Here is a 56064-nt window from a genome sequence, read left to right as displayed (position 1 = left end):
ATTCGCCTGGCTGGCGACAGAATCGAGATACACTCCGTGAAACCGGTCACCCCCGTCAACCGCTCTTGAGCTGGACAACTCCGAGAGATATCTGAAAAGGATTATTTGTGGCAAGAATTATTGTTGTGACGTCCGGCAAGGGCGGTGTCGGTAAAACCACCTCCAGCGCCAGTTTTTCCTCTGGCCTGGCCATGCGCGGTCACAAGACAGCCGTGCTCGACTTCGACGTGGGCCTGCGCAATCTCGACCTGATCATGGGTTGCGAGCGCCGCGTGGTCTATGACCTGATCAATGTGATCAATAAAGAGGCGACCCTGAATCAGGCGCTGATCAAGGACAAGCACTGCGACAACCTGTTCATCCTGCCCGCCTCGCAAACACGCGACAAGGACGCCTTGAGCGAAGAAGGCGTGGAACGCGTGTTGAACGAATTGATCGACATGGGCTTCGAATTCATCGTCTGCGATTCGCCGGCCGGCATCGAACATGGCGCATTGATGGCGCTCACCTTCGCCGACGAAGCGCTCATCGTCACCAATCCGGAAGTGTCGTCGGTACGCGATTCGGACCGCATCCTCGGCATCCTGCAAGCGAAGTCGCGCCGTGCGCAGACTGGCGCCGAACCGGTCAAGGAGCACTTGCTGATCACCCGCTATGCGCCAAAGCGCGTGGAATCGGAAGAAATGCTGTCCTACCAGGACGTGCAGGAAATCCTGCGCATCCCGCTGCTGGGCATCATTCCGGAATCGGAGCAAGTGCTGGCCGCCTCGAACCAGGGCAATCCGGCGATTCACTTCAAGGGCACCGACGTGGCGCAAGCCTATGAAGACGTGGTCTCGCGCTTCCTCGGCGAAGAAGTGCCACTGCGCTTCACCAATTATGAAAAGCCTGGCTTGTTCCAGCGCATTTTTGGGACGAAGTGATATGGCCTTGCTTTCTTTCCTGTTCCCACCCAAACCGAAAACGGCGAGCGCGGCCAAGGAACGCCTGCAGATCATCATCGCGCGTGAACGCAGCGGCCGCGACGGCCCCGACTTCCTGCCGGCCCTGCACAAGGAACTGATCGAAGTCATTTCCAAATACACCAAGGTCAGCGCCGAAGACATCACCATTTCGCTGGACCGCCAGGGCAACCTGGAAGTGCTCGACGTGAATGTGGTGTTGCCGGACGCCTGAGGTTTTACTCAGCTCGGCCGCACCGTCATCAACTCCTGCGCCACCGCCGCGCAGGCGCTGACGTGCTGGTTGCCGATCTGGCGAAACACGGCGTAGCCGAGCGCCGCCGCCACGGCCTGGCCGGCGAACGGCACGAAGCGGGCAACCTGCTTGCTGGCCAGTTTCACGCCGCTGCGCTTGAGCAGGTGGAGGATCAGTTCGCGCGTCACCAATTTTCCTACCAGCATGCCGCCCATGCCGATCGCCACGCGATAGGCCATCAGCTTGAACTGCGGGTTCAGTTTTTCGATCTGCTCCGGCGTCAGGCCGAATTCATGGTTGATATCGTTGATCAGCATCGACAGCAGGCCCACGTCGGACATCAGGTCGATGCCCGGGATCGGGATGGCCGAGGCACCGGCGGACATGATGGCGCGGCGGCCCACCAGGCGGCGGCAGCGCTCGCGCGCCTGTTCGATTTCGGCCAGGCTGCCCGGGATCAGGTTCCAATCGGTATCGGTATTGTCTGGCATACGGTTTCTCCACGCGGTAAAGACAAGCCCGAGTGTAACGGAAAGCCCGGGCTTTTCGATTTCACTGGACACAGTTGCAATCTCTGTTATATTTCATGAGAGCATTCCTTAACATTACGATAAGCAGCGCGGCCCGTCTGTTTGTTGTTACACATTCCAGTCAATTATGCGAATTGCCGTACTCGATAGCGACCATAGCCAGGCAGAACTGATCTGCCAGGTGCTCACTGCGGCAGGTCATGCTTGCCATGAATTCCAGAGCGCCAAAGACATGCTGGGGCAATTGCGCAAGGACAGTTGCGACATGCTGATCCTCGACTGGCAGGTCAGCGATCTCGATGGCGCCGAAGTGCTGCGCCGCGCACGCGAAAAACTGGCGCCCAAGGCGCCGGTGTTGTTTATGACCAACAGCGCGGGTGAAGACGATATCGTCGCCGGCATCAAGGCCGGCGCCGACGACTACCTGGTCAAACCCTTGCGGCGCAGCGAACTGGCGCTGCGCGCCCAGGCCCTGCTGCGCATGGCGTACCCGACCCAGAACAGCGCCGAGCAACTGCAATTTGGCAACTACACCTTTGAAACGCGCGCCGGCCGCCTGCTGATGGATGGCGAACCGCTCGACGTGACGCACAAGGAATTCGCCCTGGCGCTGCTGTTTTTCCGCAACCTGGGCCGGCCCCTGTCGCGCGCCTATATTCACGAAGCGGTCTGGCAACGCGAAACGGCCCTGCCGTCGCGCACCATGGACACCCACGTTTCGCGCGTGCGCAACAAGCTGCAACTGAAACCCGAGCACGGTTATCGCCTGGTGCCGGTCTACAGCTACGGCTACCGGCTGGAAAAACTGAACAGCCAGCCGGCAAATGCCTGAGCCGCTCGAGCCTGCTCAAGCAACGGGCACAAAGCGCTATAATGTCGGCATACGTCATCCCTACGTCCTGAAATGCAACTGCTAGCCGTCGGCCTCAATCACACCACCGCACCAGTGTCGCTCCGCGAACAGCTGGCGTTTTCGCCTGAGCATCTGGGCCAGGCGGTGGTGGCGGCGCGCACCTGGTTCCAGCGCATCGACCTGCGCGACAATGACGAAGCGGCAATTTTATCGACTTGCAACCGCACCGAGCTGTATGCGGCCAGCAAGGTGCCGAACCCGCTCGACGCCGGCGCCCATTTCCTGGCCGACTATCACAAGCTCAACTACAGCGAGCTGCGCCCGCATCTGTACATGCTGCCGCAGCACGACGCCGTGCGCCACACTTTCCGCGTCGCCTCCGGGCTCGATTCGATGGTACTGGGCGAAACGCAGATCCTCGGCCAGATCAAGGACGCCATCCGCACCGCCGATGAAGTCGGCGGCCTGGGCACTTATCTGCACCAGCTGTTCCAGCGCAGCTTTTCGGTGGCCAAGGAAGTGCGCAGCACCACCGAGATCGGCGCCCACAGCGTGTCGATGGCGGCCGCCGCCGTGCGCCTGTCGCAGCGCATCTTCGACAAGATCGCCGAGCAAAATGTGCTGTTTATCGGCGCAGGCGAAATGATCGAGCTGTGCGCCACGCACTTTGCCGCGCAAAATCCGAACAGCATCACGATTGCCAACCGCACCATGGACCGCGGCGAGGCGCTGGCCCACCGCTTCAACGGCCGCGCGATCCGCCTGGCCGACCTGCCCGAGAAACTGCACCAGTTTGACATCGTCATCTCGTGCACGGCGTCGTCATTGCCGCTGCTGGGCCTGGGCCTGGTCGAGCGCGCCATCAAGGCACGCCGCCACAAGCCCATGTTCATGGTCGACCTGGCCGTGCCGCGCGATATCGAAACGGAAGTGGGCCGCCTGAACGATGTGTTCCTGTACACGGTCGACGACCTGGGCAAGGTGGTGCAGACGGGCCTGGAAAGCCGCCAGGCGGCCGTGGCGCAAGCCGAGGCCATCATCGAGACGCGCGTGCAATCGTTCATGAGCTGGATCGACGACCGCGCCATGGTGCCGGTAATCCAGGATCTGCATGAAAGCAGCGAAGCGTTGCGCCAGATGGAAGTTGAACGCGCGCGCAAGATGCTGGCCAAGGGCGCCGATATCGACGCCGTGCTGGAAGCGCTGTCAAAAGGCCTGACGGCCAAGTTCATGCACGGCCCGCAACAGGCCCTGCACCGCGCGCAAGGCGACGAGCGCAAGCAACTGGCCACCCTGCTGCCGAAACTGTTCCGTCCGCGCCGTTAGCGCAGCCCGCTGGCCGTCCTGCGGCCTGCGCTTTCCAGTGCGCCCACGGTGTACGCCCTCTTTTACCCCCTATATTGAATTGCTATGAAACCATCCATGCTGTCCAAGCTTGATCAACTGGCGAACCGCCTGGTTGAACTCGATGAACTGTTGATGCACCAGGACGCCACCTCGAATATGGACAGCTACCGCAAGATGACGCGCGAACACGCGGAGCTGGGCCCGCTGGTGGCGCTGTACCATTCCTACCAGGAGGCCGGCCATGACATCGTCACGGCGCAGGAAATGCTGGCCGACCCCGACATGAAGGACTTCGCGCAGGAAGAGATCGAGGCGGCGAAAACCACCATGACCCGGCTCGAACGCGAACTGCAGACCATGCTGCTGCCGAAAGACGCGAATGACGAGCGCAATATTTTCCTGGAAATTCGCGCCGGCACCGGCGGCGATGAGTCGGCCCTGTTCGCCGGCGACCTGCTGCGCATGTACACGCGCTTTGCCGAGCGCAACCGCTGGCAGGTGGAGCTGGTGTCGGCGTCCGACTCCGACCTGGGCGGCTACCGCGAAGTGATCGTGCGCCTGGTCGGCAATGGCGCCTATTCCAAATTGAAATTCGAATCGGGCGGCCACCGCGTGCAGCGCGTGCCGGCCACCGAAACGCAGGGCCGCATCCACACCTCGGCCTGCACCGTGGCCGTGATGCCGGAAGCGGACGAAGTGGAAGACGTCAATATCAACCCGGCCGACTTGCGCATCGATACCTATCGCGCCTCGGGCGCCGGCGGCCAGCACATCAACAAGACCGACTCGGCCGTGCGGATTACCCACCTGCCGACCGGTATCGTGGTCGAATGCCAGGACGACCGCAGCCAGCACAAGAACAAGGCGCAGGCGATGAAGGTGCTGGCGGCGCGCATCAAGGACGTACAGCTGCGCGAGCAGCAGTCGACAGAGGCGGCCACGCGCAAGAGCCTGATCGGCTCGGGCGACCGCAGCGAGCGCATCCGTACCTACAACTTTCCGCAAGGGCGCATGACGGATCACCGCATCAACCTGACCTTGTATAAACTGGACTTCATCATGGATGGCGATTTGACGGAACTGACCAATGCGTTGGCGGCAGAGCACCAGGCCGAATTGCTGGCGGCGCTGGGCGATTAAAAAGCGTCCATGGCTGCGTTGCATTGCCTAGCCGTACTTATTCGTACTGTCTTCGGCAATGCGCCTTGCCCTGAACACTTTTTACAGCGCCCAAGCCATATGGTGGTTTAAGTAGCGGCTAAACAGCAGATTTTTGCGCCTGTGCGAAAATGCACGGCTAACATTCCCATCCACCTCACCGTGTCGCCCATGAAAAATTCACGCACCGTCTTACTCCTTGTCGCCGCCCTGTGCTTTGTCATGCTGGGCGTGGCCATGTATCTGCAGCATGTAATGAACATGGCGCCGTGCCCGCTGTGCGTGATCCAGCGCTATCTGTTCATCGCCATTGCCGTCGGCTGCCTGATCGGCGCGGCCTCGACAACGCCGAAGCCCGGCGCGGCGATTGGCCTGCTGGCGTCGCTGGGCGGGCTGGGCGTGGCCGGCAAGCATTTGTATGTGCTGGCCCATCCGGGGTTTTCCTGCGGCATCGATCCGGTGGAAACGACGCTGAACAAGATTTTTACGGCGCAATATATGCCGTTCATGTTTGAATCGTATGGCGCCTGCGAAAACGCGGGCGAGGCGTTTATCGGCCTGTCTATCCCGCAATGGGCGTTTGCCTGGTTCGCCATCTTTGCCCTCGGCTTGCTGTGGACCTTGCTGCGCCGCCAAAAATAATTGAAAGCATCATGACCGCCACCTTGATCCCCGCCGGCAGCACCGTCGGCGCCCTGCAACAGCGATCGCTGCTCGACGCGGTCGATAACCGCATCCTGCTCAGCCATGCGCTGGGTCTGTCGCGCGTGGGCCTGATCACGCAGTCCGAACGCGTGCTGACGGGCGACGAGGCGCAACGCCTGTCCACCCTGATGGAACGCCGTCTGCGTGGCGAGCCGGTGGCCTATATCGTCGGCCAGCGCGAATTTTTCGGCCTGCCGTTTGCCGTCAGCGACGCCGTGCTGATCCCGCGCCCCGACACCGAGGTGCTGGTGGAACTGGCGCTGGAGCGCTTGCCGCCGGGCGGGCGCGTGCTCGACATGGGCACCGGCAGCGGCGCCATCGCCGTGGCCCTGGCCCATACCCGGCCCGACGCGGTGGTGACAGCGCTCGACGTGAGCAGCGCGGCGCTGGCCGTGGCGCGGCGTAACGCCAGCGCCAACGGCGTCAATATCACCTTCATGGCCAGCGACTGGTTCAGCGCGCTGGGCACGGAAAAATTTGATCTGATCGTCTCGAACCCGCCGTATATCGCCAGCGGCGACCGCCACCTGGCCGAAGGCGATCTGCGCTTCGAGCCGTCCGGCGCGCTGACCGACCATGCCGACGGCCTGTCGGCGCTGCGCACCATCGTCGCCGGCGCCGCGCGCCACCTGGCACCCAAGGCCTGGCTGCTGATGGAGCATGGCTACGACCAGGCCGCTTCCGTGCGCCAGTTGCTGGTCGAGGCAGGCTTCAACCAATCGCAAAGCTGGCGCGACCTGGCCAACATAGAACGTGTAAGTGGCGCCCGCCACGGCTGAAGTATTTCCATCTCTTGCCACCCGCTTGACCGCGCGACGCGCCGTCAAGCGCCCGGTTTGTTAAAATATCAAGCGATTCCTGACCGCCGCCCGCGCCCTGCTGCCCCGGGCGCAGGCGGACGGCACGACGCTTTTTGCGACAGCGCCAACGCAGTTGCGCATTTTCGGTTAATCTCAGCACCACATTTATTTGCTGTACAAGAAAGGAAGCTCAAATTGCCCAACCTGTTGACACGCCGCCTGGCATTGCTGACCGAAGATGCCAACCGCGCGCTGCTGGGCGGCTTGCGCGGCATCGAGCGTGAAACCCTGCGCGTCGATCACGCCGGCCATCTGGCTTCCACGCCGCATCCGATTGCGCTCGGTTCGGCCCTGACCCACCCTGAAATCACCACCGACTACGCCGAAACGCTGCTCGAATTCATTACCCCGGCTGAAAGCGACATCGCCGTCACGCTCGACAAGCTCGACACCGTGCACCGCCATGCCTACAGCCGCCTGGGCGATGAACTGCTGTGGAGCCAGTCGATGCCGGGCGAGTTGCCGTCAGAACAAGATATCGAGATCGCCAACTACGGCAGCTCGAACATGGGCATGCTCAAGCATGTGTATCGCCGCGGCCTGGCGCTGCGCTATGGCAAGGCCATGCAGTGCATCGCCGGCATCCATTACAACTATTCGCTGGCCGAAGGCCTGTGGCAACTGCTGGCAGCACATGAATCGGCCAGCGCCGCCTCGGCGAAGGACGTGCAGTCGGCCAGCTACCTGGCGACGATCCGCAATTTCCGCCGCTACAGCTGGCTCTTGATGTATCTGTTCGGCGCCTCGCCGGCGCTGGCGTCCGGCTTTTTGCGCGGCCGTGCGCACAAACTCGACACCCTGTCCGGCGACACCCTGTATCTGCCCTACGCCACCAGCCTGCGCATGAGCGACCTGGGCTACCAGAACGACGCCCAGTCGGGCCTGCGTCCGCATGAAAACAGCCTCGACGACTACGTCAACGCACTGACGAACGCCGTCAACGAGCCGTATGCGCCATATGCGGAACTGGGCACCAGGAAAGACGGCGAATGGATACAGCTGTCGACCAATGTGCTGCAGATCGAAAACGAGTACTATTCAACCATCCGCCCCAAGCGCGTGATCCGTACGGGCGAGCGTCCGATCCAGGCGCTGTGTCTGCGCGGCGTGCAATATATCGAAGTGCGCTGCATGGATGTCGATCCGTTCGAACCGGTCGGCATCAGCCTGCCGACGGGCCGCTTCCTCGACGCCTTCCTGCTGTTCTGTGCCCTGGATGAGAGCGCGCCGATATCAAACGAACAGAGCGCCTGCTACACGGCCAACTTCGCGCGCACCGTCAAGGAAGGCCGCAGGCCTGGCCTCACCCTGCGCCGCGACGGTGAAGATATCGGTTTGCAGGCCTGGGGCGAGGAGCTGCTGGCGCGCATCGCGCCGGTGGCCGCCTTGCTCGACGAGCGCCATGGCGGCACCGAACACGCCGACAGCCTGGCCGCGCAAGCGCGCAAGCTGGCGGACCCGGATGCGACGCCGTCGGCGCGCGTGCTGCGCGCACTGCGCGCCAACGGCGGCTCATTTGCCGCTTTCGGTTTGCAGCAAAGCGAGCGCCATGCGGCGTTTTTCCGCGCCCGGCCTTTGCTGCCCGAACAAAGCAGCTACTTTGATCAGCTGGCCGCAACGTCGCTGGCCGAACAGCATGCCATGGAAGCGGCGCCGCAAGGCAGCTTCGACGACTATGTTGCCGCCTACCGCGCCAGCACCCTGTGTTCGCACACCTGACCCGATAACCTCTCGCAAAGCGCCCGATGCTGACCTTCTATAACGAACTGCACAGCCAGCATCGGGCCCGCTACGAAATGTTCCGTGGCGAACTCGTGCCCTGCTTCGAAGTCCCGGAACGGGCCGACATGGTGGTAGCCGAACTGGGCCGGCGCAATCTTGGCCGCATCGTCACGCCGCACGGCGTGCCGCTCATGTCCCTGGAGCGCATCCACACGCCGCGCTACCTGCATTTCCTGCGCCACGCCTGGCACGACTGGCTGGCGCTCGACCCCGACAACGCCAACCGCGACGCCGTGCCGTCCGTCTGGCCGGTGCGCACCTTGCGCAGCGATATCGAACCGGACAATTTCACGGCCAGGCTGGGCCTGTATTCGATGGACAATGGCACACCGCTGACAAGCGGCACCTGGACCGCCGCCAAGACCGGCGCCGACTGCGCCGTCAATGCAGCCCACGCGCTGCGCCTCGGCGAACGGGCCACCTTTGCCCTGACGCGCCCGCCGGGCCACCATGCCGGCGCCGATTTTTTTGGCGGCTACTGCTTCCTCAATAACGCCGCGCTGGCGGCCCAGCACCTGCTTGACGACGGCGCGCGCCGGGTCGCCATCCTCGACCTCGATTACCACCACGGCAATGGCACCCAGAGCATTTTCTATGCGCGCAACGATGTGCTGTTCGTCTCCATGCACGCCGACCCGCGCCAGGAATATCCGTTTTACCTGGGCCATGCCGATGAGACGGGGCTTGACGCCGGATTGGGCTATAACGTCAACCTGCCGCTGCCGGCCGGCTGCCCGGCGGCGCAGTGGTTCACGGCGCTGGAAACGGCCTGCCTGCGCATCACCATGTACGCCCCCGACGCGCTGGTGGTGTCTCTGGGCGTGGACACCTATGCGGGCGATCCGCTGTCGCATTTCACCCTGCAAAGCGGCGACTACCTGCGCCTCGGCGAACGTCTCGCCTACCTGAACCTGCCAACCGCGTTTATCCTTGAAGGCGGCTATGCGGTCAAGGAACTCGGCATCAATGTGGTCAATGTGCTCGAAGGGTTCGAAACGGCGGAATAATCACATGTTCCGGAACAGCGCCATGAACGGCTGGCTCACCGTCAGCGTTTCGGGCCGCGTTTTCAGACGCAACAGGCCACGGCCCGTGTCGTCGCGCGTGACCGACGCCACCGCCTTCATGTTGACAATGGTCGAGCGGTGGACCTGCTTGAAGACGGCCGGGTCGAGCGTGTCGAGCAGTTCGCGTATCGGCTTCCTCAGCAAGGACTCGCCATCGGCCGTCATGACCGCCGTGTACTTGGTGTCGGACTGGAAATAGGCGATATCGTCGACCATGATCAATTTGGTGTCCTTGCCGCTGCTGGCCGTCAGCCACACCAGCGGCGGCGCCTTGGCCACCGCCGGCAAGGCCAGCGTCAGTTGCTGCAGCAGCGCCGCCAGCGCAACATCGGGTGCGGCTCCTTTGGCCGCGCGCGCCTCGATGCGCTCGCGACAAGCCTGCAGGCGCGGCCGCGCCACCGGTTTCAGCAGGTAGTCGACTGCACCCTTGTCGAAGGCGGCGATCGCATACTGGTCGTAGGCCGTGATGAACACCACCTGCGTCGATGGACTGGCTTCCTGCGCGCCGGCCGCCACTTCCAGGCCGGACAGGCCCGGCATGCGGATATCGAGCAGGGCCACGTCGGGCCGGAAGCTGGCGATTGCCTCCAGGGCCGCGCCGCCGTCGTCGCAGGCGGCCACCACGTGCAGTTCGGGCCACACTTCGGCCAACAAGGTGAGCAGCGCTTCGCGCAGCAGCGTTTCGTCTTCGGCGACGACGCAGGTCATGGGTTTTGCGTTAGCCATATGCAGCTCCTCTGGCTGTGCTGTCCGGCACGGTGATGGTGGCGGCCACGCCGCCAGGGAAATTCGACACAATGCTGAACAACGCCGCGTCGCCATAGGTCAGGCGCAGCCGTTCGCGCACATTGCGCAGGCCGATGCCGGTGCCGCCGCCATGGTCGCTGAAACCCTGGCCATCGTCGGCCACCGTGATGGCGACCGTGCCCTCGCCGGCGCGCGCCAGGATCCAGACAGTGCCGCCGCCGCTTTTCGGCTCCAGTCCGTGCTTGATGGCGTTTTCCACCAGCGTTTGCAGCATCATCGGCGGCAGCTCCACCTGTTTCAGATACTGCGGCACTTCGATCTGCAAATTGAGGCGGCTGCCCATGCGGATTTTCAAAATATCGAGATAGGCGCGCGCGCGCTCCAGCTCCACGCCGAGGCTCGACATGGCGCTTTCGGTGCGCGGCAGGGAGTGGCGCAGATATTCGATCAGATTGCCCAGCATCTCGTCGGCGCGCGCCGGGTCGCTGCGCGTGAGCAGCTGGGCGCTGGCCAGGGTGTTGTACAAAAAATGCGGCTCGACCTGGGCGTGCAGCAGGCTCAGCTTGGCGACCGTCAGCTCCTTCTCCGTCACCGTCAGGCGCGCCTCGGCCTGCTCGCCACGGCGCCGCTGCGCCACGCGCCGGGTAATGGCGCGCGTCACCGCTTCGGCGTTTTCCAGGTTGGTGCCATGGTCGACCAGGAACCAGTCGGTCCAGGCCGTGCGCGCCGGCTCGCAGATCAGGGTCACGCTGCCCGCTTCGCCATTCGGCGTGACGGTGGCCAGGATCTGGTTCGGGCGCGGCTCGAAAAAATTGAGCAGATGCCAGCGCGGCGCGCCCGACTGCGTGTACGGCGCCGGGCGGCGCACGCGCGCCTGCACCTGCAGGCTGTCGCGCGCGCTTTCGAGCATTTCGCTGCCCGGCAGTTCGCGGATGGCCGCGTCGATCAGGTCGAACGTTTCGCCGGCCTCGAACGGCACTTCGATCTGGCGCCGCTGGCGGCAAGGCAAGGTGGCGCCATTGACCTGGCCGGCCACCAGGCGCACGCGGCGCACATGCGAAAACGCATTGAGCGCGGCAAAGGCGCCCAGCAGGCCGGCCGTACCAACGACAAAACCTGCGAAATGAGCATCCGGCAGCAGGCCATTGAGCACGATCGCGGCGATCAGCGCATACGCGGCGAGGCTGGCCAGCGCAAGGCGGAAAATGAAGAAGAAGCTGGTCATTATGGGGTCCCGGAGGCGTTGAGGTGAGCACAGCATAGCGAGCCGCGCACGCAGCGCGCTAATTATGCGACGGAAGACATATATCGGCGACGGAAGCAAAGAAATAAAGCTTCGGCGATCAGATATTTCGATAAAAATCGCTTGCAATTAAATAGTACACGACATATATTGCAGACATGGACGCCGTATTGCAGATGTTTCAGATGGGCTTCCCGGGTGAGTACCCACAAGTAGCACACTATTTAGTCGTTAACTATTTAATCAAGGAGCACTACCATGTCGATCCAACAAGTCCTGTACCGCGCCGTAGCGACCGCCACCGGAGGCCGCGAAGGCCGCGCCGTCTCGTCCGATAACGTGCTCGACGTGAAACTGACCACGCCGAAAGAACTGGGCGGCAACGGCGCCGTCGGCACCAATCCTGAACAACTGTTCGCCGCCGGCTACTCGGCCTGCTTTATCGGCGCCATGAAATTCGTTGCCGGCCGCGACAAGATCGCCCTGCCAGCAGACTTGTCGATCACGGGCACGGTCGGTATCGGCGCCATCGAAACGGGCTTCGGCATCGAAGTCGAACTGAACATCTCGCTGCCAGGCATGGAGCGCGCCGCTGCCGAAGCACTGGTCGCCGCTGCGCATATCGTGTGCCCTTACTCGAATGCTACCCGTGGCAATATCGACGTCACGCTCACCATCGTTTAAGCACCCGGCATTGCCAATAAAAACCGCGCGGCCATCAGGCAGCGCGGTTTTTTTTCGTTCCGGCCTATAAAATGGCGCTCTTTTACTGATTTCTCCGGAGCACGCATGATCACCTGGCAATGGCATACCTTCGATGAACTGGGCCCGCGCGGCCTGTACCAGGTGCTGGCGCTGCGCCAGCGCGTGTTCGTGCTCGAGCAGCAGTGCCTGTACCAGGACCTGGACGGCCATGACCAGGCCGCCATGCATCTGCTGGGCTGGCAGGAGGTCGATGGCCGCCCGCAACTGGCCGCGTATCTGCGCGTGCTGGCGCCGGGCGCCAAGTATGGCGAGATGTCGCTGGGCCGCGTGCTGACGGCGCCCGAGGCGCGCACCACCGGCGCCGGCAAGCAGTTGCTACTGGAGGGTATCGCGCGCGCCGTACGCCTGCATCCGGGCCATGCGATCCGCATCGGCGCGCAGCAGTACCTGGAGCGTTTTTACCAGTGCTTCGGTTTCGTCACCGTCAGCGCGCCCTATGATGAAGACGGTATACAGCATATCGACATGCTGCGCCCGGCCGAGGCGGTGGCGCCATGATGCAAGCCTTGATTTCCTGGAGCGGCGGCAAGGATTCCTGCCTGGCGCTGTGGCGCGCGCGCGCTGCCGGCATGAGCGTGCCGCTGCTGGTCACGGCCATGGATGAAGACGGACGCAAGTCGCGCTCGCACGGCGTGACGCCAGAACTGCTCGAGGCGCAGGCGGCCAGCCTGGGCGCGCGCCTGCGGCGCTATAACGCCAGCTGGGCCAGTTATGAAGCACAGTTCATCACCATGCTGCGCGCCGCCAAAGCCGAGGGCATAGCTCACGCGCTGTTTGGCGATATCGACCTGCAGCCGCACCGCGACTGGGAAGAAAAAGTCTGCGCCAGCGCCGGCCTGCAAGCCCATCTGCCACTGTGGGGCGAAAACCGCCTGGCGCTGGTCGAGGAATTTCTGGCGGCCGGCTTCAAGGCCATCGTCGTGTGCATCAACGGCACGCATCTTGCACCGGAGTTTTGCGGGCGCGAATTCGACGCCGCATTCCTTGCCGACCTGCCCCCGGGGGTGGACGCCTGCGGCGAAAATGGCGAGTTCCATACCTTTGTCTACGACGGCCCGGCCTTCAGCGCGCCGGTGGCGCTCCAGCGCACGCAGGTGCTGCGCTACGATGCGCCGCCCGATCTCGGCGGCGCCACCTATTATTTCCAGGAACTGGCGCCGGCGTAAAACCTGGCTTGAGATGCAAAACGGGCGGCCCGCAGGCCGCCCGTTGCAAGTCGAACCGTCACCGCATCAAGACTTGGGCGTGAGCGTCACCAGGGTGACATCGAACACCAGGCCGGCATAGGCAGGAATGGTCGGCGGGCTGCCGTTCGGACCATAGCCGAGGCTGGACGGAATCGTCAGGCGGCGCGTGCCCCCGACCTTCATGCCGACCAGGCCCTGATCCCAGCCGGGAATGACGATGCCCTTGCCCAGCTGAACAGAAAAACCTGCTCCGGGCTTGGTGGCGTCGAACTGGGTACCCTTGTTATCCGGCTTGCCCGAGTTGTACAGCCAACCCGTGTAGGTGACGATCAGGGTGTCGCCGGCGGCGGCGGCGGCGCCCGTGCCCACCGTCAGATCGGTGACGATCAGATCCTTCACCTGGGTGGCTGGATCGATGACGACCGCCTTCTTGTCGTTCGCGGCGCTACCGCAGGCGGTCAAGGCAAAGACACAAGCGACGGAGGCGATCAACTGAAATACCGATTTCATGGTTTCCCTTTACAGATTGGAGTGTGACGCAAGCCCGTGCGATGCGGACCATGCGGGCTGCAGTTTAACAGGATAAACAGGGCCAACTTGTAAGCAGACGTAAGCGGGCAGGCCGATGCGTGGTTCCCGCAACACTGGCAGGATCACGATAGCGGCCGGCCGCCTCAGATTTCCACCTGCGTGCCCAGCTCGATCACCCGGTTGCTGGGGATCTGATAGTAGTCGGCCGCCGTGCGCGCATTGCGCGACATGGTGACGAACAGATGTTCGCGCCATGGCATCATGCCCGAATCCGGCGTTGAAATAATGGTCTGGCGGGCGATAAAGAACGACGTTTCCATCATTTCAAAGGTGAAGTCGGCACCCTCCCCTTCGCGCTGCGCCAGCGCCAGCGCGGCGGGAATATCCGGTTCATCCTTGAAACCGTAATGCACATTGACCTGGTAGCACTGGTGGCCCAGGTCGAGCACATTGACCTGCTCGGCGCGCGGCACCCACGGCTCCTCGTGCATGAAGACCGTCAGGAAGATCACGCGCTCGTGCAGCACCTTGTTGTGCAGCAGGTTGTGCAACAGCGCATGTGGCACGCCATCGCTTTCGCCGCGCAGGAAGATCGCCGTGCCCGGCACCCGCAGCGGCGGCGCGATAAACAGCGAGGCGAGGAAATCGTCGAGCGGAATCGCATGCCTTTCCAGGTTCTCGAACACCAGCTGGCGCCCGCGCTTCCAGGTCAGCATGACGATGAACAGGATGGAGCCCAGCAGCAGCGGGAACCAGCCGCCGTGGAACAGTTTGAGCGCGGTGGCCGACACCAGGTTGATGTCGATGATCAGGAAAAAGCCGGTCGCGGCCCAGCACAGGGCCAGGTTCATCTTCCAGCGGTAGCGGATCACGAAGAACGTCAGGATGGTGGTCGCCAGCATGGTGGCGGTGACGGCGATACCGTAGGCGGCGGCCAGGTTTTCCGAGGAGCCGAAACCGACCACGGCCAGCAGCACCACGCACAGTTGCAGCCAGTTCACGGCCGGAATGTAGATCTGGCCGATTTCGCTTTCCGAGGTATGACGCACGCGCATGCGCGGCAAAAAGCCCAGCGCGATGGCCTGCTTGGTCATCGAGAAGGTGCCGGAAATGGTCGCCTGCGAGGCGATCACGGTGGCCATGGTCGACAGGATCACCAGCGGGTAGACGCTCCAGGATCCCAGCTGCTGGTAAAACGGATTCGAGACCGCTTCCGGGTGCGCCAGCAGCAGGCCGCCCTGGCCCAGATAATTCAGCGCCAGCGCGGGAAAGGCGATCAGAAACCAGGCCAGGCGGATCGGCTTCTTGCCGAAGTGGCCCATGTCGGCATACAGCGCTTCGGCGCCCGTCAGCGCCAGCACCACCGCACCGAGCGCTACGAAGGCGACAAAACCGTTATTCATCAGGAAGGTCGCCGCATGCATGGGGTTCAGCGCGGCCAGCACTTGTGGCGACTTGATAATGTTGAGCACCCCCATGATGGCCAGCGCGGCAAACCACAGCACCATGATGGGCGCGAAATAACGACCGATGCCGGCGGTGCCGTGCGACTGCACCGAATACAGCGCCACCAGCACCATGATCGTCAGCGGCACCACATACGGGCTGAAGGCGGGCGTGGCCACTTCCAGACCTTCGATCGCCGACAGCACGGAAATGGCCGGCGTGATCACGCTGTCGCCGTAAAACAGGGTGGCGCCGAAGACGCCGATCACCATCAGCGGAAAATGCCAGCGCGACAGCTTGCTGACCGACGACAGCACCAGCGCCATCAGCGCCATGATGCCGCCCTCGCCGCGGTTGTCGGCGCGCAGCACCAGGGTCACGTACTTGAGCGAGACGATCAGGGTCAGGCCCCAGAAGATCAGCGAGACGATGCCCAGCAGGTTGTTGTGCGTGAGCGCCAGGCCGTGGGCCGGGTCGAACACGGTTTTCAGGGTATACAGCGGGCTGGTGCCGATATCGCCGTAGACGATGCCCACGGCCGCCAGCGTCATGCCGGCGAGACCGCTTTTTTTATGTTCCGACGTCAAGGTTGCACCCGTTTTTGTTTTGTTGCATCGCACAATATGATAGGTATTAGCAAATAGCAAGAGTATTTTTGCATGGTTTCGCAGCTGCCCCAAGGTCGTTTGTTGTTGGCCCCGACGCATCCGTGCAAGGCGTCGCGGCCCTCGATTTGTTGCCATTCTACGCTGCCCCGGAAGCGTCCGGCAGGCCATATTGATTTCAGCGATAATGACAGACTGTCTACTCTGTATGAAGCCGCTCATGAACCCAGGCATGTTGTACGCCTCCCTCGCTTTTTTGTGCTGGGGCCTGTTTCCACTGTACTTCCATGCCCTGGAAGAAGTCGCACCGCAAGAAATCCTGGCGCATCGCATGGTCTGGTCGCTGTTGTTTCTCGGTATCGTTCTGACTTTCCGCCGCCAGTGGGGCTGGCTGCGAACCTTGAAAAGCCAGCCGAAAGTGGTGGCCGGCTTCGTGGCCAGCGCGTTCCTGTTGTCGGCCAACTGGTTCATCTATATCTGGGCCGTCAACAACGGCCACGTGGTCGACGCCAGCCTCGGCTACTTTATTACCCCGTTGCTCAATGTCATGCTGGGCTTCCTGCTGCTGCATGAGCGCCTGCGCCGCGCGCAATGGATCGCCATCACGCTGGCCGGCTGCGGCGTGGCCTGGCTGACCTGGCAGGCCGGACAAGTGCCGTGGATCGCTCTGCTGCTGGCCGGCACCTTTGGCGGCTACGGCCTGCTGCGCAAGACGGCGGCGCTGGGTGCGCTCGAAGGCCTGTCGTTCGAAACCATGATTCTGTTCCCGCTGGCCCTGGCCTATCTGCTGTGGCTGAGCTGGCATGGCCAGAGCGGCTTCGTCAATACGGAGTCTTCCGCCACGCGCGCCCTGCTGCTCGCTTCCGGGCCGATCACGGCCATTCCGCTGCTGCTGTTCGCGGCCGGCGCGCGGCGCCTGCCGCTGGCCGTGCTGGGCTTGCTGCAATATATCGCGCCCACCGGCCAGCTCCTGATCGGCGTGTGGGTCTTCCATGAATCGTTTAGCGAGCAACGCATGCTGGGCTTCGTGGTGATCTGGACCGCGCTGGCCCTGTATGCGGCCGAAGGGCTGTGGATGAACCGCCGCGCCCGGCTGGCGGCCTAGCACGCATGCACAACGCTGGCCGGAAGCAGGCGTTTACCGTATCCTGTTCGTCTTTGTATAACACCCGAGATTTCTAATGGCTAATTACGTCTACACCATGAATCGCGTGGGCAAGATCGTCCCGCCCAAGCGCCAGATCCTGAAAGATATTTCCCTGTCCTTTTTTCCGGGCGCCAAGATCGGCGTGCTGGGCCTGAACGGTTCCGGTAAATCGACCCTGCTCAAAATCATGGCCGGCATCGATACCGACATCCAGGGCGAAGCCGTACCGATGCCGGGCCTGAACATCGGCTACCTGCCGCAGGAACCGCAGCTCGATGCGGACAAGACCGTGCGCCAGGAAGTTGAATCGGGACTGGGCGAAGTGTTCGAAGCACAAGCCAAGCTCGAAGCGGTGTACGCCGCCTATGCCGAGGAAGACGCCGATTTCGACGCCCTGGCCAATGAACAGGCGCGCCTGGAAGCGATCATCTCGACTTCCGACGGCGGCAACCTGAACCTGCAACTGGAAATGGCCGCCGACGCGCTGCGCCTGCCGCCATGGGACGCGAAAATCGGTGTCCTGTCCGGCGGCGAAAAGCGCCGCGTGGCACTGTGCAAGCTGCTGCTGTCAAAACCCGACATGCTGCTGCTCGACGAGCCAACCAATCACCTCGATGCGGAATCGGTCGACTGGCTGGAACAATTCCTGCTGCGCTTCCCCGGCACCGTGGTGGCCATCACCCACGATCGCTACTTCCTCGACAATGCGGCCGAGTGGATCCTGGAGCTCGACCGCGGCCACGGCATTCCATGGAAGGGCAACTATTCGACCTGGCTGGAGCAGAAGCAAGCCCGCCTGAAGCAGGAAGAGGCGACGGAATCGGCGCGCCAGAAAGCGCTGCAGAAAGAGCTGGAATGGTCGCGCCAGAACCCGAAGGCACGCCAGGCCAAGTCGAAAGCCCGCCTGGCCCGCTTCAATGAGCTGTCCGAGCACGAATACCAGAAGCGCAATGAAACCCAGGAGATCTTCATTCCCGTGGCCGAACGCCTGGGCAATGAAGTGATCGAATTCAAGAACGTGTCGAAAGCGTTCGGCGACCGCCTGCTGATCGACGACCTGAGCTTCACGATCCCTGCCGGCGCCATCGTCGGCATCATCGGCCCCAACGGCGCAGGTAAATCGACGCTGTTCAAGATGATCACCGGCAAGGAACAGCCGGACAGCGGCGAAGTCGTGATCGGCCAGACGGCGCGTGTGTCGATTGTCGACCAGAATCGCGGCGACTCGCTGTCGGACAACAAGACAGTGTTCCAGGACGTCTGCGGCGGCGCCGACATGCTGACCGTGGGCCGCTTCGAGATGCCGTCGCGCGCCTACCTGGGCCGCTTCAACTTCAAAGGTGGCGACCAGCAAAAAATCGTTGGCAACCTGTCCGGCGGTGAACGCGGCCGCCTGCACCTGGCCAAAACGCTGTTAATGGGCGGCAACGTCCTGCTGCTCGATGAACCGTCGAACGACCTGGACGTGGAAACCCTGCGCGCACTGGAAGACGCGCTGCTCGAGTTCGCCGGCAGCGTGATGGTCATTTCCCATGATCGCTGGTTCCTCGACCGTATCGCCACGCATATCCTGGCCTTCGAAGGCGATTCGCAAGTGAAATTCTTTGACGGCAACTATCAGGAATATGAAGCCGACAAGAAAAAACGCCTGGGTGAAGAAGGCGCCAAGCCCAAGCGCATCCGCTACAAGCCGCTGACCGTATAAGATTTATAGTCAGCAATGCAAAAAGGCAGTCACCATGGTGACTGCCTTTTTTTTCAGCACACGGCTGACAATTTAAAAATTGTAGCGGGCGCCAACGGCAAGGCCGGTAGCTTTATGACCCTGGTCGGCGCTCTTGCCGAAGTGTTCCACTTCCGCCGTCAGCGAGACTTTCTCGTTGATCGCGTACTGGGCCCCGAGCGAGGCGTAGACGCCGGTCTTGTTCTGGCCGCCGATGCCGCTCGACAGGCCAGAACCGCTCAGGCTGTTGTCGACGCGGGCGACACCAAGCTTGCCGAACACGCCGACTTTGTCGGTGACGGGCATGGTGGCCTTGCCGGCCAGGTAATAGCCGTGCGAATCGCCCTTCACGCTGCCGTTGTTGCCAGCGTTGTCGATATAGCTGTAGTTCTTGCTGCCGAAGTCGGCATAACCGCCCTCGACCGCCCAAGTCTGGTTCAGGTCGTAACCGGCAAAGAACTTGCCGCCGACTTTGGTGCCGCTATGGTTATCGGCGCTGGTGGCGCCAGGCACATTGAAATCATACCGGTTGGCGGTGACGCCGACACCCACATAAGGACCCTCTGCATGGGCAGCGCTCATGGCGGACATGGCGGTTACGGAAGCGATCATTGCAAACAGGATCTTTTTCATCATGTTCTCTCTTAAATAAGTTGAATTGCCTGGATTCGCAGTTCCAGCGAAATGCGATGTGTTCACGATAGCACTGTGAAAAACACACGTCCGTCTCCATTGCGTAAGAAATGTGACGAGATGTAAGCCAGGCAGTACAGACTGAAATAAAGAAGAAATGCGCAAAGTTAGGCTAACTTAAGCGAAACTTAAGAGAAGTTTCCTCAAGCATACGCTTCGGCCATCGACATGACTCTTGGCGTGACGGCGATGCCATGCTGCGCGAACAACTCGGTGATGGCGGCCAGGTTCTGCGTGCATTCCTCGCTTTTCCAGCCCTTGAAGAGGTCGGTGCCATCTTTCTGGAAATGCAGATCCAGCACCTTGCAGCCATCCTTGTGCAAATACGAGGAACTGTAGGTATTGTCGAAGCCCAACGCCTTGAGCTGGTCCAGCACGGCTTGCGGCGCCTGCTCGGGGTTGGTGGCCAGAAACACGCCGAAAGTCTTGCCGGGTGGCTTGGCGGCGATGTCGACATCATAAATGCCGGGCGCCTTGCTGCTGGATGTCGTCTTTAAAAATAACATGGAATGCTCCCTGCGCGTGTAGTCCAGCGCCTGAAGCCGGCGCCGTGACTGGGGTGGTGCGCTTGATTCCCAGCATCAAATGTTATTTCCAATCGACATCTTTGTCGACAGCGAGGCATTTTTATTTGATAAGTTGTGGTTATCTGGCCGTGATTGACTGTTCTGCCATTCAAGATTGCCTGTTAACATTGCACCGAGACAACTGCTGCTGCATACTTTTGCATTGCGCGCCGCCAGCCGACCTTCCCGAACCTCCATGCGTCTCTTGTCGAACAAGTACCGTCTGCTCTTGCTCCTGACGCTGATCCTGGCGGCCGGTTTTGTCGCTACCAGCCTGGCCAGCTACCTGGCCTCGCGCCAGGCCATCGAGCATGGCATTGCCGACCAGACCTTGCCGCTGACGGGCGACAATATCTACTCCGAGATCCAGAAAGACATGCTGCGCCCTGTCTTCATCTCGTCGCTGATGGCGCACGACACTTTCGTGCGCGACTGGATACTGGCCGGCGAAATCGATAGCCGGCAGATCGTGCGCTATCTGGCCGAAGTGAAAAAGAAGTACGGCGCCATCACCAGCTTCCTCATTTCTGACAAGAGCAGCAAATATTATTACGCCGAAGGCACGCTCAAATCAGTCAGCCCAAAGGCCGCGCGCGACATCTGGTATTACCGCGTGCGCAACATGACCGGCAGGGACTATGAAACCAATGTCGATATCGACATGGCCAACCGCGACAGCATGACAATCTTCATCAATCACCGCGTCCATGATTATGACGGGCGCTTTATCGGCGCCACCGGTATCGGCCTGACCCTGGACACGATGAGCCATATCATCGACCGCTACCAGGCGCGCTTTCACCGCAATATCTACTTTGTCGATGGCAAGGGGGCGATCGTACTCGCGGGCAAGACCATGCGCGAGAGAAACAAAGGCCAGGGCAATATCCGCAACCTTCCCGGCGTGCGCGATATCGCCGGCCAGATCCTCAACCGGCAAACCGAACCCACCCATTTGTCCTACCAGTGTGAGCACGCGCAAATCCTCGTCAACTCGCGCCATATTCCCGAACTGGGCTGGTACCTGGTGGTCGAGCAGAATGTCAGCGATGAAGTCAAATCCTTGCAGGGCGTGTTCATCCTGAACCTGGCCATCAGCTTTGGCGTGACCCTGCTGGTGCTGCTGCTGACCTTGCTAACCGTCAACCGCTACCAGCAGCGCATCGAGCGCATCGCCTCGACCGATGCGCTGACGGGGCTGCTGAACCGCCAGTCGCTGGAACTGCTGTTCCAGCGTGCCTCCCTGCAGTCCAGGCGCACGGCGCAGCCGCTGTCGGCCATCCTGTTCGATATCGATTTCTTCAAGCGCGTCAACGACACGCACGGCCATCTGTGGGGCGACAAGGTGATTGTGGGTGTGGCCGACGTGGCGCGCGCCACCGTGCGCGAAAACGACATCATCACGCGCTGGGGCGGCGAGGAATACCTGGTGCTGCTCAACAACTGCAGCCTGGCGCAGGCGCAACAGGTGGCCGAAGCCTTGCGCCTGGCCGTCGCCAGCCACGACTTCGGCTTGCCCGTGCCGCCATTGCCGGTGACCATCAGCCTGGGCGTGACCGTCTACCAGCACGCAGACAGCGAATCGGCCTTTTTTTCGCGCGCCGACAGCGCCCTGTACCAGGCCAAGGAAGCCGGCCGCAACTGCATGCAGACGGCCTGACGTTACGGCGATAGCGCGCGCTTGCGCGCCGCCAGCGCCACTGTCGGCGCCACCAGCGCTTCGTACAGGGCGCCGGTGGCGCCATCCCAGTGCGCCACCGCCTGCTGCTGCCTGGCCACTGTAGCCATGTCGCCGCGCGCGACCGGGCCGGTGAGCGCCGGCGCCGCGCCCAGGCGCAGCACATTGGCTACCGTTTCCGTCACCAAAGGCCCGGCCAGCTCGCGCGCCACCGCTTCCGGAATGCCGGCCGCCTGGTAGGCGCGCAAGGCCGCATCGAGCACCGTCACCAGGTAATTGCTGGCAAACACGGCGGCGGCGTGATACAGGGTCTTGGCGGCCGCATCGATCGGCACCGGGCGCGCGCCGACGGTGGTGAGCACGGGGGTCAGGAACGCCAGCGCCAGCGCATCGCCCTCGACGCCGCAATAGGTGCCATCGAAACTGGCCACTACTTGCTGCGGGTCGGCAAAGCTGCGGATCGGATGCACGCTGGCGACCGAGGCGCCGGCCTGGTGCGCCGCCAGCAGCAAATTGGACGCCAGCGCGCCGCTGCAGTGAAACACGATGGCGCCGGCCTGGTGCCCTTCGGCCACCAGCGCCGCACAGGCCGGCACGATCTGGTCGTCCGAGACGGCCAGCATGGTCACGTCGGCGCGGCGCAAGGCCGCATAGCTGTCGACGGCGGTACCGGCGCCAATAAAGCCGACCGCCTCGCGCGCCGAGTCCATCGAGCGCGTCAGCACGTCCTGTATCGCGATGCCTTCCACGCCGGCGAACAGGCGGCCCAGCACCCTGCCCACATGGCCGGCGCCGATGAGATTGACAGTGATATTCATGACGGGCTAAAAGCCGGAACCCGGCTGTTGCAGGAAAGCGGCTTCCTCGGGGGTGGAGTCGCGGCCCAGAATGGCGTTACGGTGCGGGAAGCGGCCGAAGCGGGCGATCACTTCCTGGTGGCGCTGCGCATAATCGAGCATGCTCTCGTAGCCCTCGCGCAACTGCGTCAGCAGCTGGAACAGTTCCACCGCGCGCGCCTGCATGGCCAGGTCTTCCGCATGTTCGAAAGGCATGTAGACAAACGCGCGCAAAGTCGGCTCCAGTTCCTGGTCCTGGCCGCTTTGCGTCAGCGCGATGGCCAGCGCCAACGCCTGCGGGTCGCCGGCAAACGCGCGCGGCGTGCCGCGGTACACATTGCGCGTAAACTGATCGAGCAACAAGATCTGCGCCAGCGCGCCGCGTGGCGTGGCGGCCCAGTCATGCAGGCCGCCGGCGATGGCGGTGTCGATCAGGGCGCCGAAGCGCTCGCGGATCTGCGCGTCGAACGCCTCGTCCTTGCGGAACCATTCGGCGCGCGACTGGCCGTGGGCGGGATTATCGGGAGCGAGAAACCAGAAATCGAGTACGTCCTGTGCCTGAGCCTGTGCATCCATGGTGATCCCTTGTCTTAGTTGCGGGCATGCGACAGCTGGAAGCCGGCAATGCCGTCGAAAGCGGCCAGCTCGACCGACATGGCGGACAGGCTGGCGCCCGTGTTCTTGCCATGGGCGATGGCGACAAAACGCCATTCCTGCATGCCGTCGGTGCTGCCGATGGTCAGCGAGCCGCCCGCGATGTCGTAGCCGCGCTTGGCGGCCATGTGCCGCAGCGCGTCTTCGCGTGGCACGAAGTCGCGCTTGAAGCGCATGGTGATGGCCACGGCATGGCGCGAGGGCAGCCAGTTCTCCAATTTTGACAGAAAAATCATCGCCATCGCGCACAGGAAGGCCAGGCCCATGGCCGACAGGTAAAAACCGATGCCCACCATGATGCCGATCACCGACGAGGCCCAGATCGAGGCGGCCGTCGTCAGGCCGCTGATATTGAAGCCTTCGCGCATGATCACGCCGGCGCCCAAAAACCCCACGCCGGTGACGATGCCCTGGATCACGCGCGTCGGATCGCTGCCGACGATGTTGCCATGGCCGCCGTACCAGAATTCGGGGTAGCCGCCGAGCACCGTCAGCGCGGCCGAAGCCATGCACACCAGGCCGTAGGTGCGCATGCCCGCCGCGCGCCCGTGATACGAGCGCTCGTAGCCCACCAGCAGGCCCAGCGCCAGCGCGCCGAGCAGGTTCATCAGGATCACGCCATTGGTCGCCAGCTCGGCCGGCGACCAGTAGGCGCGCAGGAAGTCGATGGTCGGCATCGCCTACGGTTTCTTGCTCAGCTGCTTTTCAAACGCCACATCGAGCTTGCTGACCCGGCGCGCCTTTTGCGGACCCAGGCCATTGACGAAGGCGACAAAGGCGTCCAGTTCCAGCGGCTCGCACAGGGGCGGCAGGCCCGGACCTTCGGTGAGGAAAAACAGTTCGTCGCCGGTGCGCGCCATCGTGTAGAGGCGGTTGCCGCTGCGTTCCTTGAGCCGCTCGATGGCGGAGGTGGCGCGTGTCGACCGCATCAGATGGCTCCCGTGCGTTGTTCCAGCCACGCCAAAGCGTCGCCGGCCAGGTGCGGCGCCAGGCGCGCGCGCACGGTGGCGTGATAGTCGTTCAGCCAGGCCGCCTCGTCGTCGCGCAGCAGGCTGCGCTCGACGCAGCGCGTGTCGATCGGGCACAGGGTCAAGGTCTCGAACTTCAAAAATTCGCCGAACTGCGAAGACTCGCCGGCCACCGCCGTTACATTCAGCACCAGGTTCTCGATGCGGATGCCCCACTGGCCGGGGCGGTAGATGCCCGGCTCGACCGAGGTGATCATGCCTGGCTCCATCGCCGTCTGCGGCTCGGGCATGGTCGATTGCGAAATCGACTGCGGCCCTTCATGGACGTTCAGGAAAAAACCCACGCCATGGCCGGTGCCATGGCCGAAATCGATGCCTTCGGCCCACAGCGGCGCGCGCGCGATCGCATCCAGCATGGGCGACTTCACGCCGCGCGGGAACTGCGCGCGCGACAGCGCGATCATGCTGCGTAACACCAGCGTGAAATCGCGCCTGTGTTCGGCCGTGATGGCGCCCACCGGCACCACCCGCGTGATGTCGGTGGTGCCTCCCAGGTACTGGCCGCCCGAGTCGATCAGCAGCAGGCCATCGCCCTCGATGGTCGCTGCGCTGCCCGCCTGCGCGTGGTAATGCATGATGGCGCCGTGGGCGTTGAAGCCGGCGATGGTACCGAAGCTGGGGCTGACAAAGCCGGCGCGGCGCACACGGCACGCCGTCAGACGTTCGTCGACGCCGATTTCCGTCAGCGGCGCGCGCTGCGGGTCGGCCAGGGTGCTATCCAACCAGCTGAAAAATTCGCACAAGGCCGCGCCGTCCTGCTCCATCGCCGCGCGTACATGGGCCGCCTCGCTGTCGCTCTTGCGCGACTTGGCCAGGGTGGTGGGGTTGATCGCCTCGATCACGCGCACGCCGTCGGCCACCGCCTGGCGCGTGCCGTAGGTGACGCGGCGCGGGTCGAGCAGCAGGCTGGCGCCGGCCGGCAAGGCTGCCAGCGCGTTTGCCGCCTGCGCATATGGCGCCACGTCGACGCCCTGCTCTTCCAGGGTCGCACGCAGGTCGGCGGGCAGCTTGCCATCGGCGACAAACAGGGTAGTGCGCTGCGGTCCCACCAGCGCATGGGCCAGGAACACGGGGTTGTAATTGACGTCGGCGCCGCGCAGGTTGAACAGATACGCGATATCGTCGAGTGTGGAAATGACATGGTGGCTGGCGCCGTGCGCGCTCATGGCCGCGCGCAGCGCCGCCAGTTTTGCCACACGCGGCAAGGCCGGATACGGCGCGCCATGCTCGAAGATGGCGGCCATGGGCATGCTTGGCCGATCAGTCCACACGGTGTTCAGCAGGTCAATGTCGGTGCGAAGAACCACGTCCGTTCCCAGCGCCTGGCGCAGCAGGCGCGCATTGGCCAGGCCCAGCACGGCGCCGTCGACGGCCACGGTTTGCCCGGCTTGCATGGTGCTACCTAACCAGTCGATGAACAGTACGCTGGCGCCGGACGGGATTTTTTTCAGTGCGATACCGCTGCCGGCCAGTTCGGTTTCCGCCTGTTCCCAGTAGCGGCCATCGGTCCATACGCCGGCAAAGTCGGACGTGACGATCAGGGTGCCGACCGAGCCCGTAAAGCCGGACAGCCACTCGCGGCCCTGCCAGTGCGCGGGCAGGTATTCGGACAAGTGCGGGTCGGCCGAGGGCACGATCAAGGCATCGATCTGCTGCGCGCGCATGGCGGCGCGCAGCAGGGTCAAACGGGAGGCGGGAGTACTGGTGACGGATGTCTGCATGGCGGCGAAAAGGTGCGGTGCTGGGAAGCGATCATGATACTCCGATTGCCGGCGATGCTGTACTCAGCAACCATGGCGGCGCCGCTGGAGCAGCTGGCCGGCCAGACCGGCGATTTTTTCCAGCAGCGCCTCGTCGTGCGGCAGCCAGGGCACGGCGCCCAGCTTGCCACCCCCGGCCGGCACTTCCACCATCACCTCGGCGCCGTCCAGCGTGACCCTGCCGGTGGCCAGGTGGATCGCGTGCCGGCCCACCATCAGGTGACGCGCTTCGAGCGCCATGTACCCGTCCCCGATCTGCTGCGCAAACACCTGCTCCAGCACTGCGCGCCGCATACCCACCATCGGCCCCGTTTCAAGGCTGGCCAGGTAAGCCAGCCGCTGTTGGCGCTGCGCGCCTGGTTCTTCCCCGGCCAGCGCAAACGCACTGGCGCTCGCCAGGAGGTCCACCGCGCGGCACGCTTCCGAATACGCCACCGGCGCCATCTGCCCCGGCGCCACCGCCTGCCAGCGGCTGGCCACGCGCTCCTGCGCCAGCAGCGCGCCCGAGGTGCAAGCGCCTTGCGCGCCGGGATAAATGCGCCCCTCCAGCAGCAAGGTCACGCGCCGGGCGCCGAACTGGCGCGACAGGCCTGCATCGTCGAGCCGCCAGCCTTCGCGGCGCGCCAGGCCCAGCAAGGTGCGCACCGACAGCAGCAGGCCGGCAAACGGTTCGCTGCCATCGTCGGGCGGCAGATACACTTCGCGGTAGGCCTGGCGCACGCTCTGGCGCACGCGCCGCTGCGTGAGCAGCGCCTGCCAGCTGGCGCGCTCTTCTACGCTGCCGTGCAAGGGATGCCACAGGCCGATCTCGCCTTGTCCAGGCAATGCCAGCGGCTGCTCCTGCGCATCGATGGCGCCTTCCCCGTCGAGCATAAAGGCCACGCCATCGCTGCTGCGCCAGATCAATGCGCGCGCCACCGTGTCGATATCGGCGTCGCCGAGCAGCGTGCGCCACTGCGCCAGGGGCAGCCACACTTCGCTGGCGTAGCCCGCTTCCAGGCGGCGCGCCAGCATGGCCTGGCGCCGCTTGCCCATGGGGCCCGGCATGCCGGCCCGCCAGGCGATATCGGGCCGCTCGGCCAGCGCCCGTTCGGCCGGTTTCAGATTGCGTTCCAGCTTCTTGCGGATACCCGCATGGCGCACCTGGACCAGTGCCGTGCGCAGGGCCAGCAGGCTTTCCGGCGTGGGAATGGTTTCCACCGCATGGCCCAGCGCCATCGCCAGCGACTGCGACGGCGCGCTCTTCGCCGTGCCGGGCGCCACGCACGCCAAAGGCAGCAAGGTGGTGATCACGGGGCCGAACCAGGCTTCGTCGCGGTAGGAAGCCAGCCGCGCGGCGCGCGCCAGCACTGGCGTATCATCCGTGGCAAAGGCGGCGTCGGCGGCATACGGCACGCTGCCTTCATGGATGGCGGCAATATGGCGCGCCGCCTGCTCCAGTACCGTGCGCGCAAACTCGATATAGGCGGCGTCGCCGGCCAGCACTTCGGCCGGGTCCGGCTGGCCAATGCTGTCGCGGTTCCAGAAGCTGCTATGGCGCGAGCCGGCCAGCGCCAGCACGGAAGCTTGCGACAGCTGCGACAGCACGGCCAGTTCCTGCAAGCTCAAGGGCATCGGATAACGGGCGTGACGCTCCTCCATCACCTGCGCAAATTGCGCCGGGGCGTCGCTACCGGCCAGGCGCGCCAGCAGCCAGGCCTGGTAGGGCCGCTCGGCCCAGCGCGATGACTCACCGAGGATGCGCCGCGCCTGCGCCGCCGTGCCTGCCGGTGCCTCGCCCTGCAGGCAAGCCACGCAGCCAATGACATACTCCCATTCGCCGTTGTCGTCACCGGCCGCGTCGAGTGCATCGAGGAACAGGTCGCCGGCCAGCAGCGGCGCCAGCCCGGCCTCGCTCACCTGTTCCAGCAAGGTCCGCCCCAGCTTGAACCGTGCGATATCGTCGTGGCCAAAGCTCGCAGCGCGGTGCAGCGCGCCCCAGACCACACCGAGTTCCTCCGGCGTCCAGTCGGTGAAATCAACCGGTGGCCCGGTAAAGCGCGCATGGTCGACCAGGGCGCCTTCAAGGCGTGCGCGCAGCGCCGTGGCGCGGGTGGAATCAGGTGGCATCGCTGGCCTCGTAGCGGCGCAAGCCCTCGAGATCGAGCACGCGGATGCCGCCGTAATCGAGGCGCAGCAAGCCCTGTTTTTCCAGCACCTGCAAGGCCTGGTTGGCGCGCTGGCGCGAGGAGCCCGACAGCAGGCCGATCTCCTCCTGCGACAGCTGCACCAGGGTGTCCACGCCCGGGTACAGATGCGAATTGAACATCGACGCCAGGCAGCGCGCCACGCGCGTGTTCAGGTCCAGCAGGCGATCGTTTTCCACCATGCCGATAAACTGGCCCAGGCGCTCGTTCAACTGCATCAGCAAAAAGCGCGTAAACGGCAGGCTGGTATCAAGCAGCCAGTGAAAGGTCGATGCCGGCAAGCGCGCCACGCGCGTGTCGCGCAGGGCCATGGTGTCGTATTTGCGGATCTCGTTTTTCAGCAGCGAGCCTTCGCCAAACCAGCTGCCGGGCGGCACGCCGATAAACGTCATGGCCTTGCCGGAAGCGGAAAAATTATTCATCTTGACCATGCCGCTGATCACGCCAATCCAGTACCCGGCCGGCTCGCCCTTGCGGCAGACAAAGCCGCCTTTCGGCACGAACGCTTCCACGGTATCGGCTTCCACGCGCGCCAATTGATCGGCGTCAAGTAACTGCGCCCAGTTGGCCGCGCGCACGGCGTCTTTGAGACTGATATCGGCTGATTTCATTTGTGCAATGCACCATCGAAAAGTGGGCAAATGTCCCCGAAAAGACAACTCGTCATGACGACGCAAGCTACTATCATTGCACAAACGCTGCACACATAAAAACACAGAGTGCCACACAACGAGGTGGCGCCTGAGACACGCAACAGGAGACACTGGTGCAAAACAATACCGCAATGCCGACTTTTCCCCGGCGCCTGCTGCAGCATGCGGCCGTGCGTCCCGACAAACCGGCCTTCCGCGAAAAACACTTGGGCATCTGGCAAACCTGGAGCTGGCAGGACGTCAACGCCGAAGTACGGGCGCTGGCCTGCGGCCTGGCCGCCATCGGCTTCCAGCGCGGCATGAACCTGGCCATTATCGGCGACAACCGCCCGCGCCTGTACTGGGCCATGCTGGCCGCGCAAAGCCTGGGCGGCGTGCCCGTGCCGTTGTACCAGGACGCGCCGGCGCTTGACATGGCCTATGTGCTGCAGGACGCGCATATCCAGTATGCCATCGTCGAAGACCAGGAACAGGTCGACAAGCTGCTCGAACTGACGTCCCTGTATCCGCACGTGGCCCATATCGCCTATGACGATGAACGCGGCATGCGCCACTACCGCCAGCCCGAACTGATTTCCTTTGCCGGACTGCAGGCGCTGGGCCGCGAGTATGACCGCGACCATCCGGGCTTTTTCGAAGCAGCGGTGGAAGCGGGCCGCGGCACCGATTCAGCGGTAATCCTGTACACCTCGGGCACCACCGGCAAGCCGAAAGGCGTCTGCCAGAGCCACACGGCATTGCTGTGCGCCGGTGAAGGCGGCGTCGCCTTCGACAAGCTGACCGACAACGAAGACATCCTGTCCTACCTGCCGATGGCCTGGGTCGGCGACTGCCTGTTTTCGCTGGCGCAGGCGATGGTGGCCGGTTTCACCGTCAACTGCCCCGAATCGGGCGACACGGTGATGATCGACATGCGCGAAATCGGCCCCACCTGCTACTTTGCGCCGCCGCGCGTGTTTGAAAACATGCTCACCAGCGTGATGATACGGATGGAAGACGCCAGCAGCATCAAGCGCCGCCTGTTTGGCCATTTCATGGACGTGGCCAGGCGCTGCGGCGCGCAGATTTTGGACGGCAAGCCGGTCTCGCTGATGGACCGCCTCAGCTACCAGCTGGGCAATGTGCTGGTCTACGGCCCGCTGAAAAACGTGCTGGGCCTGTCGCGCGTGCGCGTGGCGTACACCGCCGGCGCCGCCATCGGCCCCGACCTGTTCCGCTTTTACCGCTCGATCGGCGTCAACCTCAAGCAGCTGTACGGCTCAACCGAAACCTGCGCCTATGTGTGCCTGCAGCCGGACGGCAATATCAAGTTCGACAGCGTGGGCCTGCCGGCGCCCGGCGTGGAAGTGAAACTGGCGGCCAATGGCGAAGTGCTGGTCAAGTCGCCGGCCACCATGAGCGGCTATTACCACCGCCCCGAAGCGACCGCCGAAGTGATCGACGCCGACGGCTATTTTCATACGGGCGACGCCGGCGTGTTCGACAGCGAAGGCCACCTGAAGATCATCGACCGCGCGGCCGACGTCGGCAAGCTCAATTGCGGCGCCATCTTCGCGCCCAACTATATCGAAAACAAGCTCAAGTTCTTCCCCTTCATCAAGGAAGTGGTGGCCTTCGGCCATGGCCGCGATGAGGTCTGCGCCTTTATCAATATCGATATCGAGGCGGTCGGCAACTGGTCCGAGCGGCGCGGCATTGCGTACGCCGGCTACACCGACCTGGCCGCGCGCGAAGAAACCTATGGCCTGGTGCGCGACTGCATCGAGCAGGTCAACGCGGAACTGGCGGCCGACCCGCTGATGGAGCGCACGCAGGTGCACCGCTTCCTGGTGCTGCACAAGGAACTCGACCCCGATGACGACGAACTGACCCGCACGCGCAAGGTGCGCCGCAAGTTCATCGCCGAAAAATACGCGGTGCTGATCTCGGCCCTGTACGAGGGCAAGAGCTCGCAATTCATCGAGACCCAGGTCAAGTTCGAGGATGGCCGCACTGGTTCCACCAGCGCCGACCTGCAGATCTGGAGCAGCAAGACCTATCCGGCCCTGGGCCTGGCAGCATGATGGAGCACGGCACGATGCTAATGAACGAACCCGATGTCCACTTCGGCGCGCAGCGCAAGACCGGCCCCGTGATCCTGGACCTGAAAAATATCTCCTTGTCTTTCGGCGGCGTGAAGGCGCTGACCGATATCTCGTTCGACGTGAAGCAGCACGAGATCCGCGCCATTATCGGCCCCAATGGCGCCGGCAAAAGCTCGATGCTCAATGTGATCAATGGCGTCTACCGTCCGCAGCAGGGCGAGATCATCTACCGCGGCGAACACCGGCGCGGCATGGACTGCTACGAGGCGGCCAGGTCCGGCATCGCGCGCACGTTCCAGAACATCGCCCTGTTCAAGGGCATGACGGTCTTGGACAACATCATGACGGGCCGTAACCTCAAAATGAAGTCGAACTTCCTGCTGCAGGCCCTGTACTGGGGCCCGGCGCGGCGCGAGGAAATAGAGCACCGCAAGAAGGCCGAGGAAATCATCGACTTCCTGGAAATCCAGGCGATCCGCAAGACGCCGGTCGGGCGCCTGCCCTACGGCCTGCAAAAGCGCGTCGAGCTGGGCCGCGCGCTGGTGGCCGAACCGGAGATCTTGCTGCTCGACGAGCCGATGGCCGGCATGAACGTGGAAGAAAAACAGGACATGTGCCGCTTTATCCTCGACGTCAACGACCAGTTGGGCACGACCATCGTGCTGATCGAGCACGACATGGGCGTGGTGATGGATATCTCGGACCGGGTGGTGGTGCTCGACTACGGCCGCAAGATCGGCGACGGCACGCCGGACGAGGTGCGCAGCAACCAGGATGTCATCAACGCGTACTTGGGCGGTGTAGCCGGGAATTCAGGCAGCACGCTGCCGGCCGGCGAAACGACCTGCCCGTAATCGGGCAGGGCTATGCTCACACCATTGGAAACCTCATGAATATCAATTTTTTCTTTGAAGTGCTGATCGGCGGCCTGCTGTCGGGCGTGATGTATGCGCTGGTGGCGATCGGCTTCGTGCTGATCTACAAGGCCTCGGGCGTGTTCAATTTTGCGCAAGGCGCGATGGTGTTTTTCGCCGCCCTCACCTGCGTCGGCATCATGGACAAATTCGGCCTGTCGCTATGGCTGGCCATCCCTTTGACCATGGTGGCCATGATCGCTCTGGGCATGGCGATCGAGCGGGTGGTGCTGCGACCGCTGGTGAACCAGCCCGAGATCACGCTGTTCATGGCCACCATTGGCCTGGCGTTCTTTATCGAAGGCCTGGCGCAGCTGATGTGGGGCTCGCAGGTACATAAACTGGACCTGCCGATCGAAGACGTGCCGATGCAGTTCCTGATGGATCACTTCAACATCATCATCTCGCAGTTCGATGTGGTGGCCGCCGGCATCTGCGCGCTGCTGGTGACCTGCCTGGCCCTGCTGTTCTCGAAAACCAAGGTGGGCCGCGCCCTGCGCGCGGTGGCCGACGACCACCAGGCGGCGCTGGCCGTGGGCATTCCGCTGCAGCGCATCTGGGCCGTGGTGTGGGGCGTGGCGGGCCTGGTGGCGATGGTGGCGGGCCTGTTGTGGGGCGCGCGCAATGGCGTGCAGTTCGCGCTGACCTTTATCGCCCTGAAAGCCTTGCCGGTGCTGATACTCGGCGGCTTTACCTCGGTACCGGGTGCCATCGTCGGCGGCCTGATCATCGGCGCGTCCGAAAAGCTGGCCGAAGTGTATATCGGCCCGATGGTGGGCGGCGGCATCGAAGGCTGGTTCCCGTATGTGCTGGCCTTGCTGTTCCTGCTGGTGCGCCCGGAAGGCCTGTTCGGCGAAAAAATCATCCGGCGCATCTGACGCCTGCGCATCTGACGCCTGCGCATCTGACGCCTGATTATGCACAACGCTACCGCACCCTCGCAAAGGACTTACCATGATTTACCGTGAAGCCGGACAATTCAAGACCAGCTACCAGGACGACAACCAGATCTTCCCGATCCGCCAGGACCGCCTGGCGTTGACGGCAACATTGACTGCCGCCGTGTTCCTGCTGCCGTATTTCGCCTCGCCCTACATCCTGTCGGCGATCATGATCCCCTTCCTGATCTTCGCGCTGGCAGCTTTGGGCCTGAACATTTTGACCGGTTACGCCGGCCAGCTGTCGCTGGGCACGGCCGCCTTCATGGCCGTCGGCGCGTTTGCCTCGTATAACTTCATGGCGCGCCTGCCCGGCCTGCCGCTGCTGGTGTCGTTTATCCTCGGCGGCCTGTGCGCGGCCATGGTCGGCATCGCCTTCGGCCTGCCCTCCTTGCGCATCCGCGGCTTTTACCTGGCTGCCTCCACCCTGGCGACGCAGTTCTTTGTGATCTGGTGCCTGACCAAGATCCCGTATCTGACCAACTACAGCTCCTCGGGCGTGGTGACGGTGCAGGGCATGCAGATCCTCGGCTACCAGTTCGACACGCCGCAAAGCAAATACCTCTTGGTGCTGGCCATCGTGGCGGGCATGGCGCTATTGGCCAAGAACATGATCCGCTCCAACGTGGGCCGCTCGTGGATGGCGGTGCGCGACATGGACATGGCGGCCGAAGTGATCGGCTTTCGGCTGATGCGCACCAAGCTGCTGGCGTTTGCCGTCAGCTCGTTTTATTGCGGCGTGGCCGGCGCCCTGTATGCCTACGCCTACCTGGGCACGGTGGAGCCGGAAGCGTACAACCTCGACCTGTCGTTCCGCATCCTGTTCATGATCATTATCGGCGGCGTCGGCTCGATTCTCGGCTCGTTCCTGGGCGCCGCATTCATTGTGCTGCTGCCGGTGTTTCTGAACATCGTCGCCCATGGCCTGTCGCTGCCCACCAGCGTGGCCTCGAACCTGGAACTGATGGTGTTCGGCGCCCTGATCATCTTCTTCCTGATCGTCGAGCCGCACGGCCTGGCCAGGCTGTGGCAGATCGCAAAAGAGAAGCTTCGTTTATGGCCGTTCCCGCACTAAATTGCAGTCGATGTCGCTTGAATTGAACACCAATAAAACAAGAGGAGACACAATGAAACACATCAAATCGCTCATGCTGGCCACCGCCTTTGCCACCGCAGGGTTCACCATCGCCGGCACAGCGCAGGCGCAAGTGCAGGATCAGTACATCGCCCTGCCGTCCTACCGCGTGGGGCCGTATGCGGCCGGCGGCTCGGGCTTTTACGGCGGCATCATCGACTACTTCAACCTGGTCAACCAGGCCGGCGGCGTCAATGGCGTCAAGATCAGCTGGGAAGAATGCGAGACCGAATACAACCCCTCGCGCGGCGTGGAATGCTACGAGCGCCTGAAAACCAAACAGGGCGGCGCCACCCTGGTCGAGCCCCTGTCGACCGGTGTCGCCTACGGCATTCTCGACCGCGTGGTGCAGGACAAGATCCCGATGACCATGATCGGCTACGGCCGCTCGGACGCGGCCAACGGCAAGGTCTTCCCGTATGTGTACCCCTTGATCTCCAGCTACTGGAGCCAGGCCGCCGCCATGATCAAATACCTGGGCGACAAGGAAGGCGGCATGGACAAGCTCAAAGGCAAGAAAATCGTCCACCTGTACCACGACTCGGCCTTCGGCAAGGAGCCGATGCCGGTGCTCGACGCGCTGTCGAAACAGTACGGCTTCGAGCTGATCAAGATACCCGTCGCGCCACCGGGCAGCGAGCAGCAGTCGCAATGGCTGCAGATCCGCCAGGCCAAACCCGATCACGTCATCCTGTGGGGCTGGGGCGTGATGAATTCGGTGGCCATCAAGACGGCGCAGCGCAACGGTTTTCCGCGTGAAAAAATGCTCGGCGTCTGGTGGGCCGGTTCCGAAGAAGACACGATCCCGTCGGGCGACGCGGCCAAGGGCTACAGCGCCATGACGTTCAACACGCCAGGCAGCTACCCCGTGCTCGACGATATCCGCAAAAAACTGTACGCGTCCGGCAAGGGCAACCTGGCCGACCAGTCACGCATCGGTTCGGTCTACCACATGCGTGGCGTAACGGCCGGCATCCTGTGGGTCGAGGCGATCCGCACGGCGCAGGAAAAATTCGGCAAGGGCAAACCGGTCACCGGCGAACAGATGCGCTGGGGCCTGGAAAACCTGAACGTCGACGAGGCGCGCCAGAAAGCCGTCGGCGCGCTGGGCATGTTCCCTGCCGTGAAAACCAGCTGCGACGACCATGAAGGTTCGGGCGCCGTGAAAGTGCAGCAGTGGGATGGCAAGAAATGGACCGCCATCACGCCGAAATGGATCGTCGGCGACAGGGCGCTGGTGCGCAAACTGGTCGATGAATCCTCGGGCAAGTATGCCGAAGAGAAGAAGATCACGCCGGCGTGCATGAAGTAAGCGTAACCGGACCGGCCGCTGCCGGTCCCTTGTCTGACATTTTGAAGAAACAGCCATGACATCCACTGCCACGCAAGTCCCGGTCAAGGCGGACGCCGCGCCGCCCTATTTGTCGGTCAACAATATCGAAGTCATCTACGACCACGTGATCCTGGTCCTGAAAGGCGTGTCGCTGCAGGTCCCGCAGGGCAAGATCGTGGCGCTCCTGGGCGCCAATGGCGCCGGCAAGTCGACCACCCTGAAGACCATCTCGACGCTGTTGCGCGGCGAACGCGGCGACGTCACCAAGGGCGAAGTGCAGTTCAAGGGCGAGCGGGTCGACCAGCTGACGCCGAATGAACTGGTGAAACGGGGCCTGTCGCAGGTGATGGAAGGACGCCACTGTTTCGGCCATCTGACGATCGAGGAAAACCTGCTGACGGGCGCCTACACGCGCAGCATTTCGCGCGGCGAACTGAAGGATGCGCTGGAGAAGGTCTACCACTACTTTCCGCGCCTGAAAACGCGGCGCGCCAGCCAGGCCGGCTACACCTCGGGCGGCGAGCAGCAGATGTGCGCGATCGGCCGTGCGCTGATGGCCAAGCCGTCGATGATACTGCTCGACGAGCCGTCGATGGGTATCGCGCCGCAGATCGTCGAAGAGATCTTCGGCATCGTCAAGGATCTGAACCACAAGGAAAACGTGTCGTTTCTGCTGGCCGAGCAGAACACCAATGTGGCGCTGCGCTATGCCGACTTTGGCTACATCCTGGAAAACGGCCGCGTGGTGATGGAGGGCCAGGCACAGGACCTGGCCAGCAACGAGGACGTCAAGGAATTCTACCTGGGCGTGTCGAGCGCCGGGCGCAAGAGCTTTCGCGACATGAAGTTCTACCGCCGCAGGAAACGCTGGCTGGCCTGATCAACAAAACCCATGACTGCAACGCGCCTGGCCAGCACGGACCGCCGGGCGCGCGGACCAACACGCACTGACACTTGGAGAATGACTGACATGACCGACACGCTCGACAGCCTGGAAACGCGCACCTTTGAAGCGCGTGAAAGCGAATTGATGGCCGGCCTGCCGCAGCTGATCGCGCGCGCGCAAGGCGCGCCGGGCTGGGCCCGCATCCTGGCCGGCGTTGATGCGGCCGGCATCACCAGCCGCGAGGCGCTGGCGCGCCTGCCCGTCACGCGCAAGTCGGACCTGAAACAACTGCAGCAGGGCGAGCCGCCGTTCGGCGGCCTGAATACGACGCCGAAAAATGCGCTCGCGCGCGTGTTCGTTTCGCCCGGCCCCATTTTTGACCCCGAAGGACGCGGCGCCGACTGGTGGCGCTTTGCGCGGCCCATGTATGCGGCCGGCGTGCGCGCCGGCGGCCTGCTGCAGAACTGCTTTTCGTATCACTTCACGCCGGCCGCCTTCATGGTCGAGGGCGGCGCCGCGCGCATTGGCTGCACCGTGATCCCGGCCGGCATCGGCCAGACGGAAATGCAGGTACAGGCGATGGCGGACCTGAAACCCGACACCTATGTCGGCACGCCGTCATTCCTGAAACTGATCATCGAAAAGGCGCGCGAGATGGGCGCCGACATCAGCAGCGTCAAGCAGGCCCTGATGGGCGCCGAAGCGCTGCCCGAGTCCCTGCGCAGCTGGTTCGCCGCCAACGGCGTGCCGCAGGTGTTCCAGACCTACGCCTCGGCCGATATCGGCAGCATCGCCTATGAAACGGCCAGCGGCGGCAAGCTCAATGCCGGCATGGTGGTCGATGAAAACGTGCTGCTCGAAATCGTCCATCCGGGCAGCGGCACGCCGGTCGCCCCCGGCGAAGTGGGCGAAGTGGTGGTCACCGTCTTCAATGCCGACTATCCGCTGATCCGCTTTGCCACCGGCGACTTGTCGGCCGTGCTGGTCGACGCCCCCGCCTCGCCGTGCGGGCGCACCAATACACGCATCAGGGGCTGGATGGGGCGCGCCGACCAGACCACCAAGGTGCGCGCCATGTTCGTGCACCCGTCGCAGGTGCACGAGATCGCGCGCCGCCATCCGCAGATCCTCAAGGCGCGCCTGGTGGTGTCGGGCCGCATGGCCAACGACGAGATGACCTTGCACTGCGAAGTCGAGCGGCTGGACCATGGCGCGGGAGTGGAAGACATTATTGCGTCGATCCGCGAACTGACCAAGCTGCGCGGCGAGGTGCGGCTGGTGGCGCGCGGCAGCTTGCCGCTGGACGGAAAAATCATCGACGACGTGCGCGACTACACGTAGCGCCATGGCACGCATGGGCCAAATTGCGGGATAATATCGGCATTAACCATCAGCCCTGTTCATCGCCATGCAAGAGTCCATGCAAGAATTTCATCACAATCGTGCCCGCGATCTGCTCAAGAACGCGGAGCTGCTGTTCGACCAGGACGCCGTGCAGGCGTCGATCACGCGCATGGCCGAGGTACTCAACGCGCGCTACAACGCCGAAGGCACCAGGGACTTCCCGCTGGTGCTGGGCGTGATGGGCGGCGCCGTGGTATTTACCGGCAACCTGCTGCCGCAACTGAGCTTTCCGCTCGAATTCGACTACATTCATGTGAGCCGCTACGGCGACGACGACAAGGGCGGCGAAGTGGTGTGGAAAGTCATCCCGCGCTCGAACGTGGCGGGCCGCACGGTGATCGTGCTCGACGATATCCTCGACGAAGGCGAAACGCTGGCCCACGTCAAGCAGCGCCTGCTCGACATGGGCGCGGCCGAAGTGATCCTGGCCGTGTTTGCCGACAAGGCGATCGGCAAGAAAAAACCGGTGCAAGCCGATATCGTCGGCCTGGTGATACCGAACCGTTTCGTGGTCGGTTTCGGCATGGATGCGTATGGCTACTGGCGCAACCTGCCGGGGCTGTGGGCGATCAAGCCCGAGGATTTGAAGCAGGAGTGAAGCAGCTTGCCGGATGACGCCAGGCGTCATCCGGCAGCGACATCAGAGCTTCAACCGCGCGCGCGCCGCCGCATATTCGGCGCTCAAACGCGCCACCATCTCGGCCACCGTCGGCACGTCGTCCATCAGGCCCACGCCCTGGCCGGCGCCCCAGATATCGCGCCAGGCCTTGGCGCTGCCAGAGCCGAAATTCATCGCGCTCTTGTCCGCTTCCGGCAGCGCTTCCGGGTCCAGCCCGGCCGCTTCGATCGATTTTTTCAGATAATTGCCGTGCACGCCCGTAAACAGATTCGTGTAGACGATGTCGGCCGCGCTCGAACCGACGATGGCGTCGCGGTAGCCGTCGCTGACGTTCGATTCCCTGGTCGCCAGCCAGCGCGAACCGATATACGCAAAGTCGGCGCCCATCGCTTGCGCGGCCAGCACCGCGTCGCCGGTGGCGATAGCACCCGACAGCGCCAGCGGTCCGTCGAAGAACTTGCGCACTTCGCCTACCAGCGCGAACGGCGACAGGGTACCCGCATGGCCGCCGGCGCCGGCAGCCACCAGGATCAAGCCGTCGACACCGGCTTCGAGCGCCTTTTGCGCGTGACGGATCGAGATCACGTCGTGCAGCACGATGCCGCCATAGCTGTGGATGGCGTCGAGCATTTCCTTCGGTGGCGCGCGCAGCGACGAAATGATGATGGGGATTTTATGCTTGACGCACACTTCCACGTCGTGCGCGAGGCGGTCGTTCGACTGGTGCACGATCTGGTTGACGGCGATCGGACCCACTTTTTTATCCGGGTTGGCCACCTGGAAGGCGGCCAGTTCGGCCTGCAGCTCGGTCAGCCAGGTGTCGAGCAACTCGGCCGGGCGCGCGTTCAGGGCCGGGAAGGAGCCGACGATGCCGGCCTTGCACTGCGCCGCGACGAGGGCCGGACCGCTGGCGATAAACATCGGCGAGGCGATAACGGGAAGGGACAGGTTTTGCAACGCTACAGGCAATGCCATGGCGGACTCGCTGAAAAGTTGATCGGATAGGCTCTCAATACCAGAACGACGATTATAGATTAAAAAAAGTACGATCGTGCTCTATTTTTGGTCCATCCGTTTTCAGCCCTGGTTCAGCAGATAAGGCCCGGCGATGCTGGCCGCCGCCGCGCGCACCAGCTGCGCCACCGCCCACTCGGCCAGGGCATCGACTTCCTGGCGCAGGAAGCGGCGGTTCGCTTCGCGCAGCAGCGGCATCGCCTGCAATAGCGCCGGCACGTCGGCGACCAGGATGCGCTGGCGTTCGAGCAGCAGGAATTTGAGCAGCACCTTGACCGCATTTTGCGCATTGCGCGCCGGCGCCGACGACAGATAATCGAGGCGCGAAAAGGCCCGCGCCAACGCCCCCTGCACATCGGCAAACGGCCTGCCATGGCCGGGAATGACCACCGCCACGTCGAGCGCCGCGATCAGCTCCAGGGTGGTGCGCGCCTCGGCAAAACCGGACTCGCCTTCGAGCTCCGGGAAGATCACGCCAAAGCCGTTTTCCCACAGCACGTCGGCCGACACCAGGATGCCTTCGGCGGCGCAGTAAAAGATCAGGGAATGGGGGTCGTGGCCCGGCGCGCCCAGCGCCTGCCAGCGCAGCTCGGCCAGGGTAAAACAGTCGCCGGGAGCGACGCTGGCGTCAAAAGCAAAGCGCGGGCATTGCTGGCCGGTGGCGTCAAAACTGAGCGCCTCGGTATCCCAGGCGCGCACCTTGTCCGCTTCCGACGCGGGAATCGAGGTGTGGCAGCCATATGCGGCCTGCAGCAGCGCGTTGCCGCCGCAGTGGTCCGAGTGCAGGTGGGTGTTGAACAGGCGGTTCAAGGGCCGGCCCTTTAGGCTGTGGCGCAGCAGCGCCAGGGTCTGCGGCGCGTGCGTCACATAGCCGCTGTCGATCATGGCCACCTCGTCGCGGCCATGCAGCACGATATTGTTCGACGATAGCCAGCCCCGTTCAAATACTTCGATGGACTCCGGCAGCAGCGTCATGGTTTTCTCAGTCATCGGGTTCGACATCGAGCAGCGACGCGCGTCCTGGCAATTGGGCCCAGACGGCGCGCTTGAAATCGTCGTCGGCCTTGCTCCAGGCGATGATCTCGTCGAGCGTGCGCAAGCAACCCTCGCACAGGCCGCTGTGGCGGTTCATCTTGCACAGGCTGACGCAAGGAGACGGCACCGGGACCGGGACCGGGGCTGGCAAGGCGGGGGGAACGACTGGCGCGGTATCGACCATCATGCAGGGCATCTTTGTACAGGAACTGCATTATGCCGCGAAACGCGCGCATGGTGGCGTGGCAGTAAAACTGCTGCCGGATACACAAGAGTGCACACTTTATTGCGCGGATTTTACATTCTGTAGGACAAGACCCCCTGTCAAAATCAGACGGGAAAGACTTGACTGGTATTATTTCAGGCCTATACTACCATCCATACAGATGGCAATTGGATGCCACATGGAGTTTATGGAGCGATATGGCCACGCAAGAGAACAAGCCCAAAATCGGGGAATCGGAAAAAATTACCATCAACCTGGGCCTGATCGACCTGGGCCAGATTGATTTATTGGTACAGGAGGGATTTTATTCCAATCGTACGGATCTGATCCGTACGGCGATACGCAACCAGTTGGGCACGCACGCCGAGGTAGTCAAGCAGACGGTGGCGCGTCGCAGCCTGGTATTGGGCATGCAGCATTATTCGCGCGCCGACCTCGAGGCGCTCCAGGCGGCCGGCCAGCGCCTGCAGATCCAGGTGCTTGGCATGGCCAGCATCGCCAGCGACGTATCGGTGGAACTGGCCCTGGCCACCATCGAATCGATTTTTGTATTAGGTGCCCTGCATGCCAGCACCGTCGTCAAGACGGCGCTGGCAGGGCGAATTCACTAGCGCGACGGTCGCGGCAAGCTGCCGGACCCGTTGCGCAAACGCATGCAACAGTTAAGGACTGCCATGAAACTACCGCACGACATGATGGCGCAGATGCGCGCCGCCACCAGCAAACTATTGAAAAGCGGCCCGCACGCCGCCACCGAAGCGATCCAGAGCGCCTTGTCGGCCGCCGGCCTGATGCCGGCCGCCGATGCAGCAACGCCTGCGCCGCAAACGACGACCACGCCGCCACAGCGCACCATGCACGATATCAATCCGCCGCCGGCCAGAAGTGAGGCCAATACGCAGGCGACAGCATCACCACCAGAGCCGGAAGTGAGGCAGGCGCAAGCGGCCGCAGCACCGACCACGCCAGCGCAGGCGGCGCAGGAATTCGCCCAGGACTTCATGGCGCGCCTGGGCGTACCGGCAGGCCTGGGCCAGCACAGCTTCGACATGCCCAGCTTCGAGATGCCGAACTTCCAGCCGTCCGGCATCCCCGGCTTTGGCAGCCCGGCAGCGACCCGCGCGCCGCTGCCCGAAGGCGCGCAGTTCATCGACGGCAGCTACGCCAACCATGCCGGCACGCGCGCCTATAAACTGTATATCCCCAGCAGCTACCACGGCCAGGCCATGCCGCTGATCGTGATGCTGCACGGCTGTACGCAAAACCCCGACGACTTCGCCGCCGGCACGCAGATGAATGCGGTGGCCGAGGAAAAGCAGTGTTTCGTGGTCTATCCGGCGCAAACTCAGGGCGCCAACAGCTCGCGCTGCTGGAACTGGTTCAACGCGATCGACCAGCAGCGCGACCAGGGCGAGCCTTCGCTGATCGCCGGCATCACCCGGCAGATCATCGAGGAGTATCCGGTCAATGAGCGCGAAGTGTTCGTCGCCGGCCTGTCGGCGGGCGGCGCCATGGCCGTCATCGTCGGCACCCTGTATCCGGAGCTGTTTGCCGGCGTGGGCGTGCATTCCGGCCTGCCCTTCGCTTCGGCGCAGGACTTGCCATCGGCGCTGTCGGCCATGAAGGGCGGCGCCATGTCGAAGCGCCAGGCGCCCGAAGGCGGCGTGCCCATCATCGTCTTCCACGGCGACCGCGACACCACCGTCAACCTGCGCAATGGCGAAGAAGTCATCGCCCAGGCGGTGCGCGGCCAGGATGCGAAAAGCGACTCCATCGATGGCGCCGTGCCGAATGGCCACCGCTACACGCGCACCACGCACAACCAGGCGGACGGCTCGCCGCTGGGCGAATACTGGGTGATCCATGGCGCCGGCCACGCCTGGTCCGGCGGCAGCGGCAGCGGCAGCTATACCGATGGCAAGGGACCGGACGCCAGCCGCGAAATGATGCGCTTCTTTACGACGCTGGGCTGAACACAGCCACCTGGCGCTGCTTGTCGGCCAGCTCGCGCACGCCGTCGGCGTAGCGGCTGGCGATGGCCCGGAACTGGTTCTGGATCTGCAGAAAGGCGTCGACGATGTCGGCGTCAAAATGCGTGCCGCGCCCTTGCGTGATGATTTTTACCGCCTCTTCGTGGCGCATGCCGTCCTTGTAGATGCGGCAGCTGATCAGGGCGTCGTAGACATCGGCCAGCGCCATCAGGCGCGCCGAAATCGGGATCTGCTCGCCGGCCAGGCCCAGCGGATAGCCAGTGCCGTCCCATTTTTCATGGTGGCTGTAGGCGATCTCCTTTGCGTATTTCAAAAAATCGACCTCGATGCCCAGCTCGCGCTCGGCCGCCAGGATGGCGTCGCGTCCCAGGGTGGTATGGGTCTGCATGATGGCCATTTCGTGCGGCTCGAAGCGGCCCGGCTTGAGCAGGATATGGTCGGGAATGCCTACCTTGCCGATATCGTGCAGCGGCGCCGTCTTGAACAGCAGTTCGATGGTCTTGTCGGTCAAAAAATCGCGGAAGCGCGGCAAGTGGCGCACCTGTTCGGCCAGGGCTTTGAGGTAATGCGAGGTGCGGCGGATATGGTTGCCCGTTTCGCTGTCGCGCGTTTCGGCCAGCGAGGCCATGGCGTGGATGGTGACGTCCTGCAGTGCCGCCACTTCGCGCACGCGCCGTTCCACTTCGCTTTCGAGGTAATGATTCTGGTCGCGCAAAAAATCCTGCATGCGCTTCATGCCCAGCTGGGTCTTGATGCGCGCCAGCACCAGCGGCGCCGAAATCGGCTTGGTGATGTAGTCGACGGCGCCCAGCGCCAGCCCCAGCTGCTCGTCGGCCACCTCGCTCATGGCGGTGACGAAAATGACGGGGATATTGACCGTGGCCGGATCGGCTTTCAGTGCGCGGCACACGTCGTAGCCGCTCATGCCGGGCATCATGATGTCGAGCAGGATCAGGTCCGGCTGGTCGCCGCTGGCGGCGATCTTCAGCGCGCGTTCGCCATTGACGGCGATCTTGGTGCGGTAATCGTTTTCGAGCACCGCGCGCAGCAGGTCGATATTGTCGGGGGTGTCGTCCACCACCAGGATGGTCGGCTTGCTGTTCAATGCCTTCATGTCTATCCTGTCTGTCCTGTCTGTCCTGTCTGCAATGATACGTTCAGCGCTGCGGCCACCTCGCCCAGCTGCGACAGCGCACCTTCAAAATCATATTGACCGAGCATGCGCTTCAACTGGCGCGCATGTTCGGCCTGGCCGGCCGCCACCAGCATGGGGGCGATGCCGTCGAGATGTTTCACGGCCTGCGCATCGTCCTGCAGCAGCAGCTGCGACAGCTCGCGCAAGCGCGCTTCGAGCTGCGCATGGTCCACCGCCGCCACCGCCGTGCCCTGCTTTGGCGTGGCCCGGCCCTGCATCGCTTGCGCGATCTTCGGCACCAGTTCATCGAGTGCCAGGCTGCACGCCTTTAACGCCTGCGGCAAGCCGTCGTGCGCGCCGAGGCTGAGCAAATGCTCGACCCGCGCCGCGCTGTCGGCCAGGCCGCCGGCGCCGATATTGCCCGCCAGTCCCTTCAAGGTATGGGCCAGCCGGATCGCCGTTTCCAGCTGGTTGTTGTCGATCGCGCTAGCGATGCGCAGCATGGTGTCGAACTGGGTTTCGACGAAACGGTCGAGCAATTTTCGCATCAATCCGACATTGCCGCCCACGCGGCGCAAGGCGTCGGTCATTTTCAGGCCCGGCACCACCGGCAAGGCCTCTTCCTGCTGCGACGCCTGCTGCGCCAGCGCCACGGCCTGCGGCGCGCTTGGGGCCACCCAGCGCGCCAGGGTGCCGAACAATTGCGCCACGTCGATCGGCTTGGCGATGAAGTCGTTCATGCCGGCGTCCAGGCATTTTTCCTTGTCGCCCACCATGGCGTTGGCCGTCATGGCGATCACCGGCAAGCTGGAATAGCGGGCGTCCTGGCGCAGCTTGCGCGTGGCCTGGTAGCCGTCCATCACCGGCATCTGGCAATCCATCAGCACGCCGTCGTAGTTGTTTTCGGCGATTTTCGCCAGCGCGATGGCGCCATTGCCGGCGATATCGACGCGGATGCCGGCGTCGCTCAATATCTGTTGCGCCACTTCCTGGTTCACCTCGTTGTCTTCCACCAGCAGCAGCCAGGCGCCGCGCAAGGCCCGCTCGTCTTCCTTGTAGCTGCTCTGGCGCTGCGTCTTGCGGCTTTGCCCGGTGACGCCGCCGAAGACAAAGGCGATCTGGTCGAGCAGGCTCGAAGCGCTGACCGGTTTGTTCAACACGCCGTCGAGCGGCAGCTCGCGCTGGCGCGCCGCCTCCAGCAGCGCTTCGCGGTGATAGGCCGTGACCATGATGCAGGCCAGTCTGGCATCGACACCATTCGCGTCGATGCCGGGCGCCTCGGCGCGGATCGCGGCCAGCGCGTCGAGGCCGGTCATGTCCGGCATTTTCCAGTCCATCAGCACCAGGCCAAACGGACGGCCTTCGCCACGCGCCTGCGCCACAGAGCTGATCGCCTGCGCGCCGCCCTGCACCGCGCGCGCCTCGAAGCCCAGGGTAGTGAGCATGCTGGCAAAGATCTCGCGCGCGCTGGCATTGTCGTCCACCACCAGCACGCGCAGGCCGGCCAATTGCGGCGCCGCTTGCAGACGCGGCAGCTGATCGCGGGGCACGGCGGCCAGGCCGAAGCGCGCCGTAAAAAAGAAGGTGCTGCCCACGCCCGCTTCGCTGTCGAGGCCAATTTCACCTTCCATCATCTCCACCAGGCGCTTGCTGATGGTCAGCCCCAGGCCGGTGCCGCCATGATGGCGCGTGGTCGAGGTGTCGGCCTGGGTAAACGCCTGGAACAATTTGCTGCGCTGTGGCGGCGTCAGGCCGATGCCGGTATCGCGCACGTCGACCCGCAGCACGGCCGCATGTTGGTCGAGCTGGCGCAGGCGGATGGTGACGACGATCTCGCCCTTTTCCGTAAATTTGATGGCGTTGTTGGTCAGGTTGATCAGCACCTGCCCCAGGCGCAGCGGGTCGCCCTGCAGCGCATTGGGCACGTCGGCGGCCACGTCGAACAGCAGTTCCAGGCCCTTGTCCTGGGCCCGCATCACGGACAGGTCGGCGATCTGCGCCAGCACGTCTTCAAGGAAGAAATCGACTTTTTCAAACGTCATCTTGCCGGCCTCGATCTTGGAAAAGTCGAGGATGTCGTCGATGATGGCCAGCAGGTTTTTCGACGCCGATTCCACCTTCTCGAGGTAGTTGCGCTGGGTTGGCGTCAGGTCCGTCTGCAGCGCCAGGTGGGTCATGCCGATAATGCCGTTCATCGGCGTGCGGATTTCATGCGACATATTGGCGAGGAAATCCGATTTCATCTTGGTGGCGTCTTCGGCCACCTCGACCGCATGGCGCAGGTCCTGTTCCAGCGCCAGGCTGACGCTCATGTTTTTGAGCGCCTGCATCAATTCGCCCGTCTCGTCGCGCGAGTCGACGTCGATCACGGAACTCAGGTCGCCATTGGCCACGCGCGTGGCGATCGCCACCGCCTGCCCCAGCGGGCGCGTGATCGAGCGCGCCGACCAGGCAAACGCCAGCCCCACCAGCAGCGAGGCGAGACCAATGCAGCCCATCAGCAGCAAGGAAGTATCGATATCGCTGCGGATGCGCACCGCGCTGTCGCTGATCTGCCGCTGCTGCAGGCCATCGAGCTGGCCCACATACAGCAGCACCTGCTCGAGCACCGGCAGGGCGCGCGCATGCAGGGTGGTTTCAGCTTGCGCATGCTCGCCATTGGCCAGCTGCATGAAGATCTGTTCGAGCGCCAAAAGATAGTCGGCACGGGCGCGGCGGATGCGCGCCAGCAACTGGCGTTCTTCGGGCCGCGCATCGAGGCTTTCCAAAATGCGCATCTGGCCGTCGATGCCCTGCTTGATCGCTGCCAGGCGAGCCTGGTTTTCCTGGCGCAGCACCGGACTTTGCGAGATGGGCAGGCTGACGATGCGCGTGGCCGCTTCGCGCGCCATCGCGTGGATCTTGCTGGTGGCCTTGGCGGCGACCCAGTCGCGCTGCAGGATATCGTCGGTCTCGGTGCCGATGGCGTAGATGCGGCTGCCCGACAGCACGATCACCACCAGCATCAGCATGGTCAAGATGGCGTAGCCCGCATTGATGCGCACGCCGATGCGGATATCCCTGAAACGCATGAATATTTCCTAAAAGAAACTCTCAAAAGCGCAGTCTGCGCGGATTGTCCCGGACATGGCAAGGTCAGATGCAAAGGAAACGGTCAACAGCGGCGTTTATTTCGCTGGCGCGGCGCAGGTCAAAGGCGCCGGCAGGCTGGCGATCTGCGCGCGCAGGCAGTCCGGGCACCAGCAGCCGGTCGCGCCGCCGCCGGGCAGCGGCACAGGAACAGCAAGCGGCAGCGCCGCGCACCAGCATGGTCCGCTGGCGCCCTGGTCGACCTGGCCGCAGCTGAAAGCGGCACCGCAACGCGTGCAAAGGCTCATGGCTAATGATGAATTGATAACTGTGTGACAGCCGATCGCCAGGCGCGATGCAGGTGTAACTGGCGGTAAAAAGGCTGGTTGACGGACATATCGGGCCAGACTATAGGATCGTCAGGGAAAATACAACAAGATCGTCCTATAATCCCTGCTGGATTTTCGTCTTCCCTGTAAAATCCCCCCTATCTATTTTCCGGACTCGCCATGAATCAACTCGCTAAATTGAACCTGGACATGAATGACGACTTGACGGCCGTATCGCCGCAAATCAAGGCGCAGATTCTGGCCGAGGCCCTGCCCTACATCCGCAATTTCCACGGCAAGACCATCGTCATCAAATACGGCGGCAACGCCATGACCGACGAACGCCTCAAGCACGGCTTCGCGCGCGACGTCATCCTGCTCAAGCTGGTCGGCATGAATCCGGTCGTGGTGCACGGCGGCGGACCGCAAATCGACAATGCGCTGAAAAAAATCGGCAAGCAAGGCACTTTCGTGCAAGGCATGCGCATCACCGACGAAGAAACCATGGAAGTGGTGGAGTGGGTGCTGGGCGGCGAAGTGCAGCAGGATATCGTCATGCTGATCAACCATTACGGCGGCCAGGCCGTCGGCCTGACCGGCAAGGACGGCGGCTTGATCCGCGCGCGCCGCATGCAGATGCCGGACCGTGAAAAACCGGGCGAATTTCTCGACATCGGTTTCGTCGGCGAGATCGACGCCATCAATCCGGCCGTGGTCAAGGCGCTGCAGGACGACGCCTTCATTCCGATCATTTCGCCGATCGGTTTCGGCCAGGACGGCCAGGCCTACAACATCAACGCCGATGTGGTGGCCGGCAAGATCGCGGAAATCCTGAAAGCGGAAAAGCTGATCATGATGACCAATATCGCCGGCGTGCAGGACAAGCAGGGCAACCTGGTGACCGACCTGTCGGCGCGCGAGATCGACGAGATGTTCGCCGACGGCACGATTTCGGGCGGCATGCTGCCAAAAATCTCGTCCGCACTCGACGCCGCCAAGTCCGGCGTGAACACCGTGCACATCATCGATGGCCGCATTGAGCACTCTTTGTTGCTGGAAGTGTTGACCGAGCAGGCTTTTGGTACTATGATCCGTTCGCACTAAAAAATTCGCAGCACATCGCGAGCAGCATGGCGGCGCACTCACCTGGCGCCGCTTTCAATTTGCCCTTGTAGCTCAGTGGTAGAGCACTCCCTTGGTAAGGGAGAGGCCACGTGTTCGATCCACGTCAAGGGCACCAACTATTTATACCCGTATCTGAAAAATGTCCATGGCGGCGTTGCCTTTCCTCGCCGTACATTCGTACTGTCTTCGTCAAGGCGCCTGGCCCTGAACACTTTTCATCTACTCTGCCGCGTGTGTTGCGCGGCTGATTCGCGGCTAACTCAATAAATTCGTTCTACCGTCAAACCCTTCTTGCGCAGCAGGTCCGGTACGCTTTGCTTGCCGACCAGGTGCAGCACGCCGATGGCGGCCAGGCTGTTCTTTTCCTGCTTGAGCAGTTTGGCAATGCCGTCGGCGAGTTTCGGGTTGCGGCCGTCCAGCAACACTTTCTGCACGAAGCGGGCAGCGAAGGAGGGGTCGGTGGCGGCTTTGGCGGCCAGGCGCTCGAAGGCGGCGGCGTCTGCCGTGCGCCAGGCCTGGGCGATTTCGCGCGCTTCTTCCTTTTGATCCTTGTCTTCGATCGACTCGATGCTGTCTTCGAGGAAGCGGCATTGGTCGGCTGGGGTCATGCCGGCGAACAGCGCCAGTTGGCTTTCCATCGATTCGAGTTCCAGCACCGGGATGCGGCGCTGTTTCGCCTGCTGCGCCAGATAACTGTCGACGGCCAGGTCAGCGCGGTAGCCGAGGGCGGAAAATTCGCTGACGGCCAGCACGCTGGCCAGCATCCACGGCTTCATCGGCGCGGCCGCATCAGGAGCGATGCCGTATTTCTGCAACAGCGGCGTCACGCGCGGCGCCAGGGTCTGGCGGCAGTCTGCAGGCGGCGTGCTGCCCGGCGCGTCCATGCCGTATTTGAGCACGGCACCTGCGGCCACGCGCGGGTCACCGGTGGGGTCGATCTCGAGCGCCAGCGCGCCGGCCTCGCGCAGGGCGCGCGTGACGGTGGGCTCCAATGGATAAAAATCGGGTGCGCCGACGTGGATGGTGCCGAACAAATACAGGGTGTGACTGGCATCGTGCACCTTGAACAGCGCGCCCCGGTTGACGGCAGCTGGCGGTGCTTCGGCAAAGGCCGCCGGCAAGGGCAGCAAGAATAATCCGCAGAACATCACTATAATCTGGCGTCGCATGGTTTTCCTGATCGTTAATTTCACCTATTGGTAAACACTCTCGTGCCCGCGCTCCATCTTAATCGCTCCTCGCCCGTCTGGCTGTTCGACCTCGACAACACCCTGCACAACGCCTCGCACGCCATCTTCCCGCTCATTACGGCCAATATGAACACCTATATCGCGCGGGTGCTGGGCGATGGCGTGACGCCGGCCGACGACGCGATCGTCAACGCGGCGCGCGCGGCCTACTGGCGCCGCTATGGCGCCACCTTGCTGGGCATGGTCAAGCATCACCAGGTGCGGGCCGCGCATTTTCTCAGCGAGACGCATGCCTTTGCCGACCTGCCGTCGATGATACGCGCCGAGCGGGGCCTGGGCGCCTTGCTGCGGCGCCTGCCGGGACGCAAGATCCTGCTGACCAATGCGCCGCTGCGCTATTCGAGCGACGTGATGCGCCATTTGCGGCTGCGCCGGCATTTTACCCATCATGTAGCGATCGAAGCGATGCATGTGCACCGCCAGTTGCGGCCGAAACCGTCGACCCTGATGCTGCGCAAGTTGATGCGCAAGCATCATATCGCGCCCGGCCGTTGTATTTTGGTCGAAGATACGCTGGCCAATCTGAAGGGCGCCAAAAAGATCGGTTTGCGTACGGCGTGGGTCACGCAATACCTGAAAATGGCCGATCCGATCGGTGCGGCGCGGCTGCCAAAAGCGTTAAATCGCCCCGCTTACGTCGATGTCAAAGTAAAATCTGTCCGGCATTTGGCACGCCGCCTTCATCGCCTGCGCTGAAGAGGAGCTTCTCCGCCCTCCGGTCGATGCCGGACGGCGGGCCGCTAGCGGCGGTTCCGAACTCCCCTCAAGGCAGCATTTTTTAACTATAAGAGAAAACATGGCAAGCACACCGCCGGGCCAACGCAGGCTACAAATTCTTCAGGCCCTCGCCGCAATGCTGGAGCAGCCGAAAGGCGAAAAGATCACCACGGCCGCGCTGGCGGCCAGGCTGGCCGTCTCCGAAGCAGCGCTGTACCGCCATTTCGCCAGCAAGGCGCAAATGTTCGAAGGGCTGATCGAATTCATCGAGTCGAGTGTCTTCGGCCTGATCAACCAGATCTCGGAAAAGCACAGCGACGGCCTGTCGCAGACGCGCGACATGGTCGGCATGCTGCTCAACTTCGCCATCAGCAATCCGGGCATGACGCGGGTATTGATCGGCGACGCGCTGGTCAATGAAGACGAGCGCCTGCAAGTGCGCATGAACCAGTTCTACGACCGCGTGGAACTGGCGCTCAAGCAGGCCCTGCGCCTGGCCGCTACGGAAGGCCATGGCAAGGAAAGCGAAGTGTCGGCGCGCGCCACCTTGCTGGTCAGCTTTGTCATCGGCCGCTGGCACCGCTACGCCAAGAGCGGCTTCAAGATCAATCCGTCCCAGGAAGCGGCGCTGCAAATCGCCATGCTGCTGGGCTGATTTTCCGTCGCCGCTGTTGCCATGCGCCCCGACTGCTACGCCCTGCTTGACGACGCGGCCAGCCCGGGCGCCGGCTCGCGCCTGTACACGGGCCTGGCGGGCGTGCTGCGCTGCGATGCCATCGAGCAGTGGCCGGCACTGCTGGGCGGCCTGCAAGCGGCCTTGCAACGCGGCCTGTACGCCGTTACCGTATGCAGCTACGAACTGGGCGCCCATCTGCTGGCGATGCCGCCGCGCGCGGCTGATCGCGGCACCCCCGCGCTGGCGCAGGTGCTGCTGTTCGCGCAATGCCGGCAGCTGTCGCAGATTGAGGTGGCGCAGTGGCTGGCGGCCCAGGCGCCAGTTGGCGGTGCGCCGGCCGGCATTGCGCATGTCGCCGCCAATATCGAGCGGGCGCAGTTCACGCAAGCCCTGGCGCGCATCCACGACTATATCGGCGCCGGCGACACCTACCAGGTCAATTACACCTATCGGCTGCGCTTCGACGCCTTTGGCGCACCCGCCGCCCTGTATGCGCGGCTGCGCGCGCGCCAGCCGGTGCCGTATGGCGCGCTGATCATGCTGCCCGATGGCGGCGCCGTGCTGTCGCTGTCGCCCGAGCTGTTCGTGCGCCATGCGCAAGGCGAATTGACGGCGCGGCCGATGAAGGGCACGGCGCCGGCCGCACCAGCGGATCAGGAAGAAGAAAATACGCGCCGCGCGCAGGCGCTGTCGCAAGATCCGAAAAACCGCGCCGAAAACCTGATGATCGTCGACCTGCTGCGCAACGATATCGGCCGCATCGCCGACACCGGCACGGTGCGGGTGCCGGCCTTGTTCGAGGTCAGGCGCTACAGCGGCGTGCTGCAGATGACCTCCACCGTAGAGGCCAGGCTGCGCCAGGATGCAACATTGGCCGATATCTTCCAGGCGCTGTATCCGTGCGGCTCGATCACGGGCGCGCCCAAGCGGCGCACCATGGAAATCATCGCCGAACTCGAACCCGATCCGCGCGGGGTCTATACCGGAGCGATCGGCTGGTTCGATCCGCCCGCTGCGGATGCGAATCACCCGGTGGGCGACTTCTGCATGTCGGTGCCGATCCGCACTCTGGCCTTGCAAGCGCCTGACGCGGCCAGCGGCACCCGGCGCGGCGAAATGGGCGTGGGCGCCGGCATCGTGCATGACAGCGTGGCGGACGAGGAATATGCGGAATGCCAGCTCAAGGCGCGCTTCCTGACGGGATTGGGCCACGACTTCGAACTGTTCGAGACCCTGCATGCAAGCCGCCTCGACGGCTGCCGCCAGCAGGAACGCCACTTGGCACGCTTGAGCGCTTCAGCCAGCTACTTCGGCTTTGCCTGGGATGAAAAAGCGGCGCTGGCCACCTTGAACGCCACCTGCGCCGAGCGGCCGGACGACGCGCCTTTCCGCCTGCGCCTGGCGCTGGCGCAGAACGGCGCGTTCAGCGTGCACAGCGGCGCGCTGGCGCCCTTGCCGGCCACCGTCAGGGTCATGCTGGCACCGGAGGCGACCGACAGCGGCGAGCTGTTCCTGCGCCATAAAAGCAGCGTGCGCGCGCGCTACGACGCCGCCTGGCGCGCGGCCGAAGTGCAGGGCTGCTTCGACATGCTGTTCTTTAACGAGCGCGATGAGCTGACCGAGGGTGGACGCAGCAATGTGTTTGTCCGGCTCGACGGCCGCTGGCTGACGCCACCATTGAGCTGCGGCCTGCTGCCCGGCGTGCAGCGCGCCGCCATGCTGGCCGACCCGGCCTGGGACGCCAGCGAAAGCGTGATCACGCGCGCCATGCTGGCCGGCGCGCAGCAGATCGTCGTGTGCAATGCGCTGCGCGGGGCGATGACGGCGCAGCTGGCTTAAAGATCTATTTTCAACTCGTAGCCGCCATAGATCATGCGCTTGCCGTCAAAAGGCATTTTTTGCGGATCCATGTACTGCTTCATGCGCGGATCGTTCATCACCTTGTCATTGATCTCGTCGCGGCGGGCCCGCGATTCATAGACGATCCAGGAAAACACCACCAGTTCGCCGTCCTGCAGGTCGACCGCCTGCGGGAACGAAGTCCATTTTCCCGGCTTGACATCATCGCCCACGCATTCGCGAAACTCCAGCGCACCGAGTTCGCGCCAGATGGCGCCGCAGGCACGCGACATGGTCAGATAATCTTCCAGCCGGTCCCTGGGTACCGGCACCACAAATCCATCGACATACGCCATGATGTTCTCCTTCGCTGAGGGTAGAAAACTCCAGCAGCCAGCTTAGGACAGCGATGGCGGATTGACAAGCGCGGCCTTGAAAAAATTACATCGCCAGCGCCTTTTCCACGGCGCCCACCAGTTTCTTGTCGTCCGGCGTCACCTTGCTGGGGAAGCTTTCCAGCACCTTGCCGTTGCGGTCGATCAGGTATTTATGGAAGTTCCAGGCCGGCGTCTTGCCGGTCTGCTTGATCAGGTCGGCGTAGAACGGATTTGGCGTGGAGCCCGACACAACCGACTTGGCGAACATGGGGAATTTCACGCCATAGGTGTTGTAGCACAGGTCGGCGATATCCTTGCTGTTGCCCGGCTCCTGGTTGCCGAAGTCGTTCGACGGGAAGCCCAGCACCACCAGGCCCTTGCTGCCGTACTTGGCATACAGCGCTTCGAGGCCCTCGTACTGCTTGGTAAAGCCGCAATAGCTGGCCGTATTGACGACCAGCACGACCTTGCCCGCGTACTGGCACAGGTTCTGCGGCGCTTCATCCTGCAGGCGGTTGAACGTCTGCTTGAGGATGGCGGGGCAGGCGGCGGGTGCCACGGCGGCAGGCGCGGCGGCGGCAATCGCAACAACGGCGACTGGCTGGGCGGCGAAAGCCGGCAGGCCCGCACACAGGGCGGTCAACGCGAACAGCTTGGCAATAATCTTGGACATGCGGGCACCATGATGAAAGGATAAAAAAGCATTCTATGCCAATCCTTGCGCGCGCGTACGCGGCGCCGATGCCACGGCCGACGTTGAGCGACATCAAGCCCAGGACAGTGATTGCCCAAGACACATTATTTTTGCCTATGCTCGGCCTACGCCATTGCCAGGAAATGCCATGAACCCGACTGTTTTCAACACCGTGCTCGCCGCCAGCCTGTTGCTCGCGCCACCAGTCCACGCCATCACCAGCCCCGTCAAGCCGACGGTCCCGAAAGGCGACGCGGCCGCCCTGCCAGCGTTGCAGGTCGATTTGCGCCAGAGTACGGTGTCCGGCCTGTCGTCGGGCGGCTTCATGGCGGCGCAGTTCGCCGTCGCCTATTCGGCCACCGTCAGCGGCGCCGGCATTATCGCCGGCGGGCCATATTACTGCGCCAGCCAGCCCGGCCGCTTTCCGTATATCGCTTACCTGAACAATGCCCTGACCACCTGCATGAACCCGGGCGACGCGCAAGTTCCTCCGCCGGATGCGGCCGGCCTGCTGCGCGCGGCGCAGGATTTCGCGCGCGACAAGCTGATCGACGACACGGCCAACCTGCAGCGCCAGCGCATCTATCTGTTCAGCGGCACCCAGGACAAGACCGTGACAAGGCCGGTGGTCGAACAGGTAGCCAGGTTTTACCAGCTGGCCGGCACGCCGGCGGCGCAAGTGCGCTTGGCCGATACGGTCGCCGCCGGCCACGCCATCGTCACCGACAGCATGCAGGATTCGGCCTGCGCCAGCACCCAGCCGCCGTTCATCAACAACTGCGGTTTTGTGCAGGCACGCGACATCCTGCAGCATCTTTATCCCGACCTGCAGCCGGCGTCGACCACCTTGAAAGGCAAATTGCTCGCCTTTAACCAGCGCAGCTTCATCAAGAGTTCGTATTCGAGCATGGGCAATACGGGCTACGCCTATATTCCCGCCGCCTGCAACAGCGAGAGCTGCCGCGTGCACGTGGTGTTCCACGGCTGCCTGCAGACCACGCAGGCCATCGGCGACCAGTTTTATACGCGCACCGGCTACAACCTGGTGGCCGATGCAAACAAAATCGTGGTGCTGTATCCACAGGTGGAACCGAGCCCGATCTACCCCTACAACCCGAAAGGCTGCTGGGACTTCTGGGGCTATACCAGCATCAACCCGCTCGATCCCGACTTTTACCGCAAGAGCGGCACGCAGATGGAGGCGGTCAAGGCCATGCTCGACCGCCTGGCCGCGCGCCGCAGCACGCGCTAGGCACGCGTTTCAATCGACCTTTCAGTCGACCTTTCAGTCGACCTTGTAGGACGACAGTTTCGGGTCCGGCGCCGGGTAGGCGAGCTTCATCGATTGCAGCGTTTCGAGCAGCAAGGTGGCCACCACCAGGTTGCGCTGGGTCTTGGAATTGGCCGGCACCACATACCAGGGCGCGTGGTCGGCGTCGGTCTCGCGTATCGCCGTCTCATAAGCACGCTGGTAGGCGTCCCACTTCTTGCGCTGGGCGATATCGTTGGGATCGAACTTCCACTGGCGGTCGGGATCGTCCAGGCGTTCCTGCAGGCGGCCGCGCTGCTCGTCCTTGGAGATATGCAAAAATATTTTCAGGAGGACGGTGCCCGTCTCGCTCAGCATGCGCTCGAAATCGCGGATCTGCGCGTAGCGGCGCTGGCATTCGGCTTTGTCGATCATGTCCTGCACCCGCGTGATCAGGACGTCTTCGTAATGGCTGCGGTTGAAGATCGCGATCTCGCCCTTGACCGGCACATGCCGGTGCACGCGCCACAGGTAGTCGTGCGCCAGTTCGATATCGGTCGGCCCCTTGAAGGCGACGGCGCGGATGCCCATCGGGTTGATATCGCTGAAGATGGCCTTGACGGTACCATCCTTGCCCGAGGTATCCATGCCCTGCAGCACCAGCAGCACTTTCTGCTTGCGCTGCGCGTACAGCATGCTCTGGCACTCGGCGATCTGCGCCGTCAGGGCCACGGTTTCCTCGCGGTCCAGCGCCTTGCATTGCGCCGGGGTCAGCTTCTTGTTGGCGGCCTTGGTGGCCGCGCCCAGCAATCGCTTGCCGGCGCGCTCTTCGTCCAGATCAAAGCCTTTGCCGGCGCGGAACTGCGTGCGCGCCTTCATGCGGCCGCCTGCAAGTTGCGGTGTTCGATTTTCGTGCAATGATCCATCACCACTTCCAGCCCACCGGCGCGCGCGATTTGCGCGGCGTCCTCGTTGGCGACATCGAGTTGCAGCCACAGGCAGCCGGCCTTGATGGCGACGGCTTGGCTGGCGATGGGCACGATGTCGTCGGCCTTGCGAAAAACATCAACGATATCGA

56 protein-coding genes and 1 tRNA gene (2 of these 57 only partly in view) are annotated in these 56064 nt (G+C 63.3%); 32 read left to right on the top strand and 25 right to left on the bottom strand.

Going from position 1 to position 56064, the window contains the following annotated elements; genetic code table 11:
* The 3 genes in view from minC to minE are tightly spaced (at most 38 nt apart) and all read left to right on the top strand, a layout consistent with a single transcriptional unit that may run on beyond the window.
* Positions 1-69 carry the end of a septum site-determining protein MinC gene (gene minC, locus CD932_RS11465; protein WP_094442753.1) on the top strand. It extends 669 nt beyond the left edge of the window, so 69 of the gene's 738 nt are visible here — the last part of the coding sequence; the start codon falls outside the window, past its left edge; its stop codon occupies positions 67-69.
* A gap of 38 nt (positions 70-107) precedes the next feature.
* The gene (minD, locus tag CD932_RS11460; RefSeq protein WP_094442752.1) at positions 108-923 is read left to right on the top strand and encodes a septum site-determining protein MinD; all 816 of its coding nucleotides are present in this window, start codon (positions 108-110) and stop codon (positions 921-923) included.
* A gap of 1 nt (position 924) precedes the next feature.
* Complete coding sequence (gene minE, locus CD932_RS11455) at positions 925-1176, top strand: cell division topological specificity factor MinE (protein WP_094442751.1); 252 nt, start codon at positions 925-927, stop codon at positions 1174-1176.
* An 8-nt stretch (positions 1177-1184) separates the two neighbouring features.
* Here minE and CD932_RS11450 read toward each other — a convergent pair whose 3' ends face one another.
* On the bottom strand, positions 1185-1688 hold the full coding sequence (locus tag CD932_RS11450) for a hypothetical protein (protein WP_094442750.1): 504 nt from the start codon (positions 1686-1688) through the stop codon (positions 1185-1187).
* Between the two features lie 166 nt (positions 1689-1854).
* Here CD932_RS11450 and CD932_RS11445 point away from each other — a divergent pair, with 166 nt between their 5' ends.
* The 7 genes from CD932_RS11445 to CD932_RS11415 all read left to right on the top strand — a co-directional run bounded on the left by CD932_RS11445 (position 1855) and on the right by CD932_RS11415 (position 9439).
* Complete coding sequence (locus CD932_RS11445) at positions 1855-2559, top strand: response regulator transcription factor (RefSeq protein WP_094442749.1); 705 nt, start codon at positions 1855-1857, stop codon at positions 2557-2559.
* A gap of 72 nt (positions 2560-2631) precedes the next feature.
* Positions 2632-3906, top strand: a complete 1275-nt coding sequence (hemA, locus tag CD932_RS11440; RefSeq protein ID WP_094442748.1) for a glutamyl-tRNA reductase — start codon at positions 2632-2634, stop codon at positions 3904-3906.
* Positions 3907-3990: 84 nt separating this feature from the next.
* The gene (gene prfA, locus CD932_RS11435) at positions 3991-5067 is read left to right on the top strand and encodes a peptide chain release factor 1 (protein WP_094442747.1); all 1077 of its coding nucleotides are present in this window, start codon (positions 3991-3993) and stop codon (positions 5065-5067) included.
* Between the two features lie 189 nt (positions 5068-5256).
* Positions 5257-5727, top strand: a complete 471-nt coding sequence (locus CD932_RS11430; RefSeq protein WP_094442746.1) for a disulfide bond formation protein B — start codon at positions 5257-5259, stop codon at positions 5725-5727.
* An 11-nt stretch (positions 5728-5738) separates the two neighbouring features.
* Positions 5739-6569: a peptide chain release factor N(5)-glutamine methyltransferase gene (prmC, locus tag CD932_RS11425; RefSeq protein ID WP_094442745.1), complete on the top strand. Its 831-nt coding sequence runs from the start codon at positions 5739-5741 to the stop codon at positions 6567-6569.
* 216 nt (positions 6570-6785) lie between these two features.
* On the top strand, positions 6786-8369 hold the full coding sequence (gene gshA / locus CD932_RS11420; RefSeq protein ID WP_094442744.1) for a glutamate--cysteine ligase: 1584 nt from the start codon (positions 6786-6788) through the stop codon (positions 8367-8369).
* 26 nt (positions 8370-8395) lie between these two features.
* Positions 8396-9439, top strand: coding sequence for a histone deacetylase family protein (locus CD932_RS11415; RefSeq protein WP_094442743.1), 1044 nt, complete (start codon positions 8396-8398; stop codon positions 9437-9439).
* On the opposite strand, the gene CD932_RS11410 is transcribed toward CD932_RS11415, so the two are convergent.
* Together CD932_RS11410 and CD932_RS11405 are read right to left on the bottom strand one after the other, a co-directional pair.
* Positions 9440-10225: a LytTR family DNA-binding domain-containing protein gene (locus CD932_RS11410; protein ID WP_254926555.1), complete on the bottom strand. Its 786-nt coding sequence runs from the start codon at positions 10223-10225 to the stop codon at positions 9440-9442.
* The gene (locus tag CD932_RS11405) at positions 10218-11471 is read right to left on the bottom strand and encodes a sensor histidine kinase (protein ID WP_176460928.1); all 1254 of its coding nucleotides are present in this window, start codon (positions 11469-11471) and stop codon (positions 10218-10220) included. Before CD932_RS11405 ends, CD932_RS11410 begins: the two co-directional genes overlap by 8 nt.
* Before the next feature lie 276 nt (positions 11472-11747).
* On the opposite strand from CD932_RS11405, the gene CD932_RS11400 reads away from it, so the two are divergent.
* The 3 genes from CD932_RS11400 (at position 11748) to CD932_RS11390 (ending at position 13420) form a co-directional block, all read left to right on the top strand.
* The gene (locus tag CD932_RS11400) at positions 11748-12173 is read left to right on the top strand and encodes an organic hydroperoxide resistance protein (RefSeq protein ID WP_094442740.1); all 426 of its coding nucleotides are present in this window, start codon (positions 11748-11750) and stop codon (positions 12171-12173) included.
* Between the two features lie 105 nt (positions 12174-12278).
* Entirely contained in the window at positions 12279-12752 is a 474-nt protein-coding gene (locus tag CD932_RS11395; protein WP_094442739.1) for a GNAT family N-acetyltransferase, read from the top strand.
* Entirely contained in the window at positions 12749-13420 is a 672-nt protein-coding gene (locus tag CD932_RS11390) for a diphthine--ammonia ligase (RefSeq protein ID WP_094442738.1), read from the top strand. Before CD932_RS11395 ends, CD932_RS11390 begins: the two co-directional genes overlap by 4 nt.
* Positions 13421-13486: 66 nt before the next feature.
* Here the strand turns inward: CD932_RS11390 and CD932_RS11385 are convergent, their stop codons facing one another.
* Together CD932_RS11385 and CD932_RS11380 are read right to left on the bottom strand one after the other, a co-directional pair.
* A complete protein-coding gene (locus tag CD932_RS11385) occupies positions 13487-13951 on the bottom strand; it encodes an FKBP-type peptidyl-prolyl cis-trans isomerase (RefSeq protein WP_094442737.1) in 465 nt (154 codons plus the stop codon).
* 164 nt (positions 13952-14115) lie between these two features.
* Complete coding sequence (locus tag CD932_RS11380) at positions 14116-16005, bottom strand: potassium transporter Kup (RefSeq protein WP_094442736.1); 1890 nt, start codon at positions 16003-16005, stop codon at positions 14116-14118.
* A 238-nt stretch (positions 16006-16243) separates the two neighbouring features.
* Here CD932_RS11380 and rarD point away from each other — a divergent pair, with 238 nt between their 5' ends.
* Both rarD and ettA read left to right on the top strand, forming a co-directional pair.
* On the top strand, positions 16244-17128 hold the full coding sequence (gene rarD / locus CD932_RS11375; protein ID WP_094443594.1) for an EamA family transporter RarD: 885 nt from the start codon (positions 16244-16246) through the stop codon (positions 17126-17128).
* Positions 17129-17204: 76 nt separating this feature from the next.
* Positions 17205-18875, top strand: a complete 1671-nt coding sequence (gene ettA / locus CD932_RS11370; protein ID WP_094442735.1) for an energy-dependent translational throttle protein EttA — start codon at positions 17205-17207, stop codon at positions 18873-18875.
* A 72-nt stretch (positions 18876-18947) separates the two neighbouring features.
* Here ettA and CD932_RS11365 read toward each other — a convergent pair whose 3' ends face one another.
* Positions 18948-19529 carry an outer membrane beta-barrel protein gene (locus CD932_RS11365; RefSeq protein ID WP_254926554.1) on the bottom strand — a complete coding sequence of 194 codons (582 nt, stop codon included), beginning with the start codon at positions 19527-19529 and terminating at the stop codon, positions 18948-18950.
* A gap of 200 nt (positions 19530-19729) precedes the next feature.
* Entirely contained in the window at positions 19730-20092 is a 363-nt protein-coding gene (locus CD932_RS11360) for a hypothetical protein (protein WP_094442734.1), read from the bottom strand.
* 256 nt (positions 20093-20348) lie between these two features.
* Between CD932_RS11360 and CD932_RS11355 the strand changes: the two genes are divergently transcribed.
* The gene (locus CD932_RS11355; protein WP_094442733.1) at positions 20349-21812 is read left to right on the top strand and encodes a sensor domain-containing diguanylate cyclase; all 1464 of its coding nucleotides are present in this window, start codon (positions 20349-20351) and stop codon (positions 21810-21812) included.
* A 2-nt stretch (positions 21813-21814) separates the two neighbouring features.
* Here the strand turns inward: CD932_RS11355 and CD932_RS11350 are convergent, their stop codons facing one another.
* The 7 genes from CD932_RS11350 to CD932_RS11320 all read right to left on the bottom strand — a co-directional run bounded on the left by CD932_RS11350 (position 21815) and on the right by CD932_RS11320 (position 28905).
* Positions 21815-22648 carry a Rossmann-like and DUF2520 domain-containing protein gene (locus CD932_RS11350; protein ID WP_094442732.1) on the bottom strand — a complete coding sequence of 278 codons (834 nt, stop codon included), beginning with the start codon at positions 22646-22648 and terminating at the stop codon, positions 21815-21817.
* Between the two features lie 6 nt (positions 22649-22654).
* On the bottom strand, positions 22655-23242 hold the full coding sequence (locus CD932_RS11345) for a DUF924 family protein (protein WP_094442731.1): 588 nt from the start codon (positions 23240-23242) through the stop codon (positions 22655-22657).
* Between the two features lie 14 nt (positions 23243-23256).
* Positions 23257-23997 (bottom strand): MgtC/SapB family protein, encoded by a 741-nt coding sequence (locus CD932_RS11340; protein ID WP_094442730.1) that lies wholly within the window; start codon positions 23995-23997, stop codon positions 23257-23259.
* Between the two features lie 3 nt (positions 23998-24000).
* Positions 24001-24249: a hypothetical protein gene (locus CD932_RS11335; protein WP_094442729.1), complete on the bottom strand. Its 249-nt coding sequence runs from the start codon at positions 24247-24249 to the stop codon at positions 24001-24003.
* On the bottom strand, positions 24249-26069 hold the full coding sequence (locus CD932_RS11330) for an aminopeptidase P family protein (protein WP_094442728.1): 1821 nt from the start codon (positions 26067-26069) through the stop codon (positions 24249-24251). Before CD932_RS11330 ends, CD932_RS11335 begins: the two co-directional genes overlap by 1 nt.
* A 63-nt stretch (positions 26070-26132) precedes the next feature.
* A complete protein-coding gene (locus CD932_RS11325; RefSeq protein ID WP_094442727.1) occupies positions 26133-28217 on the bottom strand; it encodes a DUF4132 domain-containing protein in 2085 nt (694 codons plus the stop codon).
* Positions 28207-28905 (bottom strand): Crp/Fnr family transcriptional regulator, encoded by a 699-nt coding sequence (locus CD932_RS11320; protein WP_094442726.1) that lies wholly within the window; start codon positions 28903-28905, stop codon positions 28207-28209. Before CD932_RS11320 ends, CD932_RS11325 begins: the two co-directional genes overlap by 11 nt.
* A 173-nt stretch (positions 28906-29078) precedes the next feature.
* Here CD932_RS11320 and CD932_RS11315 point away from each other — a divergent pair, with 173 nt between their 5' ends.
* The 8 genes from CD932_RS11315 to CD932_RS11280 all read left to right on the top strand — a co-directional run bounded on the left by CD932_RS11315 (position 29079) and on the right by CD932_RS11280 (position 38239).
* Positions 29079-31010 carry an AMP-binding protein gene (locus CD932_RS11315; RefSeq protein WP_094443592.1) on the top strand — a complete coding sequence of 644 codons (1932 nt, stop codon included), beginning with the start codon at positions 29079-29081 and terminating at the stop codon, positions 31008-31010.
* 14 nt (positions 31011-31024) lie between these two features.
* Positions 31025-31885: an ABC transporter ATP-binding protein gene (locus tag CD932_RS11310; RefSeq protein ID WP_254926553.1), complete on the top strand. Its 861-nt coding sequence runs from the start codon at positions 31025-31027 to the stop codon at positions 31883-31885.
* 41 nt (positions 31886-31926) lie between these two features.
* Positions 31927-32823, top strand: a complete 897-nt coding sequence (locus tag CD932_RS11305; protein ID WP_176460987.1) for a branched-chain amino acid ABC transporter permease — start codon at positions 31927-31929, stop codon at positions 32821-32823.
* Positions 32824-32899: 76 nt separating this feature from the next.
* Positions 32900-33958, top strand: a complete 1059-nt coding sequence (locus tag CD932_RS11300; RefSeq protein WP_094442723.1) for a branched-chain amino acid ABC transporter permease — start codon at positions 32900-32902, stop codon at positions 33956-33958.
* 52 nt (positions 33959-34010) lie between these two features.
* Entirely contained in the window at positions 34011-35330 is a 1320-nt protein-coding gene (locus tag CD932_RS11295; protein WP_094442722.1) for an ABC transporter substrate-binding protein, read from the top strand.
* A gap of 55 nt (positions 35331-35385) precedes the next feature.
* The gene (locus CD932_RS11290) at positions 35386-36231 is read left to right on the top strand and encodes an ABC transporter ATP-binding protein (protein ID WP_094442721.1); all 846 of its coding nucleotides are present in this window, start codon (positions 35386-35388) and stop codon (positions 36229-36231) included.
* A gap of 81 nt (positions 36232-36312) precedes the next feature.
* Positions 36313-37578, top strand: a complete 1266-nt coding sequence (locus CD932_RS11285; RefSeq protein ID WP_094442720.1) for a phenylacetate--CoA ligase family protein — start codon at positions 36313-36315, stop codon at positions 37576-37578.
* Between the two features lie 79 nt (positions 37579-37657).
* Positions 37658-38239 (top strand): hypoxanthine-guanine phosphoribosyltransferase, encoded by a 582-nt coding sequence (locus CD932_RS11280; protein ID WP_094442719.1) that lies wholly within the window; start codon positions 37658-37660, stop codon positions 38237-38239.
* A gap of 42 nt (positions 38240-38281) precedes the next feature.
* On the opposite strand, the gene CD932_RS11275 is transcribed toward CD932_RS11280, so the two are convergent.
* From CD932_RS11275 to CD932_RS11265, 3 genes are all read right to left on the bottom strand, one after another.
* The gene (locus tag CD932_RS11275) at positions 38282-39235 is read right to left on the bottom strand and encodes a nitronate monooxygenase family protein (RefSeq protein WP_094442718.1); all 954 of its coding nucleotides are present in this window, start codon (positions 39233-39235) and stop codon (positions 38282-38284) included.
* Between the two features lie 102 nt (positions 39236-39337).
* Entirely contained in the window at positions 39338-40249 is a 912-nt protein-coding gene (locus CD932_RS11270; RefSeq protein ID WP_094442717.1) for an MBL fold metallo-hydrolase, read from the bottom strand.
* Between the two features lie 7 nt (positions 40250-40256).
* Complete coding sequence (locus tag CD932_RS11265) at positions 40257-40493, bottom strand: DUF1289 domain-containing protein (protein ID WP_094443591.1); 237 nt, start codon at positions 40491-40493, stop codon at positions 40257-40259.
* A 239-nt stretch (positions 40494-40732) separates the two neighbouring features.
* Here CD932_RS11265 and CD932_RS11260 point away from each other — a divergent pair, with 239 nt between their 5' ends.
* Positions 40733-41146, top strand: coding sequence for a CopG family transcriptional regulator (locus tag CD932_RS11260; protein ID WP_094442716.1), 414 nt, complete (start codon positions 40733-40735; stop codon positions 41144-41146).
* Between the two features lie 63 nt (positions 41147-41209).
* Complete coding sequence (locus CD932_RS11255) at positions 41210-42508, top strand: PHB depolymerase family esterase (RefSeq protein ID WP_254926552.1); 1299 nt, start codon at positions 41210-41212, stop codon at positions 42506-42508.
* On the opposite strand, the gene CD932_RS11250 is transcribed toward CD932_RS11255, so the two are convergent.
* The 3 genes from CD932_RS11250 to CD932_RS11240 form a co-directional block, all read right to left on the bottom strand.
* Positions 42492-43640 (bottom strand): two-component system response regulator, encoded by a 1149-nt coding sequence (locus CD932_RS11250; RefSeq protein WP_094442714.1) that lies wholly within the window; start codon positions 43638-43640, stop codon positions 42492-42494. The genes CD932_RS11255 and CD932_RS11250 overlap by 17 nt on opposite strands.
* A gap of 2 nt (positions 43641-43642) precedes the next feature.
* On the bottom strand, positions 43643-46732 hold the full coding sequence (locus tag CD932_RS11245) for a response regulator (protein ID WP_094442713.1): 3090 nt from the start codon (positions 46730-46732) through the stop codon (positions 43643-43645).
* Positions 46733-46828: 96 nt separating this feature from the next.
* Positions 46829-47038: a cysteine-rich CWC family protein gene (locus CD932_RS11240; RefSeq protein ID WP_094442712.1), complete on the bottom strand. Its 210-nt coding sequence runs from the start codon at positions 47036-47038 to the stop codon at positions 46829-46831.
* 231 nt (positions 47039-47269) lie between these two features.
* On the opposite strand from CD932_RS11240, the gene argB reads away from it, so the two are divergent.
* Together argB and CD932_RS11230 are read left to right on the top strand one after the other, a co-directional pair.
* Positions 47270-48163 carry an acetylglutamate kinase gene (gene argB, locus CD932_RS11235; protein ID WP_065307827.1) on the top strand — a complete coding sequence of 298 codons (894 nt, stop codon included), beginning with the start codon at positions 47270-47272 and terminating at the stop codon, positions 48161-48163.
* Between the two features lie 61 nt (positions 48164-48224).
* Positions 48225-48299 (top strand) — tRNA-Thr (locus CD932_RS11230).
* A 145-nt stretch (positions 48300-48444) separates the two neighbouring features.
* Here the strand turns inward: CD932_RS11230 and CD932_RS11225 are convergent.
* Complete coding sequence (locus CD932_RS11225) at positions 48445-49353, bottom strand: TraB/GumN family protein (protein WP_094442711.1); 909 nt, start codon at positions 49351-49353, stop codon at positions 48445-48447.
* Positions 49354-49395: 42 nt separating this feature from the next.
* On the opposite strand from CD932_RS11225, the gene CD932_RS11220 reads away from it, so the two are divergent.
* The 3 genes from CD932_RS11220 to pabB all read left to right on the top strand — a co-directional run bounded on the left by CD932_RS11220 (position 49396) and on the right by pabB (position 52666).
* Positions 49396-50130 carry an HAD-IA family hydrolase gene (locus tag CD932_RS11220; protein WP_094443590.1) on the top strand — a complete coding sequence of 245 codons (735 nt, stop codon included), beginning with the start codon at positions 49396-49398 and terminating at the stop codon, positions 50128-50130.
* A gap of 100 nt (positions 50131-50230) precedes the next feature.
* Complete coding sequence (gene slmA / locus CD932_RS11215) at positions 50231-50806, top strand: nucleoid occlusion factor SlmA (protein ID WP_094442710.1); 576 nt, start codon at positions 50231-50233, stop codon at positions 50804-50806.
* A 21-nt stretch (positions 50807-50827) separates the two neighbouring features.
* On the top strand, positions 50828-52666 hold the full coding sequence (pabB, locus tag CD932_RS11210) for an aminodeoxychorismate synthase component I (RefSeq protein ID WP_094442709.1): 1839 nt from the start codon (positions 50828-50830) through the stop codon (positions 52664-52666).
* Here pabB and CD932_RS11205 read toward each other — a convergent pair.
* Positions 52663-53022, bottom strand: coding sequence for a DUF1428 domain-containing protein (locus tag CD932_RS11205; RefSeq protein WP_094442708.1), 360 nt, complete (start codon positions 53020-53022; stop codon positions 52663-52665). The genes pabB and CD932_RS11205 overlap by 4 nt on opposite strands.
* Before the next feature lie 85 nt (positions 53023-53107).
* Positions 53108-53716 carry a glutathione peroxidase gene (locus CD932_RS11200; protein WP_094442707.1) on the bottom strand — a complete coding sequence of 203 codons (609 nt, stop codon included), beginning with the start codon at positions 53714-53716 and terminating at the stop codon, positions 53108-53110.
* A gap of 169 nt (positions 53717-53885) precedes the next feature.
* On the opposite strand from CD932_RS11200, the gene CD932_RS11195 reads away from it, so the two are divergent.
* A complete protein-coding gene (locus tag CD932_RS11195) occupies positions 53886-54989 on the top strand; it encodes a poly(3-hydroxybutyrate) depolymerase (RefSeq protein WP_176460927.1) in 1104 nt (367 codons plus the stop codon).
* A 33-nt stretch (positions 54990-55022) separates the two neighbouring features.
* Here the strand turns inward: CD932_RS11195 and CD932_RS11190 are convergent, their stop codons facing one another.
* Both CD932_RS11190 and CD932_RS11185 read right to left on the bottom strand, forming a co-directional pair.
* Positions 55023-55865, bottom strand: coding sequence for a PPK2 family polyphosphate kinase (locus CD932_RS11190; protein ID WP_094442706.1), 843 nt, complete (start codon positions 55863-55865; stop codon positions 55023-55025).
* Positions 55862-56064: the 3' end of a CoA-binding protein gene (locus CD932_RS11185; RefSeq protein ID WP_094442705.1), read on the bottom strand. The gene runs 229 nt beyond the window's last position; the window shows 203 of its 432 coding nt (coding positions 230-432); its start codon lies beyond the right edge, outside the window — the gene reads right to left on this strand; it ends in the stop codon at positions 55862-55864. Before CD932_RS11185 ends, CD932_RS11190 begins: the two co-directional genes overlap by 4 nt.

This window comes from Janthinobacterium sp. PC23-8, from assembly GCF_002250505.1.
GTDB lineage: Bacteria > Pseudomonadota > Gammaproteobacteria > Burkholderiales > Burkholderiaceae_D > Janthinobacterium.
The sequence above is the reverse complement of the archived record's forward strand: the minus strand, read 5'-3'. Positions and strand labels throughout refer to the sequence as shown.

Excerpts from the sequence above, each read along its gene's own strand:
- minE (WP_094442751.1), top strand. The coding sequence starts at position 925 with ATGGCCTTGCTTTCTTTCCTGTTCCCACCCAAACCGAAAACGGCGAGC.
- CD932_RS11450 (WP_094442750.1), bottom strand. The coding sequence starts at position 1,688 with ATGCCAGACAATACCGATACCGATTGGAACCTGATCCCGGGCAGCCTG.
- CD932_RS11445 (WP_094442749.1), top strand. The coding sequence starts at position 1,855 with ATGCGAATTGCCGTACTCGATAGCGACCATAGCCAGGCAGAACTGATC.
- hemA (WP_094442748.1), top strand. The coding sequence starts at position 2,632 with ATGCAACTGCTAGCCGTCGGCCTCAATCACACCACCGCACCAGTGTCG.
- prfA (WP_094442747.1), top strand. The coding sequence starts at position 3,991 with ATGAAACCATCCATGCTGTCCAAGCTTGATCAACTGGCGAACCGCCTG.
- CD932_RS11430 (WP_094442746.1), top strand. The coding sequence starts at position 5,257 with ATGAAAAATTCACGCACCGTCTTACTCCTTGTCGCCGCCCTGTGCTTT.
- prmC (WP_094442745.1), top strand. The coding sequence starts at position 5,739 with ATGACCGCCACCTTGATCCCCGCCGGCAGCACCGTCGGCGCCCTGCAA.
- CD932_RS11415 (WP_094442743.1), top strand. The coding sequence starts at position 8,396 with ATGCTGACCTTCTATAACGAACTGCACAGCCAGCATCGGGCCCGCTAC.
- CD932_RS11410 (WP_254926555.1), bottom strand. The coding sequence starts at position 10,225 with ATGGCTAACGCAAAACCCATGACCTGCGTCGTCGCCGAAGACGAAACG.
- CD932_RS11405 (WP_176460928.1), bottom strand. The coding sequence starts at position 11,471 with ATGACCAGCTTCTTCTTCATTTTCCGCCTTGCGCTGGCCAGCCTCGCC.
- CD932_RS11400 (WP_094442740.1), top strand. The coding sequence starts at position 11,748 with ATGTCGATCCAACAAGTCCTGTACCGCGCCGTAGCGACCGCCACCGGA.
- CD932_RS11395 (WP_094442739.1), top strand. The coding sequence starts at position 12,279 with ATGATCACCTGGCAATGGCATACCTTCGATGAACTGGGCCCGCGCGGC.
- CD932_RS11390 (WP_094442738.1), top strand. The coding sequence starts at position 12,749 with ATGATGCAAGCCTTGATTTCCTGGAGCGGCGGCAAGGATTCCTGCCTG.
- CD932_RS11385 (WP_094442737.1), bottom strand. The coding sequence starts at position 13,951 with ATGAAATCGGTATTTCAGTTGATCGCCTCCGTCGCTTGTGTCTTTGCC.
- rarD (WP_094443594.1), top strand. The coding sequence starts at position 16,244 with ATGAACCCAGGCATGTTGTACGCCTCCCTCGCTTTTTTGTGCTGGGGC.
- ettA (WP_094442735.1), top strand. The coding sequence starts at position 17,205 with ATGGCTAATTACGTCTACACCATGAATCGCGTGGGCAAGATCGTCCCG.
- CD932_RS11365 (WP_254926554.1), bottom strand. The coding sequence starts at position 19,529 with ATGATGAAAAAGATCCTGTTTGCAATGATCGCTTCCGTAACCGCCATG.
- CD932_RS11360 (WP_094442734.1), bottom strand. The coding sequence starts at position 20,092 with ATGTTATTTTTAAAGACGACATCCAGCAGCAAGGCGCCCGGCATTTAT.
- CD932_RS11355 (WP_094442733.1), top strand. The coding sequence starts at position 20,349 with ATGCGTCTCTTGTCGAACAAGTACCGTCTGCTCTTGCTCCTGACGCTG.
- CD932_RS11350 (WP_094442732.1), bottom strand. The coding sequence starts at position 22,648 with ATGAATATCACTGTCAATCTCATCGGCGCCGGCCATGTGGGCAGGGTG.
- CD932_RS11345 (WP_094442731.1), bottom strand. The coding sequence starts at position 23,242 with ATGGATGCACAGGCTCAGGCACAGGACGTACTCGATTTCTGGTTTCTC.
- CD932_RS11340 (WP_094442730.1), bottom strand. The coding sequence starts at position 23,997 with ATGCCGACCATCGACTTCCTGCGCGCCTACTGGTCGCCGGCCGAGCTG.
- CD932_RS11335 (WP_094442729.1), bottom strand. The coding sequence starts at position 24,249 with ATGCGGTCGACACGCGCCACCTCCGCCATCGAGCGGCTCAAGGAACGC.
- CD932_RS11330 (WP_094442728.1), bottom strand. The coding sequence starts at position 26,069 with ATGCAGACATCCGTCACCAGTACTCCCGCCTCCCGTTTGACCCTGCTG.
- CD932_RS11325 (WP_094442727.1), bottom strand. The coding sequence starts at position 28,217 with ATGCCACCTGATTCCACCCGCGCCACGGCGCTGCGCGCACGCCTTGAA.
- CD932_RS11320 (WP_094442726.1), bottom strand. The coding sequence starts at position 28,905 with ATGAAATCAGCCGATATCAGTCTCAAAGACGCCGTGCGCGCGGCCAAC.
- CD932_RS11315 (WP_094443592.1), top strand. The coding sequence starts at position 29,079 with ATGCCGACTTTTCCCCGGCGCCTGCTGCAGCATGCGGCCGTGCGTCCC.
- CD932_RS11310 (WP_254926553.1), top strand. The coding sequence starts at position 31,025 with ATGCTAATGAACGAACCCGATGTCCACTTCGGCGCGCAGCGCAAGACC.
- CD932_RS11300 (WP_094442723.1), top strand. The coding sequence starts at position 32,900 with ATGATTTACCGTGAAGCCGGACAATTCAAGACCAGCTACCAGGACGAC.
- CD932_RS11295 (WP_094442722.1), top strand. The coding sequence starts at position 34,011 with ATGAAACACATCAAATCGCTCATGCTGGCCACCGCCTTTGCCACCGCA.
- CD932_RS11290 (WP_094442721.1), top strand. The coding sequence starts at position 35,386 with ATGACATCCACTGCCACGCAAGTCCCGGTCAAGGCGGACGCCGCGCCG.
- CD932_RS11285 (WP_094442720.1), top strand. The coding sequence starts at position 36,313 with ATGACTGACATGACCGACACGCTCGACAGCCTGGAAACGCGCACCTTT.
- CD932_RS11280 (WP_094442719.1), top strand. The coding sequence starts at position 37,658 with ATGCAAGAATTTCATCACAATCGTGCCCGCGATCTGCTCAAGAACGCG.
- CD932_RS11275 (WP_094442718.1), bottom strand. The coding sequence starts at position 39,235 with ATGGCATTGCCTGTAGCGTTGCAAAACCTGTCCCTTCCCGTTATCGCC.
- CD932_RS11270 (WP_094442717.1), bottom strand. The coding sequence starts at position 40,249 with ATGACGCTGCTGCCGGAGTCCATCGAAGTATTTGAACGGGGCTGGCTA.
- CD932_RS11265 (WP_094443591.1), bottom strand. The coding sequence starts at position 40,493 with ATGGTCGATACCGCGCCAGTCGTTCCCCCCGCCTTGCCAGCCCCGGTC.
- CD932_RS11260 (WP_094442716.1), top strand. The coding sequence starts at position 40,733 with ATGGCCACGCAAGAGAACAAGCCCAAAATCGGGGAATCGGAAAAAATT.
- CD932_RS11255 (WP_254926552.1), top strand. The coding sequence starts at position 41,210 with ATGAAACTACCGCACGACATGATGGCGCAGATGCGCGCCGCCACCAGC.
- CD932_RS11250 (WP_094442714.1), bottom strand. The coding sequence starts at position 43,640 with ATGAAGGCATTGAACAGCAAGCCGACCATCCTGGTGGTGGACGACACC.
- CD932_RS11245 (WP_094442713.1), bottom strand. The coding sequence starts at position 46,732 with ATGCGTTTCAGGGATATCCGCATCGGCGTGCGCATCAATGCGGGCTAC.
- CD932_RS11240 (WP_094442712.1), bottom strand. The coding sequence starts at position 47,038 with ATGAGCCTTTGCACGCGTTGCGGTGCCGCTTTCAGCTGCGGCCAGGTC.
- argB (WP_065307827.1), top strand. The coding sequence starts at position 47,270 with ATGAATGACGACTTGACGGCCGTATCGCCGCAAATCAAGGCGCAGATT.
- CD932_RS11225 (WP_094442711.1), bottom strand. The coding sequence starts at position 49,353 with ATGCGACGCCAGATTATAGTGATGTTCTGCGGATTATTCTTGCTGCCC.
- slmA (WP_094442710.1), top strand. The coding sequence starts at position 50,231 with ATGGCAAGCACACCGCCGGGCCAACGCAGGCTACAAATTCTTCAGGCC.
- pabB (WP_094442709.1), top strand. The coding sequence starts at position 50,828 with ATGCGCCCCGACTGCTACGCCCTGCTTGACGACGCGGCCAGCCCGGGC.
- CD932_RS11205 (WP_094442708.1), bottom strand. The coding sequence starts at position 53,022 with ATGGCGTATGTCGATGGATTTGTGGTGCCGGTACCCAGGGACCGGCTG.
- CD932_RS11200 (WP_094442707.1), bottom strand. The coding sequence starts at position 53,716 with ATGTCCAAGATTATTGCCAAGCTGTTCGCGTTGACCGCCCTGTGTGCG.
- CD932_RS11195 (WP_176460927.1), top strand. The coding sequence starts at position 53,886 with ATGAACCCGACTGTTTTCAACACCGTGCTCGCCGCCAGCCTGTTGCTC.
- CD932_RS11190 (WP_094442706.1), bottom strand. The coding sequence starts at position 55,865 with ATGAAGGCGCGCACGCAGTTCCGCGCCGGCAAAGGCTTTGATCTGGAC.